53 protein-coding genes, 1 pseudogene and 1 riboswitch (2 of these 55 cut by a window edge) are annotated in these 57,671 nt (G+C 40.8%); of the genes and pseudogenes, 33 read left to right on the forward strand and 21 right to left on the reverse strand.

Going from position 1 to position 57,671, the window contains the following annotated elements; all coding sequences use genetic code 11:
- Both C509_RS0115390 and C509_RS0115395 read right to left on the reverse strand, forming a co-directional pair.
- Window positions 1-636: the 5' portion of a sensor histidine kinase gene (locus tag C509_RS0115390; RefSeq protein ID WP_018707822.1), read on the reverse strand. Its footprint begins 366 nt before the window's first position; 636 of the gene's 1,002 nt are visible here — the first part of the coding sequence; its start codon is at window positions 634-636; its stop codon lies beyond the left edge, outside the window.
- Window positions 637-1,323: a response regulator transcription factor gene (locus C509_RS0115395; protein WP_026319891.1), complete on the reverse strand. Its 687-nt coding sequence runs from the start codon at window positions 1,321-1,323 to the stop codon at window positions 637-639. It abuts the gene before it with no gap.
- Window positions 1,324-1,767: 444 nt separating this feature from the next.
- On the opposite strand from C509_RS0115395, the gene codB reads away from it, so the two are divergent.
- Window positions 1,768-3,027, forward strand: coding sequence for a cytosine permease (gene codB / locus C509_RS24865; RefSeq protein ID WP_018707824.1), 1,260 nt, complete (start codon window positions 1,768-1,770; stop codon window positions 3,025-3,027).
- A 3-nt stretch (window positions 3,028-3,030) separates the two neighbouring features.
- A complete protein-coding gene (locus C509_RS0115405) occupies window positions 3,031-4,299 on the forward strand; it encodes a cytosine deaminase (RefSeq protein WP_018707825.1) in 1,269 nt (422 codons plus the stop codon).
- Window positions 4,300-5,041: 742 nt separating this feature from the next.
- Here C509_RS0115405 and C509_RS0115415 read toward each other — a convergent pair.
- Together C509_RS0115415 and C509_RS24070 are read right to left on the reverse strand one after the other, a co-directional pair.
- Window positions 5,042-6,388: an APC family permease gene (locus C509_RS0115415; protein WP_018707827.1), complete on the reverse strand. Its 1,347-nt coding sequence runs from the start codon at window positions 6,386-6,388 to the stop codon at window positions 5,042-5,044.
- A 304-nt stretch (window positions 6,389-6,692) separates the two neighbouring features.
- Window positions 6,693-7,511, reverse strand: coding sequence for a carbon-nitrogen hydrolase family protein (locus tag C509_RS24070; protein WP_018707828.1), 819 nt, complete (start codon window positions 7,509-7,511; stop codon window positions 6,693-6,695).
- Window positions 7,512-8,351: 840 nt separating this feature from the next.
- Here C509_RS24070 and C509_RS0115430 point away from each other — a divergent pair.
- From C509_RS0115430 to C509_RS0115460, 7 genes are all read left to right on the forward strand, one after another.
- Window positions 8,352-9,779 (forward strand): S8 family peptidase, encoded by a 1,428-nt coding sequence (locus tag C509_RS0115430; RefSeq protein ID WP_018707830.1) that lies wholly within the window; start codon window positions 8,352-8,354, stop codon window positions 9,777-9,779.
- A 71-nt stretch (window positions 9,780-9,850) separates the two neighbouring features.
- On the forward strand, window positions 9,851-10,354 hold the full coding sequence (locus C509_RS0115435; protein WP_018707831.1) for a DinB family protein: 504 nt from the start codon (window positions 9,851-9,853) through the stop codon (window positions 10,352-10,354).
- A 159-nt stretch (window positions 10,355-10,513) separates the two neighbouring features.
- On the forward strand, window positions 10,514-11,953 hold the full coding sequence (locus tag C509_RS0115440) for a polysaccharide deacetylase family protein (RefSeq protein ID WP_018707832.1): 1,440 nt from the start codon (window positions 10,514-10,516) through the stop codon (window positions 11,951-11,953).
- 133 nt (window positions 11,954-12,086) lie between these two features.
- On the forward strand, window positions 12,087-13,964 hold the full coding sequence (gene htpG, locus C509_RS0115445; RefSeq protein WP_018707833.1) for a molecular chaperone HtpG: 1,878 nt from the start codon (window positions 12,087-12,089) through the stop codon (window positions 13,962-13,964).
- A gap of 123 nt (window positions 13,965-14,087) precedes the next feature.
- A complete protein-coding gene (gene speB, locus C509_RS0115450) occupies window positions 14,088-14,960 on the forward strand; it encodes an agmatinase (protein ID WP_051088709.1) in 873 nt (290 codons plus the stop codon).
- A 355-nt stretch (window positions 14,961-15,315) separates the two neighbouring features.
- A complete protein-coding gene (gene folE / locus C509_RS0115455) occupies window positions 15,316-15,852 on the forward strand; it encodes a GTP cyclohydrolase I FolE (RefSeq protein WP_373315321.1) in 537 nt (178 codons plus the stop codon).
- 30 nt (window positions 15,853-15,882) lie between these two features.
- Window positions 15,883-16,644 carry an SDR family oxidoreductase gene (locus C509_RS0115460; RefSeq protein ID WP_018707836.1) on the forward strand — a complete coding sequence of 254 codons (762 nt, stop codon included), beginning with the start codon at window positions 15,883-15,885 and terminating at the stop codon, window positions 16,642-16,644.
- Between the two features lie 279 nt (window positions 16,645-16,923).
- Here the strand turns inward: C509_RS0115460 and C509_RS0115465 are convergent, their stop codons facing one another.
- Together C509_RS0115465 and C509_RS0115475 are read right to left on the reverse strand one after the other, a co-directional pair.
- A complete protein-coding gene (locus C509_RS0115465; RefSeq protein WP_018707837.1) occupies window positions 16,924-17,538 on the reverse strand; it encodes a 3D domain-containing protein in 615 nt (204 codons plus the stop codon).
- 372 nt (window positions 17,539-17,910) lie between these two features.
- Window positions 17,911-19,923 (reverse strand): Na+/H+ antiporter, encoded by a 2,013-nt coding sequence (locus C509_RS0115475; RefSeq protein WP_018707839.1) that lies wholly within the window; start codon window positions 19,921-19,923, stop codon window positions 17,911-17,913.
- A gap of 269 nt (window positions 19,924-20,192) precedes the next feature.
- Window positions 20,193-20,271: riboswitch (glycine riboswitch) on the forward strand.
- A 95-nt stretch (window positions 20,272-20,366) separates the two neighbouring features.
- On the opposite strand from C509_RS0115475, the gene C509_RS0115480 reads away from it, so the two are divergent.
- Both C509_RS0115480 and C509_RS0115485 read left to right on the forward strand, forming a co-directional pair.
- Window positions 20,367-20,642, forward strand: coding sequence for an ACT domain-containing protein (locus tag C509_RS0115480; protein WP_026319894.1), 276 nt, complete (start codon window positions 20,367-20,369; stop codon window positions 20,640-20,642).
- 15 nt (window positions 20,643-20,657) lie between these two features.
- Entirely contained in the window at window positions 20,658-22,019 is a 1,362-nt protein-coding gene (locus tag C509_RS0115485; RefSeq protein WP_018707841.1) for a PFL family protein, read from the forward strand.
- Between the two features lie 66 nt (window positions 22,020-22,085).
- Here C509_RS0115485 and C509_RS24870 read toward each other — a convergent pair.
- Window positions 22,086-22,671 (reverse strand): annotated as a pseudogene (locus C509_RS24870) (superoxide dismutase).
- 260 nt (window positions 22,672-22,931) lie between these two features.
- On the opposite strand from C509_RS24870, the gene psiE reads away from it, so the two are divergent.
- Window positions 22,932-23,372 carry a phosphate-starvation-inducible protein PsiE gene (psiE, locus tag C509_RS0115495; RefSeq protein ID WP_018707842.1) on the forward strand — a complete coding sequence of 147 codons (441 nt, stop codon included), beginning with the start codon at window positions 22,932-22,934 and terminating at the stop codon, window positions 23,370-23,372.
- Between the two features lie 93 nt (window positions 23,373-23,465).
- Window positions 23,466-24,014: an O-acetyl-ADP-ribose deacetylase gene (locus C509_RS0115500; protein WP_018707843.1), complete on the forward strand. Its 549-nt coding sequence runs from the start codon at window positions 23,466-23,468 to the stop codon at window positions 24,012-24,014.
- A 35-nt stretch (window positions 24,015-24,049) separates the two neighbouring features.
- Here C509_RS0115500 and C509_RS25660 read toward each other — a convergent pair whose 3' ends face one another.
- Window positions 24,050-24,172 carry an anti-repressor SinI family protein gene (locus C509_RS25660; protein WP_144517543.1) on the reverse strand — a complete coding sequence of 41 codons (123 nt, stop codon included), beginning with the start codon at window positions 24,170-24,172 and terminating at the stop codon, window positions 24,050-24,052.
- A gap of 220 nt (window positions 24,173-24,392) precedes the next feature.
- Entirely contained in the window at window positions 24,393-25,082 is a 690-nt protein-coding gene (locus C509_RS0115510; protein WP_018707845.1) for a response regulator transcription factor, read from the reverse strand.
- A gap of 402 nt (window positions 25,083-25,484) precedes the next feature.
- Between C509_RS0115510 and C509_RS0115515 the strand changes: the two genes are divergently transcribed.
- The 6 genes from C509_RS0115515 (at window position 25,485) to C509_RS0115540 (ending at window position 30,105) form a co-directional block, all read left to right on the forward strand.
- The gene (locus C509_RS0115515) at window positions 25,485-25,688 is read left to right on the forward strand and encodes a hypothetical protein (protein WP_018707846.1); all 204 of its coding nucleotides are present in this window, start codon (window positions 25,485-25,487) and stop codon (window positions 25,686-25,688) included.
- Between the two features lie 6 nt (window positions 25,689-25,694).
- Window positions 25,695-25,862 carry a hypothetical protein gene (locus tag C509_RS26195; RefSeq protein ID WP_018707847.1) on the forward strand — a complete coding sequence of 56 codons (168 nt, stop codon included), beginning with the start codon at window positions 25,695-25,697 and terminating at the stop codon, window positions 25,860-25,862.
- A 22-nt stretch (window positions 25,863-25,884) separates the two neighbouring features.
- Complete coding sequence (locus C509_RS0115525) at window positions 25,885-26,502, forward strand: class I SAM-dependent methyltransferase (RefSeq protein WP_018707848.1); 618 nt, start codon at window positions 25,885-25,887, stop codon at window positions 26,500-26,502.
- 1 nt (window position 26,503) lies between these two features.
- Window positions 26,504-27,106, forward strand: a complete 603-nt coding sequence (locus C509_RS0115530; protein ID WP_018707849.1) for a class I SAM-dependent methyltransferase — start codon at window positions 26,504-26,506, stop codon at window positions 27,104-27,106.
- Between the two features lie 358 nt (window positions 27,107-27,464).
- Window positions 27,465-28,172, forward strand: a complete 708-nt coding sequence (locus C509_RS0115535; protein WP_018707850.1) for an MOSC domain-containing protein — start codon at window positions 27,465-27,467, stop codon at window positions 28,170-28,172.
- An 82-nt stretch (window positions 28,173-28,254) separates the two neighbouring features.
- A complete protein-coding gene (locus tag C509_RS0115540) occupies window positions 28,255-30,105 on the forward strand; it encodes an SLC13 family permease (protein ID WP_018707851.1) in 1,851 nt (616 codons plus the stop codon).
- An 830-nt stretch (window positions 30,106-30,935) separates the two neighbouring features.
- On the opposite strand, the gene C509_RS0115545 is transcribed toward C509_RS0115540, so the two are convergent.
- Window positions 30,936-31,796, reverse strand: a complete 861-nt coding sequence (locus C509_RS0115545) for a fructosamine kinase family protein (protein WP_018707852.1) — start codon at window positions 31,794-31,796, stop codon at window positions 30,936-30,938.
- 89 nt (window positions 31,797-31,885) lie between these two features.
- On the opposite strand from C509_RS0115545, the gene C509_RS0115550 reads away from it, so the two are divergent.
- Complete coding sequence (locus tag C509_RS0115550; protein ID WP_018707853.1) at window positions 31,886-32,881, forward strand: outer membrane protein assembly factor BamD; 996 nt, start codon at window positions 31,886-31,888, stop codon at window positions 32,879-32,881.
- Between the two features lie 85 nt (window positions 32,882-32,966).
- Here the strand turns inward: C509_RS0115550 and C509_RS0115555 are convergent, their stop codons facing one another.
- A complete protein-coding gene (locus tag C509_RS0115555) occupies window positions 32,967-33,425 on the reverse strand; it encodes a DinB family protein (protein ID WP_026319895.1) in 459 nt (152 codons plus the stop codon).
- A 481-nt stretch (window positions 33,426-33,906) separates the two neighbouring features.
- On the opposite strand from C509_RS0115555, the gene hprK reads away from it, so the two are divergent.
- Window positions 33,907-34,821: an HPr(Ser) kinase/phosphatase gene (hprK, locus tag C509_RS0115565; RefSeq protein ID WP_018707856.1), complete on the forward strand. Its 915-nt coding sequence runs from the start codon at window positions 33,907-33,909 to the stop codon at window positions 34,819-34,821.
- Between the two features lie 171 nt (window positions 34,822-34,992).
- Here hprK and C509_RS0115575 read toward each other — a convergent pair whose 3' ends face one another.
- The 7 genes from C509_RS0115575 to C509_RS0115605 form a co-directional block, all read right to left on the reverse strand.
- Window positions 34,993-36,645 (reverse strand): b(o/a)3-type cytochrome-c oxidase subunit 1, encoded by a 1,653-nt coding sequence (locus C509_RS0115575; protein ID WP_018707857.1) that lies wholly within the window; start codon window positions 36,643-36,645, stop codon window positions 34,993-34,995.
- The gene (locus C509_RS0115580; protein ID WP_018707858.1) at window positions 36,642-37,115 is read right to left on the reverse strand and encodes a cytochrome c oxidase subunit II; all 474 of its coding nucleotides are present in this window, start codon (window positions 37,113-37,115) and stop codon (window positions 36,642-36,644) included. Before C509_RS0115580 ends, C509_RS0115575 begins: the two co-directional genes overlap by 4 nt.
- 22 nt (window positions 37,116-37,137) lie before the next feature.
- The gene (locus C509_RS0115585) at window positions 37,138-37,260 is read right to left on the reverse strand and encodes a hypothetical protein (protein ID WP_018707859.1); all 123 of its coding nucleotides are present in this window, start codon (window positions 37,258-37,260) and stop codon (window positions 37,138-37,140) included.
- 181 nt (window positions 37,261-37,441) lie between these two features.
- Window positions 37,442-38,599 (reverse strand): MGDG synthase family glycosyltransferase, encoded by a 1,158-nt coding sequence (locus C509_RS0115590; RefSeq protein WP_018707860.1) that lies wholly within the window; start codon window positions 38,597-38,599, stop codon window positions 37,442-37,444.
- Between the two features lie 67 nt (window positions 38,600-38,666).
- The gene (locus C509_RS0115595; RefSeq protein WP_018707861.1) at window positions 38,667-39,269 is read right to left on the reverse strand and encodes a DedA family protein; all 603 of its coding nucleotides are present in this window, start codon (window positions 39,267-39,269) and stop codon (window positions 38,667-38,669) included.
- Window positions 39,259-39,987 (reverse strand): polysaccharide deacetylase family protein, encoded by a 729-nt coding sequence (locus C509_RS0115600; protein ID WP_018707862.1) that lies wholly within the window; start codon window positions 39,985-39,987, stop codon window positions 39,259-39,261. Before C509_RS0115600 ends, C509_RS0115595 begins: the two co-directional genes overlap by 11 nt.
- 484 nt (window positions 39,988-40,471) lie before the next feature.
- Window positions 40,472-41,158, reverse strand: coding sequence for a Crp/Fnr family transcriptional regulator (locus C509_RS0115605; protein ID WP_018707863.1), 687 nt, complete (start codon window positions 41,156-41,158; stop codon window positions 40,472-40,474).
- 140 nt (window positions 41,159-41,298) lie between these two features.
- Here C509_RS0115605 and C509_RS24080 point away from each other — a divergent pair, with 140 nt between their 5' ends.
- From C509_RS24080 to C509_RS0115650, 9 genes are all read left to right on the forward strand, one after another.
- Window positions 41,299-42,033 carry a gamma-glutamyl-gamma-aminobutyrate hydrolase family protein gene (locus C509_RS24080; protein ID WP_018707864.1) on the forward strand — a complete coding sequence of 245 codons (735 nt, stop codon included), beginning with the start codon at window positions 41,299-41,301 and terminating at the stop codon, window positions 42,031-42,033.
- Window positions 42,034-42,821: 788 nt separating this feature from the next.
- Window positions 42,822-43,997 (forward strand): ParM/StbA family protein, encoded by a 1,176-nt coding sequence (locus C509_RS0115615; protein ID WP_018707866.1) that lies wholly within the window; start codon window positions 42,822-42,824, stop codon window positions 43,995-43,997.
- A 12-nt stretch (window positions 43,998-44,009) separates the two neighbouring features.
- Complete coding sequence (locus C509_RS0115620) at window positions 44,010-44,585, forward strand: hypothetical protein (RefSeq protein WP_018707867.1); 576 nt, start codon at window positions 44,010-44,012, stop codon at window positions 44,583-44,585.
- 245 nt (window positions 44,586-44,830) lie between these two features.
- Window positions 44,831-45,952, forward strand: a complete 1,122-nt coding sequence (locus tag C509_RS0115625) for a C45 family autoproteolytic acyltransferase/hydrolase (protein WP_018707868.1) — start codon at window positions 44,831-44,833, stop codon at window positions 45,950-45,952.
- A gap of 117 nt (window positions 45,953-46,069) precedes the next feature.
- On the forward strand, window positions 46,070-47,635 hold the full coding sequence (locus tag C509_RS0115630; RefSeq protein WP_018707869.1) for an ABC transporter substrate-binding protein: 1,566 nt from the start codon (window positions 46,070-46,072) through the stop codon (window positions 47,633-47,635).
- A gap of 215 nt (window positions 47,636-47,850) precedes the next feature.
- Window positions 47,851-48,801: an ABC transporter permease gene (locus C509_RS0115635; protein ID WP_018707870.1), complete on the forward strand. Its 951-nt coding sequence runs from the start codon at window positions 47,851-47,853 to the stop codon at window positions 48,799-48,801.
- 40 nt (window positions 48,802-48,841) lie between these two features.
- The gene (locus C509_RS0115640; RefSeq protein WP_018707871.1) at window positions 48,842-49,786 is read left to right on the forward strand and encodes an ABC transporter permease; all 945 of its coding nucleotides are present in this window, start codon (window positions 48,842-48,844) and stop codon (window positions 49,784-49,786) included.
- Complete coding sequence (locus C509_RS0115645) at window positions 49,779-50,798, forward strand: ABC transporter ATP-binding protein (protein ID WP_018707872.1); 1,020 nt, start codon at window positions 49,779-49,781, stop codon at window positions 50,796-50,798. The genes C509_RS0115640 and C509_RS0115645 overlap by 8 nt, the downstream gene beginning before the upstream one ends.
- Window positions 50,776-51,798, forward strand: coding sequence for an ABC transporter ATP-binding protein (locus tag C509_RS0115650; RefSeq protein ID WP_018707873.1), 1,023 nt, complete (start codon window positions 50,776-50,778; stop codon window positions 51,796-51,798). Before C509_RS0115645 ends, C509_RS0115650 begins: the two co-directional genes overlap by 23 nt.
- A 42-nt stretch (window positions 51,799-51,840) precedes the next feature.
- Here the strand turns inward: C509_RS0115650 and C509_RS0115655 are convergent, their stop codons facing one another.
- The gene (locus C509_RS0115655) at window positions 51,841-52,710 is read right to left on the reverse strand and encodes a LysR family transcriptional regulator (RefSeq protein WP_154654432.1); all 870 of its coding nucleotides are present in this window, start codon (window positions 52,708-52,710) and stop codon (window positions 51,841-51,843) included.
- A 292-nt stretch (window positions 52,711-53,002) separates the two neighbouring features.
- Window positions 53,003-53,425 carry a protein-tyrosine phosphatase family protein gene (locus tag C509_RS0115660; protein WP_018707875.1) on the reverse strand — a complete coding sequence of 141 codons (423 nt, stop codon included), beginning with the start codon at window positions 53,423-53,425 and terminating at the stop codon, window positions 53,003-53,005.
- Window positions 53,426-53,544: 119 nt separating this feature from the next.
- Here C509_RS0115660 and C509_RS0115665 point away from each other — a divergent pair, with 119 nt between their 5' ends.
- Together C509_RS0115665 and C509_RS0115670 are read left to right on the forward strand one after the other, a co-directional pair.
- On the forward strand, window positions 53,545-54,957 hold the full coding sequence (locus C509_RS0115665) for a VWA domain-containing protein (RefSeq protein ID WP_018707876.1): 1,413 nt from the start codon (window positions 53,545-53,547) through the stop codon (window positions 54,955-54,957).
- Between the two features lie 132 nt (window positions 54,958-55,089).
- Window positions 55,090-56,067 (forward strand): M20/M25/M40 family metallo-hydrolase, encoded by a 978-nt coding sequence (locus C509_RS0115670; RefSeq protein WP_018707877.1) that lies wholly within the window; start codon window positions 55,090-55,092, stop codon window positions 56,065-56,067.
- 17 nt (window positions 56,068-56,084) lie between these two features.
- On the opposite strand, the gene C509_RS0115675 is transcribed toward C509_RS0115670, so the two are convergent.
- On the reverse strand, window positions 56,085-56,651 hold the full coding sequence (locus C509_RS0115675; RefSeq protein WP_018707878.1) for a biotin transporter BioY: 567 nt from the start codon (window positions 56,649-56,651) through the stop codon (window positions 56,085-56,087).
- Between the two features lie 248 nt (window positions 56,652-56,899).
- On the opposite strand from C509_RS0115675, the gene C509_RS0115680 reads away from it, so the two are divergent.
- Window positions 56,900-57,671: the 5' portion of a DUF4910 domain-containing protein gene (locus C509_RS0115680; RefSeq protein ID WP_018707879.1), read on the forward strand. It continues 572 nt past the right edge of the window; the window shows 772 of its 1,344 coding nt (coding positions 1-772); the start codon lies at window positions 56,900-56,902; its stop codon lies beyond the right edge, outside the window.

Raw genomic sequence — 57,671 nt, forward strand, 5'->3', positions numbered from 1 at the left:
TGACGCTTCGAGATCCACTTCAAAACCGATGCCTTTTTGCATGCACCACGACTGAAGGTTTTTAATTTCTTTAAAAATCAATGGCTCCAAGGCAACCTTTTCAACATGAAGATCATTTTCAATGAACGAAATCCTCTTTTGATGAAGCTGCTGATCGAGCAAAAGATGAATTCGCAGCCATTCATAAGTCAACTGTGCCTTGATCTTTTCGTCTTCTATCCTTTCAATCATCAAATTCATGGCTGTCAATGGAGTCTTCACTTCATGAATCCAGGATAATAAATCATCCCTTTCCTGCTCCAGAGCCATCCGGTTTTCAGTTGCCATCCGTTTCAGTTTATTTGTTTGGTCGGTTATGCTAGCAGCCACTATTTTTTCAAAAGGGGATTGGGCATCTGTGATACCTGATAAATCAAGGCTGCTTTCCCAATATTCCAGACTTCTGTAAAAAGCCGTTTCTTTATTGTAGCGGACTGCCAAAAAGATAATGAAGATCATAAAAGATAGAAAAGCGATATACGCGATAGACTTGACTGGGATGGCTGAATCAATATACGCGATAAAAAGAAGTAGGACCTGCATAAATAAAAAGAGCAAAATCCAGCTGCGCCGTTCAATCATAAATATTTTAAGCATTTACAGATCCTCTTCTCTTGCAATATAGCCTTGGCCTACTTTTGTTTCAATAAATTTTCCTAGACCAATTTTCTCAAGGCTTTTTCTTAAACGGTTCACATTGACCGTCAGCGTGTTATCGCTGACAAACCTTTCGTCATCCCATAAGCTTTTGATCAGATCAGAGCGGCTGACAATGTTATTTTTCCTTTCAATGAGAGCCTTCAGGATAAACATTTCGTTCTTTGTCAATTCAACTGCACCTTTATCATTAGTAACAGTATTTTTTGTATAATCGACTGTAGCTCCGCACCAGCTTTTCATATCTAAAGACTCGGTATTATAGTTATAGACTCTTCGGAGAATGGCCTGTATCTTTGCGATCAACACGTCAAAGTGGAAAGGCTTTTGGATAAAGTCATCGGCACCCAGCTGCATCGACATCACCATGTCAGTCGGATGGTCGCGGGAAGATAAAAATATGATCGGCACGTTGGAATGGGAGCGGATCATCCGGCACCAATGGAAACCGTCAAATTTTGGAAGTTGAATATCGATAACAACTAAATCAGGCTTAACGGTTGTGAATTCCTGAAGTACCTGGCCAAAGTCTTTTACGCCGTATACATCATAGGACCACTGCGAAAGCCGTTCTTTGATTTCATTGAATAAAGTTGCGTCATCTTCTATGAGAAAGATTTTAAACATGGGAATCACCGTTCTTTTTGATTTTATATAAATATTGTAGCTGAATTGAAGTCCCATGGGAAAATTTCCTGATTTTTGGTGTTGACTCCTTTATGTCTTTTTGAAATAATATAACCAGTTTCATACTGGTACCTTTAATTCAGTCCCGTGAGGCTGACAAGGACATCGGATATACGGAGCAGTGCGCGAAGAATGTGATTTTTCGTTCATGGTTCTGTATGGAGACAGGCTTCTTGTCGGAAAAACGGCAGGAAGCCTTTTTCTTTTTCCATCCCTGAGGAGTCTTTCGTTACGTGCAGGGTTCAGTTCTTAATCTTTCTAGAACACAAGCCGCTACCTGTGTTTTCTCGGCCTTGTTGGGAACTGTCTTGCTTGCCCGCACTACTCAAGGAGCTTCTGCATTTCTTGGTACCAGTCCAAATCATTAATATTGGAGGAATTTGGATGGGAAAAATAGATAAGGATTTTTCATTGGAGGCAGTCCCTCAATCACACCGTAATAATTTTTGGCAGATTTTGGTCGTCATGTTAGGGCTCACCTTTTTCTCCGCCAGCATGTGGTCAGGAGGAACTCTTGGAAAAGGCTTGACGTTCATGCAGTTTATAGGGATTACTCTAGCCGGGAACTTGATCCTTGGGGCCTACACAGGAGCGCTTTCGTATATTGCGGCAAAAACTGGTTTATCTACTCACTTGCTGGCACGTTACGCATTTGGAGAAAAAGGGTCATATTTACCATCATTTTTACTAGGTGCAACGCAGGTTGGCTGGTTTGGTGTCGGGGTAGCGATGTTTGCAGTCCCTGTTCAGAAGGTGACTGGCCTGGATACGTATCTGTTGATCGGAATTGCAGGTATATTGATGACAATCACAGCGTTTTTTGGCATGAAGGCCTTGACGATTCTCGGTTTTGTGGCTGTTCCACTCATTACGATTCTTGGAAGCTTCTCTGTTTTTAAAGCGACAGAGTCGGTAGGCGGCATGCAGGGATTGTTCGAGTACCAGCCAACGGAAGCAATAGGCTTCGCAGCCGCTCTGACTATTTGTGTAGGTTCATTCATTAGTGCCGGAACCTTGACGCCTGATTTTACTAGGTTTGCAAGAACAAAGCGTTCCGCAGTGGTTTCAACCGTCATTGCTTTCTTTATCGGGAATTCCCTCATGTTCCTTTTCGGTGCCGTTGGTGCGATAGCAACAGGGCAATCAGATATCTCAGAGGTTATGTTCCTTCAAAATTTAATAGTTCCAGCGATAATTGTGCTAGGATTGAATATATGGACAACGAACGACAATGCATTGTATGCATCAGGGCTGGGGTTTTCCAACATCACAAAAATTCCAAGAAGCAAAGTCGTCATCTTCAATGGTATTATCGGGACGGTACTGGCAATGTGGCTGTACAATAACTTTGTTGACTGGTTGACGATTTTGGGCTCAACATTGCCTTCAATCGGTGCGATCATACTGGCAGACTTTTTCATCGTGAACCGAAACAGGTACAAAAGGTTTGAAGAAATGACTTTTAAAACAGTTAATTGGATAGCCATTGTTGCTTGGGGGGCTGGTGTAGCTGTTGCGGAACTTGCTCCTGGCATCCCGCCGGTTAACTCTCTGCTAAGTTCAGTCATTGTATTTGTTGTTCTATCTAAGCTATTTGGCAAAAAAAAAGAAACAGAAATAATCGTTAAAGAAAAGGTGAGCTGATCGATGATTATTCAAGATGCAAACTTACGGGGCAAAGACGGTCTCTGGAACATTGTCATTCACGACGGTAAAATTCTCGATATTTCACAAGGTGCTATTGAACAAACAGATCAAGAGGTAATAAATGTGAAGGGCTCTCTTGTCCTTCCCCCTTTTATCGAGCCCCATATTCACCTGGACACAACGTTGACAGCAGGGGAGCCGGAATGGAATCAAAGTGGTACGTTATTTGAAGGCATCCAAAGATGGTCGCAAAGAAAAGAAAGCTTGACACTGGAAGACGTGAAAACAAGGGCAAAAACTGCGCTGAAATGGCAGATTGCCCAGGGGATTCAACATGTCCGGACACATGTGGACGTGACAGACCCTGATTTAACTGCAATGAAGGCCATGATTGAAGTGAAAGAGGAAATGTCTCCTTATGTGGACGTGCAGCTTGTCGCTTTTCCTCAAGAAGGGATTCTTTCTTATCCTAATGGAGTAGAGCTTCTTGAAGAATCTCTGAAAATGGGTGCTGATGTGGTCGGTGGGATCCCCCATTTTGAATTCACAAGGGAATACGGAGTCAATTCATTAAAGGCAGCATTTGATCTTGCGGAAAAATATGACCGCCTTGTTGATATTCATTGCGATGAGATCGATGATGAGCAGTCCCGTTTTGTCGAAGTGGTCGCTTCTGAAGGTTATGAAAGGGGACTCGGCAGCCGGGTAACCGCAAGCCATACGACAGCGATGGGGTCCTATAACGATGCCTATACGTACAAACTGTTTAGGCTTTTAAAATTATCGGACATCAACTTTGTGTCCAATCCGCTTGTTAATATCCATCTTCAGGGAAGGTTCGATACGTATCCGAAAAGAAGAGGGTTAACACGCGTAAAAGAGTTGTTGGAAGCAGGGATGAACGTCTGCTTTGGGCATGATGATATTTTCGATCCATGGTATCCGCTTGGTACGGGAAATATGCTTCAAGTACTTCACATGGGCATCCATGCTTCGCAGTTAATGGGCTATGAACAAATTGTCAATTCTATTGATTTAATTACAGTCAACAGTGCCAAGACGTTGAATATTGTTGACAGTTACGGAATCGAAAAAGGCAAGCCTGCCAATTTGATTGTCCTTTCCGCTGAGAATGAATACGAAGCCATTCGCAGACAGGCAGTTGTAAGGTACTCTATTCGAAATGGCCATATCATCTCAGAAACAAAACCAAGTGAAACGACTGTAAATCTGGAGTCGGAAGAAAAAGTTAATTTTGTAAGGCCCTAAGAACTTAACCTCAAAGAGCACTTCTCTTTGAGGTTTTTTTGACAATAAATAAAGATAGTATCAAAATGAAAGATAATCTTGATATATTGGAGGTTTTTCATGCGCTTGCTGGCCGTTCAGCCATACATAAAAGTTCATAGACAAATTGTTGACGCTGAAATTATCTGCAGGGAGGAAGAGCGGAGAATATATCTTTATCATGACCGTCTCATTACAAAGCACCGAGTCTTCTGTAACAAGGATATATCCGATTTATCATACCGGAGAATAGGGGATGAAGGTGGGTGGTTATATGTACATACGAGCAGGGGAATATTTTCGTACAACGTCCCTTCATCACCGGAATCTTTTATAAAAGCTTTCAGGGTCCATATAAAAAAGGATTACTTTTAGGGGAGTGAGGCCCCCCTATGGAAATCAAGCCATACTCCAGTAAAGAATGTCAAGTGCTGGATGAAGAGAGCTTTTTATGATACCCACACTTCCTATTTAAGATGCATCACTCCCATTTATGAAAAAGGTTAACTGAAAAGTTATTATTCGTTGCTTTAGTTCTTTTGTTATTCATTATATAAAACACTCGCTTGTATTTTCAGGTCATCTATTGAGCACTTTTTGAATAAAAAAGCTGATTTTTCCAGTAAGGAAAAACCCGCTTTTTATTTTAATCTATCATTTAAGCAAAAACCTCACAATTTGAATTCATAGAAAATGTCCATGGATAAAAATCTGACTGCTCTATTTATTGGGCCTCCTCAAAATTAAGCTCGGGCGGGGGCTGCCTAAACATTTTTGTAAGGTTTAAAAGGTATATAAATCCTAACGCAAACCAAATTCCACCTACAATAAGTGAATGACTATCCAATTTTAAAAAGAATAAGCCTGTAAGCGAAGCGCCAATTAACGGAATAATAAGATACCGAATCGTCCCCATAATGGATCTCTGATTTTTTCGGAAATAATAGTGCGCGATTACAGAAAGATTAACAAGGGTAAAAGTAAGCAGTGCACCAAAATTGATGAGAGATACGGCTAGTGTAAGACTTAAGAAAAGTGAACAAAAAGCAATGGATCCTATAATTAATAGGTTAAATACAGGTGTACGATACTTTGGCGAAAGATACCCAAATATTTTGGCAGGGAGTACACCGTCACGTCCCATTGCATATAAAATACGGGATGCACTTGCCCCTGATGCAATAGCCGATCCGAAGCATGTAATGGTTCCTTCTGCAAGCATATAACTTACCAAGAAATTACCTCCGATGTACATACCAATTTCTATATAAGAAGCTTCAGGGTCATTAAAAGTTTGGTATTCCGGCCAGGCAAGCTGTAAAAAATAAGAGCCAAGAATATACAGCACCCCACCAATGATTGTAATAAGATAAATGGCTTTGGGTATAGATTTTTCTGGATTTTTCGTTTCCTCCGCCAGAGTGGTCACAGCATCAAACCCTAAAAAAGAAAAACATAAAACAGGTATGATAGACATGATTTCCGGCATATCAGAATTTGAATCAATAAACGGAAGTACAGAAAGGATTGTGCCAGCTCCTTGGCCATTTAGAAGACCCTTAATTGAAAATAGGATGAAAAGGATGAATGATCCAAACTGCAATAACAGAACACCTGTATTAAATTTTGCCGCTAAGGTGATCCCAAGAATATTTACGGTCGTTATGATAATGATAAAGAGAATAATCCAAATGTACATAGGAATAGAAGGAAAATACGCCCTCATAGCTATTCCCAGGAATAAAGAAGTTATCATTGGACTAAATACATAATCCAATAATATTGTCCAACCTACCATAAACCCAACATGCGGACTAAAGGATTTTTGCGTAAACGTATAAGCACCGCCTGCAGTCGGAAAGGCTTTCACCATTTGAGCATAGCTATAGGCTGTAAATAACATAACAAGCAAGGCAATCATATAAGCTGTTGAAATCATCCCATTTGTGCTCTGAACAGCTACTCCATATGTTGCAAATAAAGTTGTTGGGGCCATAAAAGCTAAACCAAAAAACACAACATATTTTAACGAAAGAGAACGTTTAAGAGTTGGTGAGTTTGTATGATTCACGATTCATTCCCCCTTTCAGGAATTTTCTATCTTCTTTTTAAACTATCGTTTCGTTTATCTTCAGGCATATGTCGTTTTTTCTTATGGTCCAGGAGAGAAGGGTGGGTCACCCGCCCGTATCCAGTTAATCTGGTATGCTGTACGAGCGGTAATGACTCCATCTCTGAATTGTTTCGGTCCTGACACATAAAGCTTACCAATCGATATCTATCTCGTAATGTTTGACATATTCAAGATTTACATTCATGTTATTACGCATTTGATTCCATTGCTGCTCATGCCTTTAGACAAACAATCCACATGATTAGATTCTAATTTCCCAAACTCCCTTTTCAATTTCCTTTGAAGGTGTATTTAATAGCACCCTGCGCTCTTTCAGATAGTCGTATTGTTGTTTACTTTTCTGAATAAGAGACAAGTCCAGTGATGCTGATAACACCTCTTCTTCACGTCCCGCTTCAGCAATGATCCGTCCATATGGATCGACAATAACGCTTTCCCCACAAAACGTAATATCCTCATCCTCGAGCTGTCCAAGTCGATTCGTCAAAGCGACAAACATTTGATTCTCTTGTGCTCTGGCTTGAACAGCGACGCGGTGCACCGGGCCGTCCCAATTTCCATCTGTTACCAGCAATAACTCTGTTCCCATACTGGCAACTGCACGGGCGGTTTCCGGATATTCTATATCGTAGCAAATGAGTATCCCGACTTTTGTGCCTTGCCAGTTGCGGCTCCGAAAATACTCCCCGGCTTTAACTGCTTTCTCTTCCCCTGCCCACAAATGAGTCTTGCGATAAGAAAGCAACAATCCTGTCGGTCCTACCAAAACCGTTGTGTTATAAATGTTTTCTCTCTCTTTTTCATATAAACCAACTACAATTGAGGTATTGGCTTCCCTCGCCTTACGTTCCAAATGGTTCATAATAGGTCCATCTAATGGCTCGGCCAATTCACGGCAAACCTCCGGCGGAGGAAATCCCGCAATAAATGTCTCTGGAAACATGATAAGATCGTGAGAATGACCATATTTATCAACGACTTGATCCAAACGAGCAAGATTGTTCCCAACATTCCCGTCTTCACAAATGAGTTGAGCCAACGCGATATTTGCCTTTTTCAAAATAGAATCCTCCCTTTAATCAACAAATCATATTTGAATATTAAAAATGATAGAGTGATTTTAGCTAGCATGTGTTTAATGAGAAATCCTCCCTGTTCCTCCAATTTAGAAAGCGCAATCATTCTAAACAATAAAGAAACGTGTGTTGTTTTGAGTGCTCTTTGATAAAAGGACATCGATACATCTACTAAATTACGACTATTCCGTTAACCTGCTTGATTTGAAGCGCGGTGTTAAATGGAACGGCTACTCCAACAATATCAACATTATCTTTTCTCATCTCATAAACATGTAGTCACCACACACGGGGCGGATTTCCAGAAAATTTTATGTAAACCTCCTTTTTGACAATTTTTAAATTTTCATATAGTAATACTAAGTTGCAAGAATAATGCCAAATATTCATTTGAAAAAGTACTGTATACAGTACTTTTTGATTCGAAATTGAATTAATTCAAGAAAATTTGATGCAAATTTAAATTTTGATTTATTTTTGAATTAATAAATGTTGTTTAGCATAGAGATTTGAGGAAGAATGGATTGGTTTTCCTCGCAATAAGAAAGTGCAGAACAACATTGAAGGTGTCACCCTTAGCAAATAGTTTGCGGATCTGATTTGCTTTGATATCATTCAAGGTTTAGAAAGCTTGTGTGATGATGGCCATGACGAGCATATAAAGCTAACAGCTTTCAGTTTGATTGAGAAAGAAGAGGAATCCAAATAGAAATATTCTGCGAGAATAACAACTTGGGTCAAAAGAATCAAAGGAAAATCTCAATCTCTTGGCGAAAAGTTATTTTAAGAAGAAATTTTCGAAAAATTCGTCAAGGAGGGCCACAATGAAAAAATTCTTTGCCATTATTGCCGGATTCATTCTTTTACTGGGTTTCCTGCCGATCTTGAGCCACGCAGAAGCGAGCAGCCCGAAAGAGCAGCACTATTCAATCCTGTTTGACAAAAATGCCATTCCTTCGACACTTGAACAACAGGTAAAAAACATGGGTGGAGAAGTGACTTTTACAGTCCCGGAAATCGGGTTTGCTCAAGTGAAGGTTCCATCGAAGGCGTATGGAAAATTAAAAGGCATGTCAGGTGTCAGTTCAGCCAATCCTTCGGTCTCCTGGAATTTGCCAAAGTCTCATAATATTAAAGAGAGCGGTATAAATCCCGAAAAAACACCGCTTTGGGATATGCAATGGGATATCCGGCGCATCACTAATAATGGTGAAAGCTATAAGCTTGGTACAGGCTCCCATGATGTTATTGTCGGAATTGTAGATACAGGAATCGACCGGGATCATCCGGATTTGGTGAAAAACCTGATGCCCGGGTCTAAAAACTTTGTTCCGCCTGGAGGATACCAGGGTGAGGAGCCGTATGAAAACGGGGATCCAAACGCATTCGATGACCTCCACGGGCATGGAAGCCATGTGGCTGGATCCATCGCCGCGAATGGGGGAATGCTCGGTGTTGCTCCGGATACAGGCATCCGGGCTTATCGTGTATTTGGAACAAGTGCGGCTGAGACCTCTTGGATCGTTTCCGCAATGGTTGCTGCGGCCAATGATGGAGTGGACGTCATTTCCATGAGTTTAGGAGGATTTGATGTCAAGGGACAGGTTTTTTATGTTGATCCGGAAACAGGAAAAAAAGAAAATCTCGGAAATGGCGTTGCTGATTTCAAAGCATACAAGCGTGCCATCGATTATGCAACCAATAAAGGATCTCTTGTTGTTGTGGCAGCAGGGAATGAGAATTTGAATGCAACGAATAAAAAAGAAGTCATGGATTATATCAATCTTGAACTTGCTGAATCCGGACTTTATGCGGTTGGTGCAGGGTTTGAAGTGCCGGGAACCATTCCGGGGGTCGTGACGGTTTCAGCCACCGGGCCGAAAGATGTTCTGGCAAACTATTCAAACTACGGGCCTGGTTTTATAGACATTGCCGCAGTAGGCGGTGATGCCAGAATGTATGATCAATATACGGAAGAAGGCAGATTTGAAGAATATATAAACAATCGTTTATTTGAACAAGAGTTCAACTTAAGTACAAGTAATGATGGCTCATACTATTGGTCCATAGGCACATCCATGGCTACTCCGAAAGTATCTGCCGTCGCCGCTCTGCTAATCGACAAACATGGAAAAATGCCTCCGAAAAAATTGGAAGACCTGCTGTATAAAACAGCCGTTGACCCCGTAAAAGGTACGGATAAAAAGAACTTTGGATCCGGACACTTAAATGCTTATAATGCGTTAAAATAGAAATCTGAATTTTGATATACAGGTATATGAATCAAGCGGTTGAAATATAATATATTAATAAGGAGTAATTCATGGAAAATCATCGGACGAAAACATTGTACGATTATCATGTCTGGGCTAATCAACAAGTGATTGAGCACTTGGAACAAATGCCCGAAAAGATTTATAAAGAAACACTTAAAAGTGTCTTCCCATCAATCCATGACGTCCTTGTCCATCTTTATATAGTAGACATTATTTGGCTAGGGACGATGAAAGGAAAAAGCTCTCAAGAAACTATGAAGGAAGTAGAACGGCGAAAGCCGGAATTATCAGGTGCCGCAATAGAAGAACTTGAAGTGTTCTATGAGGAACTCTCAAAAGAGTTTTACGATTTTTTTAGTGAACAAAAAGACCTGGAGCGGGTTATTGTAGCCGAGCATCCAAAATATGGACGATGTGAGTTCGTACTTGCAGATCTTATTCAGCATGTAGTTAATCATGGGACGTATCATCGCGGAAATGTGTCTGCGATGCTTCATCAACAAGGTGAACGAGGTGTTCCCACGGATTATGTGTTTTTTCTCCTCGAATGATGAAATACGTATAACAACCCACTTTCTATAAGGGGTTGTTTTTTTTGCTGGAAATCATTGTAATCCAATTGTAATATTTGAAACCCCGGTGTAAAATTGAGAGAGTGGCAGATTCGAAGTTTTTATCTGGCAAACTTTATAAAAAAGGAAGTTTTTCAATTGTCTGGACGGATTAAATTACCTGGGTGGATTCTTTTGTTTTTGGTGATTTTCCTAATAATCGGCGGAATAGATAGGCTGATAAATGTCTCAATCAAGGCGAAAAGTCAGGAAGAAATTCAAGAAGAGAAAGTGATCAGCAAATATCCAAAAATCAACCTGAAAACTGTGACAAAGCAGACGGATGAATATACATATTCCATCAATGAACCAGATATAGATAGTGAGAAAGTAAATAAATCTATTAATAAATGGATCAAGGACCAGAAAGAGAAATTTGTAAAAGAAGCCGAGGATAACAAAGAAGTGCAGACAGACGGGATGCGCGCCGATCTCAACATCCAGATGGAGACCCACAGAATCACGGAAGATTATTACAGTCTTGTTTTTCGTACATATATGATAAATGGTGGGGCAAACGGGCAGAATAAGGTGAAAGTCTTCAATATCGATATAGTAAATGACCGCTTTCTTGAAATCGGCGATATTTTGGATTTGAATAAAGATAACATGGAAGGTATTCAAAAGATTGTATGGGAAGAATTACATAATAATAAGGACATCCAGTCATATTTGCTGGTTGAAGAATTTAATCAGTGGGTGAAGCATCCGGAGGACTGGGAATGGTCTATCGATCGGAAGAACTTTTCCTTATACATAGATGAATACAAAATTGCCGCAGGAGCGGCTGGTGCTATTGAAATCGATGTCCCCGTTAAAAAGATGTATATTTATCTCCAAAAAGACGTTGATTCATTTTTAAAAATGCCGAAAGAGCAAAAGCTAGAAAAAGAGAAAATCATTCAGCAGGAACAATTGAAATTGGACCCGAATGGAAAATATGTAGCGCTGACATTCGATGATGGTCCAAGTCCAGATGTAACACCTAGAATACTGAAAGCATTGAAGGAACACAATGCAAAAGCGACTTTCTTTATGCTTGGAAACCAAGTGGATTATTATCCGGAGCTGGCCCGGAAGGTGGCGGAAGAAGGGCATGAAATTGGGAATCACTCAAAAAGCCACCCAAATCTATCAAAATTGGGTCCCAAGAAAATAAAGGAAGAAATGGACTATACAAAGGATAAGATTGCGGAGGCAACAGGAATAACACCTCATCTGCTGCGTCCTCCCTATGGCGCCTATAATGATCATTTTGTGGAATACTCAAAAGAAAACGGCGATTCTATCATTCTATGGTCTGTGGATTCTTTGGATTGGAAGATACGAAATGCTTTTTCAGTGAAGAAGAAAGTCGAAAGCAGCGTGGCTCCGGGGGGCATTGTTCTTATGCACGACATCCATCCTTCAACAGGAGATTCATTGCCGAATCTTTTGACTCAGTTGGAGCAGGAAGGCTACCAATTTGTCACGGTATCACAACTTCTCAACTGGAAAGAAGAGCAGGGGACAGGACCGCATTTTGGAAGCTTGAAATAATAGATTTAAAAGGAGCGGCGTAGGCTGCTCCTTTGTATTTGTATTGACATGCTTTTATCCTGTATGTTATTAAATTAGTTACTAGCACTCATTCGGTTAGAGTGCCAACGAATAATGGAAAGGGGATTTTCAGATGGCAAAACAGGCTTTTAAAGCGGAGTCCAAAAGACTGCTTGATATGATGATTAACTCCATTTACTCCAATCGAGAAATCTTTTTGCGGGAATTGATTTCCAACGCAAGTGATGCGATCGACAAAATGTATTATAAGGCACTTACAGATGAATCTTTGACGTTTAACCGTGAGGACTATTACATAAAAATTGATGTCGACAAAGAGAGTCGGACCTTGAAAATTATGGATACCGGGATCGGAATGACAGAGGAAGAGCTAGAAAACAATCTCGGTGTCATTGCCAAGAGTGGCTCGCTAGCCTTTAAAAATGAGAATGAGTTAAAAGATGGGCATGACATTATCGGTCAGTTCGGCGTCGGTTTTTATTCAGCTTTTATGGTGGCGGACAAGGTGACGGTTTTGACAAAGGCGTTTGGAAGCGGACAGGCGTACAAATGGGAATCAACCGGCGCGGAGGGCTACTCAATTGAGCCTTGTGAAAAAGAGAATGTGGGAACTGAAATTATTTTAACGATTAAGGAAAACACCGACGATGAAAGTTATGATGATTATTTAGAGGAATACCGCTTAAGGTCCATTATTAAAAAATACTCTGATTTCATCCGCTATCCAATCAAGATGGAAGTCACCGAAAGCAGGCTGAAAGAAGGAAGCGAGAATGAATTTGAGGAATACAAAGAGGAACAGACGATCAACAGTATGGTTCCCATTTGGCGAAAAAACAAAAGCGAATTGACTGACGAAGATTACGTGAACTTTTATCAGGAAAAACATTACGGCTTTGACAAACCGCTAAAACATATCCATATCAAAGTCGATGGAACCGTCAGATATAATGCAATCCTCTTCATCCCTGAAAATATTCCTTTTGATTATTACTCGAAAGAATTTGAAAAAGGGCTTGAACTGTACTCCAGCGGAGTTCTTATCATGGAAAAATGTGCAGATTTGCTCCCTGATTATTTCAGCTTTGTTAAAGGGATGGTTGACTCTGAAGATTTGTCATTGAACATTTCAAGGGAAATTTTACAGCAGGACCGGCAGTTGAAGTTTATCGCGAAAAATATCCAAAACAAAATCAAACGTGAATTGGAGAGTTTTTTAAAGAACGATAGAGAGAAGTACGAGCTGTTCTATCATTCATTTGGCCGCCAGCTGAAGTTCGGAGTGTACAATAATTTCGGGCAGGATAAGGATGTATTGAAGGATCTGTTATTGTTCTATTCTTCCAAAGAAGAGAAGCTGGTTACACTCGATGAATATGTATCCAGAATGCCGGAAGACCAGAAATATATTTACTATGCGACCGGAGAAACGAATGAAAGAATTGCCAGGATGCCGCAGACCGAGCTTGTGGCGGACAAGGGGTATGAGATATTATACTTCACAGAAGATGTGGATGAATTTGCGATTAAAATGTTAATGTCCTATAAAGAGAAAGAATTTAAATCTGTAGCCAGCGGAGATCTGGGCATTGACGAGGAAAGCCAGGAGAAAAAGGAAGCTGAAGAAAAAGAGAACAAGGATCTTCTGGACTATATGAAGGAAACTTTATCCGGTAAAGTAAAGGATGTAAAGATTTCCACCCGCCTTAAAAATCATCCGGTTTGCTTGACGGCAGACGGAGAAGTTTCCATTGAAATGGAAAAAATTCTTAGAGCCATGCCGAATAACCAGGAAGTAAAAGCGGAAAAAATCCTGGAAGTCAATGCAGACCATGATGTATTCAGGTCGTTAAAAGCCGCTTTCGAACAGGATAAGGAAAAGGCAGCTCTTTACACAAATCTTCTGTATAACCAGGCGCTGCTCATAGAAGGGCTGCAGATTGAAGATCCGATAGAATTTACAAATAATATTTGTAAAGTTATGGTATAAATATGGGGCAGCCCCAGAAGACGGGGCCGCCCTCTCTTCATATATAAAACATTTCAGGAGGTATTCATTTTGTCAAATCCATTTGAAAACTTTACCCCAGATTTTTGTACGTCAGGTACATTTATGAGGCTCCCTTCCAAACGGGATAATCCAAAAGCGGCCATTTTAGGAATGCCTTTTGATACAGCTGCTTCCTATCGGGCAGGTGCAAGATTTGGTCCACAGGCGATCAGGCAGGCATCTTTAACTTTATCCCCACAAAATGAATTGCTGAATGTTGCCCCTTTTGAAGATACACAAGCAATCGACATAGGGGATTTACCTGTCATTACCCAAAATATTCATAAAAGCTATGAAATTATGGAAAATGCGATGCTGGAGCTTATGAAGAAAAATATCATCCCCATTGGGCTGGGAGGGGACCATTCCATTACATTGGCAAGCCTTCGTGCAGCAGCCAAGGTATATGGGCCTGTTGCCCTGCTACAGTTTGACTCTCATACAGATACATGGGATACGTATATGGATGAAAAGTACTGGCACGGCTCGCCTTTTATTCGGGCATACGAAGAAGGACTTGTACAGCCCGATAAGGTTGTTCAAATCGGAATGCGCGGCTGGGACATTGATTCCAGTTTAGAATTGGGATATAACGTTATTACGCAAAGTGAGTTATTCAACCGGGGAATTGACGATGTTGTTCAACAAGTAAAACAAATAATTGGCGACACTCCTTGTTTTTTAACCTTTGATATTGACTTTGTTGATCCTGCTTATGCTCCCGGTACCGGTACGCCTGAGGTTGGAGGCTTCAGCAGCCACGAAACACTAAAAATGGTCCGTGCGCTTACAGACATGAACTTTATAGGGTTTGACCTTGTTGAAGTACTTCCGTCATTTGATCCAACTCAAATAACGGCACTTTTGGCGGCGACCATTGTTCACAACTTTGGAAGCCTGGCAGCCATTCAATTGAATCAAGAGAGGGTGAAATAAGGAATTCCATTTGCAAGTCACTCCTTTTAGAGTGGCTTTTTTTATGATTTCTGAAAAGCAAAGATTGTCAATATTGTAGATAATTTAGATTTCAGACTATACTCTGTCCAACGCTGGACGGATAAATGCAGCGGCACTTAAAATGTTCATAAAGGTGCGACAGTTGGTCAGCATTCCAGTTCATAAACAGTTTTTTCGAAAAAGGACTAAACAGTTTGTTAATGTATAATAGAAGTGTACCTAAAAGAGGAGGCCATTACGAATGAATACAAAATTCATTGCCGAAAAGCTCCCGGACCTTTTTGCGGGGAATACGGTTGACATAGCGAATAAAATAGACAAATCTCAAGATTTCATGGAAGGTGTAAGGAATCTGATCGAACTCTGCGGAGATGACCCAAATCGGGAAGGCCTGGAGGAAACGCCTTACAGGGTTTTGAAAGCATTCTTGGAATATACGGAAGGGTACAAGGAAAACCCTGCTATTCATTTGGAAAAGACTTTTGATGTGAAACATAAAGAGTTGGTTCTAGTTAAGAATATCGAATTTTATTCAATGTGTGAACATCACTTTGCGCCATTTTTCGGTGTTGCCCACGTCGGTTATATGCCTGACTTCAAAATTACTGGTTTATCTAAAATCGGCCGGATGGTTGAGGGATATGCGAAACGTTTCCAAGTACAGGAAAGACTGACAAACGAGATAGCGGACGCAATCGAGCAAGTTCTGGAGCCCCAAGGGGCAATGGTAGTGATTGAAGCGAAACATATGTGCATGTGTGGAAGAGGAATTAAAAAATCAAACTCATCAACAACAACAACTGCTGTCAGGGGATTATTTGAAGACAGATCGGATGCACGCATGGAATTTTTGTCCCTTATTAATCGGTAATTGACTCAAGTCTGTGAAAGGGTGAGGGTAATGAGACATGCAGTGATCACGGCGGGCTCAAAAGGGATCGGCCGTAAGGTTACCGAGGAGTTCCTTAGAAAAGGCTGCAGTGTAACCGTAAATTATAATCGAGATAAAGATAAAATTAACGAGCTTATAAAAGAGTGGGAGCCTTATAAAGAAAGATTGCAATTTGTTCAAGGGGACGTCACTCGTAAGGATGATATCGCCAATATTGTTGAAATGACCATGAGTAGATTCGGAAGAATCGATTATTTGATCAATAATGCCGGGCCATATATTTTTGAGCGGAAAAAGTTAATGGATTACGAAGACAACGAATGGTATGAAATGATTGACGGGAACTTAAATGCCGTGTACCACTTCTTGAAATTAACCATTCCTGTCATGAGGAAGCAAAGGTTCGGCAGGATTATCACATATGGATTTCAGGATGCGGAGCATTCGCCTGGATGGAAATACCGCTCTGCTTTCAGTGCAGCCAAAGTGGGACTCGTGTCACTAACGAGAACGATTGCCCTAGAAGAAGCGGAGTATGGGATTACAGCCAATATGGTCTGTCCCGGGGACATTGTCGGGGAAATGAAAGAAGCCGACATTGAAACAGCAAGACAAATAAAAGATGAACGGACACCAATCGGCAGATCGGGTACAGGAGAGGATATTGCTCGTTTGATTGGTTTTATTTGCGATAAAGATTCTGATTTGATCACAGGCAGTATTATTTCCGCATCAGGCGGTATCCATGTTGTCAATCGATATAAAAATTAAGATAGGCTCCGGGCAGGAGCCTATTAGTATGTAAGGAAAGTGATGGAACCATGACTCCCTACGAAGATAAACAATGGGTTTTCGCCAATTTTCTCCGGGATTCCAATCACAAAATCTCTTGCTTCAAAGTTGGATTAAAAAATAAGTAGGATTTTGTCATTTCCCAGGAAATGTAAAGCAAAGTTGGGAGGCAAATGAAGTATATGATTCTAGGAACAAACCGGCCATTTGCTATAACGAAAAACCCGAATGCCTTCTTGGCATTCGGGCTCACTTATATTAATAATAGACTTTGATTTTAACAGTTCTTACTCCCCAATTAAGAGCTTTCTTTTTTGTTGGCATATGCAAGTCAATTTTGTTTTTCTTAATGGCACCGCCGGTATCTCCTGCGATTGCCATTCCGTATCCTTCCACATATACTTTGGAACCAAGCGGGATTTGTTTTGGATCAACGGAAATGACCTTTGCATTCGGGTTTTTCTTTAAGTTGATGCCAGTTGCGGTAATGCCACTGCACCCTTTGCAGCCTGCTGTATATGCGGTTGCTTTTACTGTCATAGTTTTATAAGCAGCTTTTTTAGCCTTTGCTTTCTTGGCCGGTGCTTTCTTAGCTGCAACTTTTTTAGCTGGTGCCTTTTTAGCAGGAGCCTTTTTGGCTTTGGATTTTGCTGCAGGTTTAGTAATCTTTAAAACTTGATTTATTCTGATTGTATCGCTCTTAAGGCCGTTCCAGCTTTTAATCTGGTTGACGGTTACTTTGTTCTTATTTGCGATCTTCCAAAGTGAATCGCCTTTTTTTACTTTATATGTAGATCCAGCGGCTGAAGAAGCTCCTGAGAAACTAAATACTAGAAATAAAGCTGTGATGGCTGATATTACAATTTTCTTCAAAATAATGTACCCCTTTGTTCTTTGTAGGGCTAGTATAACAAGCGAATGTAACAATAATGTTTCAAGTGTATAGTATTTGTGTTACAAATGGAGAATAATGGTTTAATTTCCAGCGTCTTAAACAAGGAGGAGACACTTCAATGCTGCGAATCTAACGTGTTAGTGGGGGATGAGAGAGAAGGATAGCGGGTTTATATTGTCAAAACGTTTATAAAAGCCTTTTGCTGGGAATCGGAGATTTTATGAACAGTATAGGACTTCCTGAATGGAGGAAAATTACTTGGGCGACTGAGAAAGGAATTGAAAAAATGCCAGACAAAACAATTCCATAGTGCCCAAGATATTAGGGGATTTCAGTGAAAAATAATCCCCTTATTCAATATGCTCATATAAAGTCACGCTTTCAATGTAATTAATAAATCTCCTTAATTCCCTTGCTTGTTCCCTGCTAATCTCCCCAGACTGATAAAGTTCATGGATCTTTGAACGCTCTACGTCCATTACCTTAATGCGGAGCTCTTCTTTTTGCTCTTCCATTATTTCCTCATATTGCACAGAAGGCTTTTTTAATTGTTCAGTCAATCTTTCGTATTCAAGAATAACCGCGTAGACCATATCTTTCTCTTCAATCTTTTGTGCATTTTCCTTTAATACTTCTAGAGCGGATTGTAATGCTCTGATCTGTATTTGCTTCCTTACATGTAATTTGGTTTTTTCATCTTTTCTTCTATGCAGGCTATAGCGTTTCAAACCTCTCATAGCTAGTCCGAAGAGATACAAGAATCTGGATCTGACATTGTTGGAAAGAGCTTCTTCCCGAAGGTTTAGAGATTTTTCAAATGCTTCATAGGCCTCTTCATCCATCCCATTTTTATTCATAAGTTCCTGTAAATATTTTCTCTCGGCTTTTAACCCGATTAATCTGATATCTGACATCTTTTGTTGTTCATTAGTATTTTCTTCTGTCCTTTTCCATTTCGGGTGGATATGTTGCATTTTCACTTTATATTCATTCATTAATTCGTAAGCTGCTGTTTTATTTTCTTCCGCCATTTCCGACCGTAGTGCTTCGATGGCCGCAAGCAGAATTTTTCTTTTTGCTACGGTTAAATCTCTTTCAGTTTCTTTAGGCTGAACGTCTTGACTTAAAAGCGGCAAAAATGCTGTAGCGGCAATTAAGGTAAATAGTATTACACCGGCAGCCAAAAAAAGAATTAGGGAGCGCTCGGGAAAGGCACTTCCCTCCAAAACGATGTATGGAATGGAAAGGACTCCTGCCATTGTAACTGCACCCCGAACACCTGTTAAACTGATAAATAAGCTTGTTTTTAAGCTGGGTTTTATAGAGTCGATTGATTGATTTTTCCGGTAAGTGGAATATGAAAAAAGATAAGACCACATAAAACGTATTCCTAATATAACAAGCCCAATTAAAATAACGTATAGAATAGCCAAAACGTTTCCTATATTCGGATCCTCCACTGTGGCTATCATAGATGAAGGTATATTCAAGCCCAATAAAAGAAAGACAACACCATTTAATATAAAAAGCACAATGGTCCAAATATTTTCCGTCAGGACTTGCTCTTGGGCGTTTAATACTTCTGTACGTTCTCTTATAATGGTGTGGGCAATGCCAGCCACCACAACAGCAATTACACCTGAGGCGTGAAATAGTTTTTCTGCGATCATATAAATAAGGAAAGGAGTTACAATTTGCAGTAATGAATGGAAAGTTACGTCAAGAATTCCTTGTTTTCGCAGTGTAAAACGAATCCACATAATCACAAGAATAAGAATAAAACCAGATATAGCTCCAGCTAAAAACATATAGGTAAAATCAATCAGAGCTTTTGGCAATGAAAAAAATCCGGTCACGACGGCTGCCACCGCATAATTAAAAGCAACCAAACCAGATGCATCATTGATTAGTGATTCACCTCTTACCAGATTCAATACCCTTTCGGGAATATGAATCCGCTTTGCAATCCCGTTTACGGCTACAGGGTCGGTAGGGGATAAAATGGCTGCTAAAGCAAATGCCGCAGCAAGCGGAATAGTTGGAATCAACCAATGTATAAACAAGCCGCCTCCAATAGTCGTTAACACAACAAGAACAATAGCATTTCCAAAGATAGGGGCTCTCATTTTCCACAATTCCTCACGTGGATAATGTCTACCGTCGTTATATAATAGGGGTGCAACAAACAACAGTAAAAACCATTCTGTTTCTAGAGTAAAGGTAAGATCTTTTAGAAAAACAGCCAAAATGATTCCAAAGGCAATTTGCGTCAATGCAGTTGGAATAAAGGGTATGTAGTGGCTGATTATATTTGAAATTAATAAACAAACGAGCAATAATAATACAATCATTAATAATTCCATGTTGTAAGCCCCTTCAGCATCATTACTTTTTTATATACCCATATTTTCACTCCAATACAAGTATTTATGAAAAAGCAAATCATTTAAATTTTTCTAAATTATTATATAAATCCTGCTCAATGGTCGAAAGCTACATCACTTCATTGCATACCAAATAAATTTTTGCTTTTTAAGCTGATAACAGCTATTGACCTTCATTTATATTGATTGATAAAATAACGTAGTATCTAAAAAAATAAGCGATGAGGGTTATGGGTAACACTATAACAAGAGCAGCTTCTGGAGAGACCGCGGAAAACGCGGCGCCGAAGGATTCACAATCTCAGGCAAAAGGACAGAAGAGTAACTTACGGAAGTTTTTGTATGTTATTCTACTATCTTTGAGATTGGAGCAAATCCAATCTTTTTTTGTTTTCATAAAATATATTTGGGGTGACTTGCGAATGGATAAGAGACGTGCAGTAGTAAGTGTAGTGGGAAAAGATCAGGTCGGCATTATTGCCGGCGTAACGAAAATACTCGCCGATAATCAGGTGAATGTCCTTGATATAAGCCAGACGATTTTGCAGGATTTTTTTACCATGATGATGGTGGTTGATGTATCCGGAATAGAAAATTTGGATTCTTTGCAAAAGCAATTTAACGAACTTGGAGAAAAGGTAGGACAAAAAATCAACATTCAACGGGAAGAAATATTTCAATCCATGCATCGGATATAAGAAGGGGATTTAATCATGAATATAGCATTGACAGAAATGATGGAAACGATCAGAATGGTCCAGATGGAAAATTTGGACATTCGGACGGTGACAATGGGAATTAGCTTGTCAGACTGTGCAGACTCCGATTTTGCAAAGATGAATAAACGGGTCTACGAAAAGATCACAGGTTATGCCGGCCGCTTAAAAAGCGTTGCTGAAGAGGTGGAAAAAGAGTACGGGATTCCAATTGTCAATAAACGAATTTCCGTAACACCCATTGCTGAAATATTGGGAAATGCATCAAAAGATCAGGCAGTCGAACTGGCTAAAACGCTTGATAGAGCAGCTAAGGTGCTTGGCGTAGATTTTATCGGAGGGTATTCGGCTCTTGTACATAAAGGTGTCACGAAAGGAGACCAAACACTTCTTGATGCACTTCCCGAGGCGCTTAGCGTGACAGAGCGAGTCTGTGCATCTGTTTCCGTAGCGACAACAAGGACGGGTATTAATATGGATGCAGTAGGCGTGATGGGAAAAATCATCAAAGAGGCGGCGGAAAGGACGAAAGACCAAAACGGACTTGCCTGTGCAAAGCTTGTTGTATTCAGCAATCCTGTTGAGGATAATCCTTTTATGGCAGGGGCTTTCCATGGAACTGGCGAGGGGGAGGTTGTCCTTAATGTCGGCGTTAGTGGTCCAGGAGTTGTTCTGAATGCTTTAAGGCGTCATCCCGATGCGGATCTTGGTCAGGTGGCTGACGTCATCAAGAAAACCGTCTTTAAAATTACACGCGCCGGCGAATTGATCGGCCGGGTGGTAGCGGACCGCTTGGATGTTCCGTTCGGCATCATGGATCTCTCATTGGCGCCGACTAATGCAATGAATGACAGCGTAGCGGAAATCTTGGAAGAAATAGGTTTGGAAAGAGTGGGAACCCACGGAACAATTGCCGCACTGGCTTTGATGAATGATGCAGTGAAGAAAGGGGGTGCCATGGCGAGCTCCTATGTCGGTGGGCTGAGCGGGGCGTTCATTCCTGTCAGTGAGGATGAAGGGATGATCCGCGGAATCATGGATGACGCTCTGACCCTATCCAAACTTGAAGCCATGACGTGCGTCTGCTCTGTTGGATTGGATATGATCGCATTGTCCGGTGATGCATCTCCGGAAACTCTTGCGGCTATCATAGCCGACGAAGCGGCCATTGGCATGATCAACAAAAAGACAACAGCCGTCCGTGTCATCCCTGTGCCAGGCAAAAAAGAGGGGGATATGGTCGAATTCGGCGGACTGCTAGGGAGGGCTCCTGTGTTGGGAGTGAATGCCTTCAGTTCGGAAAAATTCATCCGCCGCGGCGGGCGCATACCCGCACCATTGCAATCCTTGATCAATTAGGCCAAAGAAAAACGGCTCCCGGGTTACCAGTCCGGGAGCCAAATGGCATACGAATTCCCACAATCACTAATACCTCAAAGCGTCTAAATACAATTCATTCACCTTATCCCAATTAAAAGTGTTCCAATTCCGGTCGTCTGTTTTGATACTTTAAATAATAAGCATGCTTCCAGACATCAATGATAAGCAACGGCTTTTTCCCGGCTATTAAAGGGGTGTCTTGATTTGCAGTGTTTATGACTTGTAATTCATTGCCATCGAGGACAAGCCACCCGTATCCCTGCAGAACCGGGAAATTGAGGCTTTGGAGAGCTTATTTTTAAAGTTATCAAAGGTTTTAAAATAATAGTCAATGGCTTTGGCTATATCACCTCCTTTAGGGCTCATGACTTCCCAAAACAGGCTGTGGCAATAATCCCCCCGCTGTTATTTCTTACATCTGTTTGTACTTCTATGCAAAGACGGCAGGTTGCTGAGCAGATATTCTATAGGTCTGCTTTCAAGGTCCTCGTAATCTTCCAACAAGGTATTTAAATGTCGGATATATGTTCCATGGTGTTTATCATGATGAGTTTCCAATGTCTGGGTATCTATGTATGGCTCCAGGTTCGTCATAATCATAGATTAACGCTGGTAAAACAAATGAGGACATTCATACAATCTCCTTCCATTTCTCTAAAAGTTTCCCAGATGCAAAATTCCTGCAGGAATATTGAAAAATCAATTCCCTTTAATAAAATAGGTAAATAGTTTGACTTTTAATTTACGGGTTCATTTATAGGGCAGTGATGTGGGCTATTTTCTGTGAAAATGGACTTTCGTGCCGGAATAGGCAGCAATTGTTGCACAGCAGTATGGGGATAGGGCAAAATATAAAATAGAGGGGAAAATCAATCTAAAGGGAGGACTCGAATGATCAAAATAAAAAAAGATATTTCATTTGTCCAGTTAATACCAAAAGTACTTCAAGCAGTATTAAACATTTCTCTAGTATTTCTAGCTATGATCTTATCCATTTTATTAGTTCAGGAGTTAATCATTTTCGGTCAAATCCTGTTCAAAGAACAGAATAGTGATTATAAACTCTTTCTGGCAAATATACTTTTGTTCTTTCTATATTTTGAGTTTATCACAATGATTGTCAAATATTTTAAGGAAGACTACCATTTCCCTCTGAGATATTTTCTTTATATAGGGATTACGGCAATGATTCGCTTGATCATTGTTGATCATGATCATCCTGTCAACACGTTATTTTATTCTATTGTTATTCTCATATTGATCATTGGTTATTTCATTATGAATATCACGCCTCGAGAGAGGCCTGACAGCAGATGGTTTTTCAAAAAATAAAGCTTTCATTAAACACAGGGAAACCGCTCTCTGTGGTTTTGTTCGTTTAAGAAGGACTTAGCAATGAGGTCCCATCAGGAGGTCGGATTTCGTATGAAAATAAATATTAAAGAGAACACTTTGGAATTAATGCTTGGAGACATTACGAAGCAAGCGACTGAGGCTATTGTAAATGCTGCGAATGGAACACTGCTGGGCGGAGGCGGGGTTGACGGGGCGATCCATAAAGCGGCCGGTCCTGAGCTATTGGTTGAATGTAAAAGGATTCGAAAGGGTTTGCTGAAAGGCGAGCTTCTTTCAACTGGAAAGGCTGTTATGACAGGAGGATATAGCCTTCCTGCCAAGTTTGTGATCCATACGGTAGGGCCTGTCTGGCAGGGAGGGGCGAATGATGAGGAAAGGCTTCTCTCCGACTGTTACCGAAATTCACTCCAACTATCCTTAGACAATAATATCAATAGTATTTCTTTTCCTTCCATCTCTACAGGGGTATATCGTTTTCCTGTGAAGCTGGCATCTGAAATTGCCCTTCGTTCAATCCTTGAATTTCTGGATCAAAATCATTTGGGAAAAGTCATCATGATGCTTTATTCGGAAAGAGACTTTGATGTGTATCAATCATCGCTAAAAAAACTCTTATAAAAAAAGCGGGTAATTAATTAGGAGCACCTAATGAATTAACCCGTAATTTTTTCTGTCCTCACCTGTGCTTTAAATAAAAACTCTCTGACCTCTTCCATTGTTAATCCCATTTGCTTCGCGAGCATGATCAGTTCCACCCATTCTTGATCCAATGCCACTTTCAAAGGGGCCCCCTCCTTATGTATCTGTAGCTCCTAAACTCACTTTATCTTACAAAGGTTAAAAGTAAGTTAAAAAACTATAATATTGGGAAAATTTCTTTATTTTTTTGAAATAGAAAAACTGCCTATATCCTTATAATGAGATTTGGCAGCGTTTTTTAAAGAAATTTTAAAGAAAATGACGTTTTTTGTTGGGAAAATTTTAGAGGGGAAATCTTCATTTCTTATTGTCTATGGAAAGTTTATAACCAAATCCTCTCTCTGTCTGTATGTATTTTGGATTTCTGGGGTTATCCTCGATCTTTTTCCTTAGTGTACTTAAATTCACTTTGACTGTCTTTAGGTCTGCCTTTGAATCCATTCCCCATATTTGGTCATATAGTTGTTCGGCACTGAATACTCGGTTTGGATTCTGGGCCAAATAGAAGAGGAGCATTTTTTCTTTAATAAACAGATTAATTTTCTTGTTCTTTTTATACACTGTTTTATTGGCGAGATCGATTGCCAAATCTCCCAGCTTCAATACATTAGATGCAGTCAGGCTGCTTCTCCTAATATTTGCCTTGATTCTGGCAATCAATTCGAAGGTGTCGAAAGGTTTGATGATAAAGTCATCGCAGCCGATTTCAAATCCTTCAAGTTCGGTACTTTTCGATTTTTTGCCGGTAATAAAAATGAGCACCCCGTCCGATTTTTCCCTGAATTTCCGGGCAACCTCAAATCCGTTTTGATCCGGGAGTTGAATATCGAGAAGGAGAATGTCAGGTACCATTTCATCAATTAAACGAAGCCCTTCGGAAGCTCTTGTGGATGAAGTGACAGTAAATCCTTCTTTTTCCAGGTGGATTTTGAGAATATCTATGTGTGGATGCTCATCTTCAACAATTAATATTTTAATTGTATTCATACCAACCCTCCCTTCGCATTCCTATTTTAAGGGACGAAGAGGACTCCCCTCTGTGCAAAAGGCTTAAAGAGGTTCGGGGAAGGATGCAAATCCGTAATCCTCATATAGAGTACAGTGAATAAATCAAGATTAGTATTTAATTATTATATCAATTTAGTCTATTTTATTCATAACTTTACAAATAATGTCGAACGATTTCTGAGGAAAATGAAATTTTGTCAGGTAAAATTAGGCCTAAAGTCTGGAAAAAATTCCCTGTTTGAATACTCCGGCCAATCTGCTAATTTTTTGGCAATTATAAATGATGTCTGCCCTTTAAACATTTTAATCAAAATGATTGAGTTTTAACTACACAGAATATAGTAAGATAAGGAAAACGGGCAAACTTTGGGGGCTATCTTGATGAAGAATAGGATTGTTGCGGGAATCGCTGCACTTTTCTTTTTTGTGGGGGGCTGCACCCATAATCAGAAAACAATTGGACAAAAAAACCAATATGAGGCCGGGGATGAAACAGAAATGCTGGCGAAAGTGAAGGGTTTGGTTTCCAATATGCAATTTCCATTGAAAGTACCAAAAGAAATGTGGTCCATTCCATCAGCGTGACAATCGATGAAGAAAGAAGTATCATGGCGGCTGCTGAACTGCAAAGCCTTTCCAGTACATTTTCCGGTCAGTGTTGCGGTGAATATATATGTCGATAATGGCAAATTTCAAAGAAATATTGATATAAGCAGGGAAGATTACAGTTTCACTCGTTATTTGCCGGCTATGGAATAAAAAAATTTTTGGGAGCTGTTTGATGATTGACTTTAAACTCGATAAACTTTTATCTATTAAAACAACAGAGGAACAGCGGATATTTCCCGCTGATCCGCACTACAATCCATATGAGCCAACCCCTTACGCCGCATTGGAACAATTGTTTTCACGGTACAAACTGACTGCAGGCGATTGCCTTGTAGATATGGGATGCGGAAAGGGAAGGGTCCCTTTTTACGTAAATTACTTTTTCCATACTACCTCTATTGGAATCGAGATGAATCCCGCATTGTACGAGGATGCACTCAAGAACAAAGTAAGCTACAGCAAAAAAGCAAGGCGGAGGAGGGGAAGTGTCGAATTTCAATGTGTGCTTGCACAGGAATATCAAATTCAATCTTGGGATAATGTGTTCTTCTTTTTCAACCCTTTTTCTATACAGATTTTTATGACGGTTCTACAGCACATTTTGAAGTCTGGTGAAATGTATCCCCGTACCATAGATTTAATTTTGTATTACCCCTCCAATGAATATGTATACTATTTATCTAATCACACCCAATTCAAGCTTATAGAAGAAGTCCAGCTTGATTATTATCATGAACGGAATGATCATGAACGGATCTTGATTTTTCGGATGGAAAGAGAGGGAAATTAAATTGAAGAACAAGTGGCATGAACGTTTTGATACGGAAGAATATGTTTATGGCGAGGAAGCGAATGCTTTTATCAAGAGTAAAGCCGACCGGCTGGAGGGCTGCCTGTCTGTTGTTTGTTTTGCCGAAGGGGAAGGGAGAAATGCAGTCTTTTTAGCCAAGGAAGGCCATAAGGTGACAGCTTTGGACTATGCGGAGAGCGGTATTCAGAAAACACAAAGGTTGGCAGAAAAAAATGATGTGGAAGTGGAGACAAAGAAAGTGGACCTCCTGGAGTACGAAGCAGAGGTTGATCAATTTGACGCCGCAGTCATGGTATTCGGGCATTTTTATAGCCAAGATCAAAAAAAAGTTTTTGATAAAATGTTGAAAACGGTCAAGCCTGGCGGAGTGATCATACTTGAGGTGTATTCAAAGGAGCAAATTGAATATGGAACAGGCGGCCCTCGCGATGTGGATATGCTGTATGACCCGCGAGATATCCTTAAATGGAGCAGTGGCCATCACATTTCGCACTTTTTCTATGGGGAACAGCTTAGAAAAGAAGGAAAACTACATACAGGAAAAGCACATGTCATTCAATTGGTGTTGAAAAAGAACAGATAATGGAAACACTTCCATTAGATCCTCCTACAGGTTTTTCGTGTGTTATATTTTAACAGAAAAACTATTAGTACAAGGAAAAATTTCTCTATTAACCCGAGCTGCTCTCCACATTCCTTTTGGCAAAAGTGGTCATTGCAGATTTTAATATAGAAGGCGTAAGAGAAGCTGCTGTACGAATCATCACCAAGGTTATATGGCAATCCGCCGGTCGCTGACTTCAATAATTTATTTCAAAAACAAAATCAGATACCACATGAAAGAGCAGGGTAGGGAAAATCATCTTGCTCTTTTTTGGCATTCTTTTTGAATGAAAGTTAAAATATAACCATCAAGGGAGCAGGGGGATGGAGAGCTGAAAATGGATATTTTATTGGAGAAGGTCTTTAGAGGCAAACCGAGGACCGTTGGAGTAAAGGATGCCGTCCATCCAATGGACCGCGAGTGGAGAAGTGGGATTTTCAAAGAGCCTGTTGAAGTGCCCATATGGCTGGGGAAAACAAACTTGTCCGGAGACGGTCAGGCAGATCTGAAACACCATGGCGGTCCTGAGAAGGCAGTGTTTGCCTATCCTTCCGAACACTATTCATATTGGCAAAAAGAGCTGCCTGATACAGACATTTTTCCTGGTGGAATGGGGGAAAACTTTTCGTTAAAAAATCAACTGGAGGACTCCGTTTCAATCGGAGATATTTTTAAAATTGGTGAGGCGATTATTCAGGTATCTCAGCCGCGGCAGCCATGCTGGAAGCCCGCACGGCGATTTAAAATAAAAAATTTGGCTCTGCTATTACAAAAGTCAGGCCGTACTGGCTGGTATTGCCGCGTATTGCAAGAGGGTTACGTAGAGGCGGGGCAGACATTGACATTGATTGATCGGCCATTTCCATATTGGACAATTGAAAAATGTAATACAATCATGCACATGGACAGAGATCATTTGGAAGAGGCAAAATTGCTTTCCCAATGCGAACTTCTGTCGATAAATTGGAGAACTACTTTGAAGAACCGGGTGGAAAAAGGAGAAAGCCCGGATGTTCGGAAAAGAGTGATTGGGCCGAATGGATGATTCACAAAAAAGCTTTTTCTTGAAGGGATACCACCTGAATTTTGCGTTACAATTAACTATGAGCTTCTAAGAAAGGATTCAGATGACCTTGGACCTTATTTTGACATTCATCATTTTGGCTGTCACTATCATTTTATTCATGTCCAACAGGATACGGGCGGACTTGGTGGCGGTTATGGCATTGCTGGCATTTGTTCTTACGGGGATCTTAAGTCCGACGGAAGCCCTTGTTGGCTTTTCCAACTCGGTTGTTATTATGATTGCGGGATTGTTCATTATCGGTGCCGGAATTTTACGTACTGGTCTTGCACAGATGGCCAGCAACTTTGTACTCCGTTCTGCTGGAGATAACGAGAACAGGCTTTTTGTCATTCTTCTTGTTATCGTAGCACTTATCGGAACATTTATGAGCAATACGGGAACGGTTGCCATTATGCTGCCGATTGTAGTGAGTATTGCAATCAGTATAAAAAGTACACCATCGAAATTTTTAATTCCACTATCGTATGTGGCAAGCTTTTCCGGATTATTGACGCTCATTGCGTCTCCTGCAAACCTGATTGTAAGTGAGACACTTGCTGAACATGGCTATAAAAAGTTAGGCTTTTTTGATATTACACCAGTCGGTCTAGTTGGAGTCATTACGGGAATTATTTATTTATATTTTGTTCGTAATAAATTTCTCCCTAAAGGGAAAAACCGGGGAAGTGCTGAGGACGAGCATCAGCTGTCGCCTGAAAAGCTTGCCGATGACTATCAATTGGGGGGCAGGCTGTTCCGTGTAAGAGTACCGGATGAATCGGAAATGGTCAATAAAAAACTGACTGAATTGAAGACTCCGGAAAATTACCAATTATATATTTTGAAAATTGTCCGGAGGTCCGCGGAGGGTCTGAATTTATTGCCGATGACCTACCATGAAATGGCCGGACCGAAAAGTGTTATCCAACCGAAGGATATTCTTTACGTGCAGGGAACATTGGAAAACATTGAAAAAATGGTAACAGATTTCGGTTTAATGTTTGAAGAGGAGGAGTCCGAGGCCGACGAATTGGTGTCAAAACAACTCGGTATCGCGGAAGTCCTGTTGACGCCTCATTCGAAATTAATTAATGAGACGGCCAAAAGTATCGGATTCCGTGAGAAGTATAATTTGAATATCTTGGGTATTAACCGCCAGGGGCAATATGTTTTAAAAGAACCGTCAAAACAGCGCCTTCGTTTTGGAGATGCACTGCTAGTTCAGGGTTCTTGGGCTTCGATAGAGCTGCTTGCAAGGGAAACAAACGATGTAGTCGTTGTCGGACAGCCGCAGGAACATGCCAGTGCGGCGTCTGCAAGCGGAAAAGCGCCCATCGCTGCGGGGATTATTTTATTGATGGTATTCCTTATGGTTTTTGAGATTTTTCCTACAGTCATTTCTGTTTTAATTGGTGCGGTGTTAATGATTTTGACTGGCTGTCTCCGGAATATGGATGACGCCTACAGTCAAGTAAACTTTGAGACCATCGTACTAGTTGCCGCCATGCTTCCGATAGCGACAGCCCTGGAAAAAACGGGCGGAATTATGATCCTGTCGGAAGGGATCATTAAGACGCTTGGCGGTTTGGGCAGTTTGGGGGTATTTGCCGGCATTTATTTACTTGCTATGACATTCGGCCAATTCATCAGCAATACGGCAACAGCAGTCCTGTTTGCACCTATCGCCATGAATGCAGCATTAACGATTGATGCCAATCCGTATACATTTTTAATTGGAGTGGCCGTCGCATCAAACATGGCCTTTGCGACTCCGGTTGCCTCTCCTACAAACGCAATGGTCATGACGGCGGGAGGTTACAAAGTCTCTGATTTCGTCAAAATCGGTGTGCCATTGATGGCAGTGGTCTTTGTCGTCATGCTGTTTGCCATCCCATTCTTCTTTCCGTTGTAGGAACAAAAGATTAGAGGTAAACAAGAGGTTCTTCGTATTCCTGCCATTATAAGAAGGTGGTGGGAAATTTCGAGGAGTTAGGCGTTAAAGCAGGGCAGGAGAATAGCATAGACGCTGGTTTACTGTAATCTGAGGTTAAGACAATAGAAAAATAGATCTCAATTTCGGTCACCATGGCAATGAATTGCTCGTGGTGACCGTCTTTTAGTAAATTCCGAATGTCCAGTCACGATAAAGCGTTAAAAGTGCCCGTTTTGAGGGTGTATCTCAAAGATTCGGTCACTAAAAAGCGCTAAAAGTGCCCGTTTTATGGTGAATCTTGAAAGTCCGGTCACTAAAAAGTGCTAAAAGTGCCCGTAAAGTGGTGAATCACGAAAATCCGGTCACTAAAAAGTGCTAAAAGTGCCCGTTTTATGGTGAATCACGAAAATCCGGTCACTAAAAAGTGTTAAAAGTGCCCGTTTTATGGTGAATCACGAAAATCCGGTCACTAAAAAGTGTTAAAAGTGCCCGTAAAGTGGTGAATCACGAAAATCCGGTCACTAAAAAGCGCTAAAAGTGCCCGTAATGTGGTGAATCTTGAAGATCCGGTCACTAAAAAGCGCTAAAAGAGCCCGTAATGTGGTGAATCTTGAAAGTCCGGTCACTAAAAAGCGTTAAAAGTGCCCGTTTTATGGTATGTTACAAAACTTCGGTCACTATGAGCATCGCCAATGTTTACTTGTAAATCGGTTTGCTTTCGGAAAAAGGATCCGCTATAAAAGTAAGAAGGCATTGAGGGCAATCATTCTCAGAGATATATGAATATGGCAGGGCCCCTTAGCGCGCGTTTACACATAACGCTTCAACACGGAATCGACTTTCCCGCCGTACATTTCACTAAAAATGTTCAGGTGAACGATTAGGTAATAGAGTTGATATAAGGGCTTGATCTCCTCATAATAGTCAGCAATTGGAAATCTACTTGCATATGCCTCGTAAAATGCCGACGTGAACCCTCCGAACAGCTCTGTAAAGGCGAGTTCAAAATGCCTATCTCCGTATAGGAAGGACGGATCAATTAAATAAGGATTACCATCGGGACCCGGCAGCCAGTTTCCCCCCCAAAGATCGCCATGTAAATAAGACGGAGGGGCCTCATCGGGAATCCAATCTTCCAGCTGCTCAAGTAGCTTTTCCAGACGATCCCGTCGCTTTCCTTTTATTGTCTGCTGCTGAATCCCTTGTTCAAGTTGTGCCTTAAGCCTCTTGTCGCGATAATAATCCAACCAACTGGAAGAAAGTCCGTTCGGTTGAGGAAGCGTTCCGATAAACGTGTCTTTCCTGAAACCATGTTTTATTCCGTAATTTTGGTGCATCGCTGCCAACTGTTCTCCCAGTTGTATTTGTGTTTTCGAAGTTTCGCACCCCTCCAGCCATTCCATGACCAGAAAAGCTTCCCCCTTCTTATCAGAAAAGGCGAGCACGTCAGGGACAGAGATGGATTTGGTCGATTTGATCAGCCGCAAGCCATCTGCCTCCAACTCAAAAAAGCCGCTAGGTGAATTCGCATGATACTTTATAAAATATTTGCTTCTCTCCGTTTCCACAAAAAAACTTTCATTGATGGAGCCGCCTGCAACCCGCTTTACATTTTTGATTGAAGAACGATCATCTGCTTTGTATAAAGACTGCCGAATGATTTGATTCATGGAATATCGCCTCCCATTACAATCAATGGTAACATAATGCTCGCAAACAAACGTATATGCTATAAAATAGGATCGGGGGAGGAAGTTCATTGAAGAAATTATCCAATTACTTACTTGTATTCCTTATGATTTTATCTGTTTATGGGTGTTCCAAAAACAATGAGATCTATGAAAAGCTCATGGAGCAGGGGGTACACCAGATTGAAAAAGAAGAATACGAACGTGCGGAGAACTTTTTTAAAAAAGCGCTGGAGGGAAATCCCAAAGATGAAAAAGCCACTATATTAATTAAACAAACTCAAAAAATGTTAAAAGCCCTAAAGGAATACGATGAGGGTGATTTTGAAGCTGCAAAGATTTCTGCGGAAAAAGTTAAAAAGCTCAAGGGAGGTTCAGAAACGCTCCAGGAAAAAGCAGAGAGCCTACTGGGACAGATGGAAGAATTGGAAAAGAAAAAAGAAGAATATACCGCAAGCTATGAAGAGGCGAAGCAGCACTATGAGCAAGGGGAGTTTGATGAATCTCTACGTATTGTTGATGAGTTTTCGGAAGAGGATCTTAGCCATCCGTTTTTTGGCCATCTTACAGAAAACATTGATATGTTAAAGAGCGATGTAAAGAATGCCAGAGAAAAAGCACTTGCTGGAGCCGAAGCCAAGGCAGAAGCAGAAGAGAAGGCCAAAGCCGAAGCGGAAGCAAAAGCTAAGGCAGAAGCGGAAAAGAAAGCGGCTGAAAAAGCCCAACAAGAGAAGGTCGCAGAAAAAAAATCAAAAATAGAAGCAGCACCCAAAGATATCGGTGCGGCTGGGGGATACTGGCTGACAGAAGATCGTACAGAAGCGTGCCACCTCACATCTACTTATTTTGCGTGTGCTGTAAAGCAGTCAGATGTTGGCTTTGAAGAGAACATTATTAATATTCATCACATTAGCAGCACTGAAATAGAATTAACATTGAATAGTGGCTACAAGACCCGCCTTATTTTGGCGGATAAAGATGTTTTGCAAGGGGAAGGTGGCAGGATGAACCGCGTAAGCAAAGAAGAGGCTAACAGCATTTATGAAGGTTATTATGAGCTGCCGTGATCACGATCCTAGAAAAAAACTGCAAGTTGTACGAAAAGGCGTTTGTTTAAAAAACGCCTTTTCGTAAAATAAAACAGGTGGTGCTTCATTTCATCACATACTGCATGGATTTAACAATTCCCAGATGAATGCCGTCATGCCAGGTCACGAACTGCAGAGCTGCGTCAACTGTATCAAGCTTCAAATAGCGAATGTCTACAGTTTCGGTTGCCGCATTATCCAACTTTCCATTAAAAAACTCCATTATTCGCTCACCCTGATTTTTTAAAGCATCCATTATTTCCTCTACAGTAGGTGGTTCTTTGTCCCATTTAAAAGGGCTTGTCCCATCTATAAAAAATTCATACCATTCAGGGTAGATGATTTCGTAAGTTTTATCGGCCTTGTTCAAGTAATCCTCAGCCGTAATGTACATATGGCCGGCATTCCACCGGATTGTATTTGGAAAGCCTTCAATCCGTTCGTCCCAAGTGCCTTCCTTCGTATTTCCCAACGCAATCAATAAAGCGGCGCGAGAATATTCGAACATATTTAATGTCTCCATTTCTATCCAACACCCTTTATCCTTGTTTTACAACATTATATTCTAGTGGTACAGGGACTTCCAATCATTTGACTTATTGAATCTTTGTATATCTCTTATATGCCACTCGGAACATGGGGCGGAAAGTTGGGATGGTTCTGTGCAATAAACTGGCAAAACCTGAAACCTTTGGTGAAGCATCTCGTATATAAGACTTACATGGATGAAAAGGACAAAAAATCATCACATGTCCAAGGAAAAAAGGGTTTCCCTCAATTCTGGAATTTCGTTGCCCTTCAGCAAGAGACACAGATGTTCCCTACTGGCTGTGTTGAAAAGACTCCGTTTCTTATTGAATGTAAATTTGTTATGACAATTATTTAGAGATTTTTCGACAAAAGCATGTAAGCGCTTCAAATAGGGAATTATGAGGATGACGTTTCCTCTTTTTTCAAGTATAATCCTGAATCATAGGGTATTCAGATATGGAGAGTGCATCAATGTGAAAACGATAACAGTTAAAGACTTGATCAATAGATTTTCTTTGGAGGTTTTGGCAGGGGAGGATCACCTGGACCGAAAAATTACAACAAATAGAGCACACCGTCCAGGCTTGGAGTTTGTGGGCTATTTCGACTTTTTCCCTACTGAACTTGTGCAAGTGCTCGGAGTAAAAGAGCTCACTTTTTTAAAAAGGCTAAGCGATGAGGAGCAGAAGTTGCGGATAGGGAACATCGTGAATTATCACCCTCCATGCTTCATCATCACCGCACAGCAGGAAAGCCTGGGCTATTTGACGGAATACTGTGTTCAGGAAGGGATTCCCTTGCTTCGTACGGATGATGATCCGACATCGGAATTCATCAGGAAGCTGGATGCCTACTTGTTAAAGGCGTTGGCTCCGGAAATGGCTATCCACGGTGTTTGTGTCAATGTTTCGGGCATCGGGGTTCTGCTTCGGGGTAAATCGGGCATTGGAAAAAGCGAGACTGCCCATACATTAATACGCAGGGGGCATCGGCTTGTAGCAGATGATATTGTCGCATTGAAAAAACTAGGACCACAGACACTCCTAGGCACGCACGACAATCATACGAGAGAGTTGCTCGCCTTAAGAAGTATCGGTCTTGTCAATGTAGTGCGCCTGTATGGCAGGGAGGCGTTTCAGGACCAGACAAGGATCGTCCTGGATATTGAGCTGACAAAATGGGAGGAGGACTCCCTGAACAATGAATTGGAGCTAGAGCCCCAGTTCACCGACTACATGGGGGTCAAAATTCCCCATATTGAAATCCAGCTCCAGCCAGGCCGCGATGTAGCGGGCCTCATTGAAGCAGCTGCCAACAACTGGTATCTCCAACGTGAGGGATACAGCGCAGCAGAAGAATTCTCAAAACGGCTGGGAATCGATCATTAATATAAACGGAAAAAACAGACGGAAGCTTTGTGCTCCGTCTGTTTATTTTCGGGGTACTCACCTCAATATCCTACTCAATCGGTTGCGCTTTTAATTTCAACTGCTATCACCATGGTGACCATTGTGACGATAAGCATGGAAGATACGACCATGAACATATGGATCAACTCCTTACCAAGTGATGAATCCTCTGGAACCTGGAGGTGCATGCTGGATCATGTCGGCTAGCGGCAGTGCATAGGCCATGACAATGAGTACTAATGCAATACCGACCCATACTCCCCAGTTTTCCAAGAATTTGGCTGTGTGTGATGTATCACTTTCCGCGATTGGAAATTCAATAAAATCTTTTTCTTCCTGTACTTTAGGGGTGACAAACATTAGGTTTGCTACGATATAGACCAAGAGCATGGCTGAGAAGAATAAGATTGTTCCGCCGATGGCCATTGTGACATGGTTTGATAATATTCCATGGAACCAGTCTGCTGCAGATTCGTTGCCATTATATCCAGAATAGGCTGTTCTCCGCGGAGCTCCAAGGAGACCCAGTAAATGCTGCGCAGTTGACATGAGAAGCATCCCTATAGCCCAAGACCCAATTTGAATGTGGGCAAGCTTTTGCAAGTGCTTTGGAAATTCCCTGCCTGTCAAATAGGGAATCAGCCAGAATGTAATGCTCATAAATGTCATGGCAACCGGTGTTCCCACTGTAATATGGAAGTGTCCCACTACCCAAAGTGTATTGTGTACAAGCTCGTTCAATTGAAAACTTGCATTTATGATTCCGCCTGCACCGCCCGGAATGAAGAACAGCATCGCGATGAAGAGGGAAGAAAATCGTACATCTTTCCAAGGGAGCTTTCTGAACCATCCGAACACCCCTGTCCCGCCTTTACTTCTTCCAGAGATTTCAAATGTAGCGAACATGGAAAAGGCAGTCATCAATGTCGGGATAATTACCATGAACGTCAGTACGACCTGTAAAAATTTCCAGAAGCTATCGATCCCCGGCTCTGTCAACTGATGGTGAAATCCGACAGGGAATGAGAATAGAATGAACAGAATAAATGAAAATCTAGCAAGTGAGTCACTGAACACTTTGGTACCGATAATCTTTGGCATGACGACATACCAGGCCATATAAGCAGGCAGCAGCCAGAAATAAACAAGCGGGTGGCCGAAATACCAGAATAAAGAACGGCTCAATTCAACATTGATCGTATCTGTCCACCCAAATGCCCATGGAAGGTACTGGAAGACAACAGTTGCCACTACACCCAGGCAGGCAATCAGCCATAAGAGGAGAGTGGCCGTCGTCATATAAGCAAACAACGGGCTGAAATTTCCTTTGTTCTTTTTCTTCCAAGCGATAAAATGTCCGAGAAGAGCAAAGCTGGATAACCATGTTCCAATAATGAATAAAGCCAATCCGAGGTAATACCAACCGCTTGCTTTCAATGGAGCATAGAACGTATATAGTACTGATGCTTTCCCTGAAATGATCATCACAGTTGCCATTGTGGTCCCAATGGCTGTGACCCACAGACCAAGCCAAGCGAACAGACTCACTTTTGGCCCGAAGGCCCCCAGTGTTTTACTCATGCCGGCAATCAGGAAGGCAAAGATAAAGAATGTTGTAAAAATAAGAGCCAATAATACGCCGTGTGCCGTCAAGATCTGGTAATAGTCCAAAAAGTTGGGCAGTTGCAAAGCATCATTTCTGATGAAAACCTGCAGCAAACCGCAAAAGGTCCCGATGATAAATGCGATATAGGCAATCCCGATATTCCATAACGCAAGCTTTCTGTCTTTCATTGCCATCATGGTTCATACACCTCAATCTCTGTAGACATAAAATGGTGGCCTGCTCCACAATATTCGTTGCAGAGAACTAAATATTTTCCTGGTTTATCGAAAATATAGCTTTTATGGGTGATCCTTCCAGGGACAGCCATCATGTTCACTTTCGTGTTATCGATTGTAAAGCTGTGCACTACATCTGTACTCGTTAAGGTAAAAATGATTTCTTTTCCTGCTGGAACTTTTACATCTGGAGGATTGTATCCGAAAGCCTGGGCAACTATCACCACTTCGTATCTGTTTTCATCGATCTGTCTGACCCCCGGCTTGTCAAAGGGAGCCGTTTCGTTGACTTTTTCGGGGTCAATCGTGTCCATTCCGCCTGCAGGTTCATGTCCGTGTGCAAAGGCGGTGAAACCGACAATGCTTAAAAACACGGCAAGCGATAAAATGCCAAAAATCAACCATATCTTTTCGTATTTGTGAAAATGCATAAACACTCACCTTCTTCAGTTTTTATCTGGCAACATAAAGGAAATATGTTGCAAACCACATTATGATAATAATGATTCCAACCCCAAAAACACTGACAAGCGTTCCTTTAAGATTTGGCTCCGCACCATGTCTGTTTTTAGCCATTTGACACCCTCCTATATGCTCATCATTTACTCAAATAGTACTACCGAAAATATTTCGCCACTGTGATAAAAGTCACACTTCATACTGAATTCACAAGACCTTCATAAGTACTTCAAAATTTAGACAAAAAGAAAAGCCCGCGGATGGCGAGCTTAGTAGCATGTAGCAAAAAAGTATTGTTTCAGTTAAAAAAAGCACATTTTAACTGAAAATCGATTCTCTTCTTTTGGATTCTTTTTTCGAGCATGCGGTCGAAGATTTCCACCACACCTTTGGGGCTTTTTAATTCGATTTCCTCATGATAAGTGGTGATCGACTGCTTCCATCGTCCCATTTTAATTTCATCCGCTAAAGTATTTTTCAATTGCTGTTCAAGTGGGGTATGTTCTTCAAGTTCAAAGACAAGGTGATGCTTCTTTAAATAGTTCATGTTGATTTTTTCTTGGCCCGGAAGCATGGAATGAATGAATATGGGAACTTCCTTTTGCAGCGCTTCGCTGATTGTGACGCCGCCAGGCTTTGTAATGATGGCATCCGCCTGTTCATAAAGTTTGTTCATCGCCTTCCTAGAAGAAATATAGGATAGGGGCTGGATACGTTCGTTGTTCCAAGAATGGATTTCCTCGTAAAGTGGCTTGTTCTTCCCACAAAGCACTAAGTAATCATAATGAGAGGATTCGCTTAGTTCCTGTACAAGGGTCAATATTTTTCCCAGACCGCTGTTTCCTCCCGCAATTAATATTCGGGGGCGCTTTATAGCATTCTCTTGTTTCTCGCTTTTTAAAATTTCCTCGTGAACCGGAATGCCTGTAACAATCATCTTATGCGCAGGTATACTGGATGATAGTGTTTCTTTCACTTCCCGGCAAGGAAGAAAATGGGCATCAATCCCTTCCTTTCCCCAGATGCCGTTTACAAAGAAATCTGTATAGACGTTAATAACCGGAACATTGCACCTCTCAATTCTTTTTATTTTGCTTAAAAGATAGGAGGGGAAGCTTTGTGTACAAACGACCATATCAGGGGCTTCTTCTGTTAACAGCTGTCTCATTTTATTCATGAAGAAAGATTGATGCCACCTGAAAAAATAATCGGTTTTGGCTGGGGTGGAAAAAACATTTTTATAAGCATGATGGTATGTTTCGGGTGCGTAGCGGATCCATTTCAAATAACAATTGGTCACTAGCTTTTCCAATGTTTTATTCGTATAGCTTACCAGGTCGACCTTTTTGCATATTGTGCTGTTGGAATATTTTTGTATTGAATCCATTAAAGCGTCAGCCACTTGATGATGCCCGGAACGCAGTTGCAGAAGTGGCAAAAATAGAATTTTTTTCATCTGCTTCATCTCCCGTCCTGTTTGAATACATACCCGTTGTGAAAGAGATTTAACAAAAGGAGGGTTCTCATGAATCAGTTGGCTGTTGTTTCTTTTTCCTATATAACTTGATTCCTGTGTAGCCGAAAAAGGCAATAAAGAAAAAGACCCCAAAGTATGGAGCGTATTTAGGGTTGAGATGAAAGGTATTGCCAGCAAGGAGTCCCGCTAAAATCAAGGGAAATGTCCAAAATACAGTTCCCAGAAGGGACAAGAGGCAAAATGACCGAAATGGTATTTTGGCTATACCCGCAAAATAGGGGCTTACCTGGCGGATACCCGGCATGTAAAAACCGAATAAAATGGTCTTATGGGTGTTTCTCCTATATTTCGATCTCACCTTTTTCCAGCGTTCCATAGTGATTCCAACATATTTTCCGTATCTATTTATGAACGGACTGCCGATATACTTTCCCAATCCAAATGCTGCAAGCATTCCCAAAAAGGCACCCAGAAAAGCACTGAAGGCGGCCAATTCGAGTGATAGCTTATTCTCGCCGACCAATACACCCACTAGAAAAAGTAAGGATTCTTCAGGGGCAGGCACACCGACGATCCCAAGAAACAGAAATAAGAATATGATCAAGTATCCGTATAGGTAGATATAATCAAGCAGTATGTCAATGCTCATAATGGCCTCTTCTGTCCATATTTGAAGTTTCTAGTGTAATAAACTGTCTGCCTTCCTTTACACTTTCCTTGAGGAAAACTTCCAGGTTTTCAATCATATATTTTGGTGCATTCTCATCAGCCCCAATCGTTTCTCCACAATCGTGCAGGAGAATGATGGACCCGTCATCCGGCACCTGTCTCAAATCACGAAGGAGGGTGTGCTCACTTCTTTCTGCCTTCCAGTCCCCGAAAATATGTGACCATATGACAATCTCATAGTCTTTGGCGATTTGATTCGTAAATAGATTAAAATGCCCCCATGGAGGGCGGTAGAAGCACGTCCTTTTTCCGGTCAATCTCCGGATGACCTTTTGGGTCCTATTCATTTGCTTCTTTAACTGAAAGGGTGTTATAGACCAATTAGATACATGTTGATAATGATGAATGCCGATCACATGACCTTCCTGATGCATTCGCCTGATGATCTCCGGATATTTTTCCGCTTTATGGCCGACAACAAAAAAAGCAGCTTTTACACGATATCTCTTCAGAAGGTCCAGCAGCATGATTGTAAATTCCGGATGAGGACCGTCATCAAAGGTCAAAGCAATGCCTTTTTGACCCTTTATCCTCTTTGTAATTTCTTTTCCGCTTACCCTTATGGCAATCGTCGGGATTATTGAATAGCTTGTAAACAACAGAGCCACTGCAGCCAAGCAGAGGATAAAAACGTCCATGGTTTCGTCCCGCTCACTTTATTTTAAGTTATTCGTTTGATTTCTCTATTCCCCCTTAACAAAGAACTAAGCATATTGTTTAGATAAAAGTGCAAGCGGCGGCTGTTTGTCTATCGTGGTTCGACCAAAGGAAGTGACTCTGACGTGGTAAGGAAGTGCGAAAGTGCCTGCTGAGCGGTGATACGCATAAGACGAGTACTGAAGAAGATGTAATTTTCTTCAGCAGCGATTTACCGGCTGCCTCCAGATAGAGGTCCTGTGGGTTCGCTTGAACTAGAATATCCTGATACGGAGTTGGCCACGTCATTAACAATGATTACAACTTAGGTATTCTTCCTCAAACATAAGAAAGACCGCGACAAATATGTCGTGGCCTTAGTTAAGGGCCCATAATGGGCCTCAATTTGTTTTATTTCCGTTTTTTCCTCCTGAATCATATGTAATTCAGAATAATCGTGCTAATCTATGATTCCGCCCCATTACTTTAGTCTATCCTGCAAATCTCCACAGGACAATTTTCACAATGGATTTCGTCTTTTAGGTATTGCAGGTCGCAGACAAAAATTTTTCCGTCTTCCATTTTAATGATTCCGTCGTTTTTTAAACCGTTTAACAGGCGGTTGACGACTTCGCGGCTCATACCGCAAAAATTGGCAAGTTCCTGGTTTTTAAGTGGGAGATCAATCAGAATCCCACCATTTTTTTGAATGCCGTAACTATTTGTCATGCGGATGAGTGTCGAATAAAGAGCGCCTTTTTTTCCATGTAATATAAGGTCCCGGAATTTGGATTGGGTCTTCTGTTGTTCGGTACCCATCATTTGTAAAAAACCGATGGCAAGGCTTGGGGTAAGAAAAAGTTTCTCTTCCAGCTTTTGCTTCCCGATTTTTATACACTTGCAGTCTTCAATCACTTTCGCTTGGACCCTATAGGTGGAAAGAGCACAAAACAGACGGATTTCGCTTATAAAATCTCCCTCGCTACAAATCCGGAAAGTGATTTCCCGACCGTCGGGCGTTATTTTTCCTATCTTGATTTTCCCTGAACGGATATAGAATATGCCATCGGCAAGCTCTCCTTCACGGAACAGATAGCTGCCTTTTTTATATTCCTTTTCTTTGTTTTCAATCGATAGGAGTTCCTTCAAATCGTTTGGATAATTGTCACTCATGGAAGTCCTCCCGCCAATAATAAAAAATACATTCTAAATGTATCTTTATTATACCATGGAAACGTGGAGCCTACAGCCATGTATGTTTGTTTTTTAGGCTATTTAAACGGGTATGAGCATCTATGCAGGGAGTGACGGCTATGAATAAAGAAAATCCGATTATTGGTGTTACATCAAACCTTGAATTTGTCAGGGACAATATTAGTTATACATTGTATTACAGCTATCTTGAGGCTGTAATAAAAGCGGGGGGCACTCCGATCGTCTTAACACTTGGCAATGAGGAAATAACCAACGAATGGGTGAGGATGATTGACGGGGTTTTACTAACCGGGGGAAATGATATTCATCCGATGCATTATGATGGGAACTTTCATCCTGAACTTGGCCTTCTCACACCGAAGTTGGATAAGTCAGATATGATGATTGTTAAAAAAGCTTACGAAAACCGGATTCCAATGCTCGGGATATGCCGAGGGTCCCATCTGATCAACGTGGCTCTCGGCGGTACATTGTTATCAGACATCGATTCCCAACTTGAGAATCCAGAAAATCATTTGGATAAAGGAAACCGCAATTCTTTGCTGAGTCATAAAATAAAAATAGAAAGGGATAGTATCTTGTATACGATTTGCGAAGAAGAGGAAGTAGAAGTAAACAGCTTCCATCACCAGGCTATTGACAAACTTGGCAGCGGTCTGAAATGTACAGCTCATGCTTTTGATGGAGTCAAGGAAGCTTTTGAAAGTGAAGATGGAAATATCATGGGAACACAATTTCATCCAGAAGAGTTGAGAAAGTTTGACCGCCGGATGCATGATTTTATAAGACTCTTCATTGATAACTGCCGAATCCAGAAAACGCTCCGAAACTGAATCATTTGGGAAGTTTATATTATTCTCTGTAGAATGATTACTTTATCTTTAAAAATGTTTGCGAAATCATTCGTTTTTGTTTCCTCGGTAGGGGATAGAAGTAATTTATTTTGTGATAACTATGTTTTAAATGTTATTCCATACTTCCGCAGTCATTACTGAAGTTCCGCTCACATTTGCTTTTTCAAGAAAATCCGACAAATTCCACCATTTTTGTCGGGTATTTCTCCCTCTTTTTACAGTACATAGTGCTTCAGAAACATAGGAATCGCCATAACTTTCGAATCCCTCGTAGGGTGGATCATATATGTCGATCATTACTGGTTAATTGAACTTATTTTGCCTTAATAGGCCTCAATAATGACATGTATCAACAAATTTAAACCTAGCCCTACAAATTGGAACAAATATTTCACCAAGGGAACAGCTCTCTTAGTTTAAATCCATTCTATCACGCTCCCCCATTAGAGGTGTTTTTATAGTTTTCGAATCACTGAGATTACCTGGTAAAATAGTTAAATCTGTATGTAAACAAAAATGTATACATGTAAACAAAATAAGATGATTTGTACACGATAAACGTATACATGTTTACAAAGTAGTACACATAGCGTTATATCAACATGTGTACATATAAGGTAAACATGTGTACAAGTAAACGAATAATGTTTACAAAATGTCTGGGGTGAAAGTGTCATTGACCTGAATAAGAAATTCAGGTAATCTTTAATCATACTTATAGAAATTTCCAAGTGGCAGTTTCGCAAAAGAAAGGATGATAGTCATATATGGAAAAAACAAGACTTGCTGCAATTGATGTTGGAAATGATTCCTTAAAAGGGATTTTCGGTGAGATGGATTATGAGATTAATATTCCTAATATCGTAGCGATAGATGTGGAGGATCGTCCAGTCATCGGATTGGAAGAACTGGACAACCAAGAGCCGTTAGACGGGTTACATATACGTTTACATTCCCCTTCTTTGCAGGAAAACGGTGCTGTTTACCGTGTAGGCCATTTGGCGACCAGGAGCGGAAATGCGACAGAATTGGATCCGGGAAGCAGCAAATCGGAAGAAGACCAAACGCTGGTCATGATGTTCACAGCGCTGGCTCTTGATGCTGTTCGTGACGAGAACAAGAAGGTTTTCAAGCAGAGCAATAACGTTGTCGAAGCAACTTATACTTTGGGGACAGGACTGCCTTTAAGAGAAGTAAAAGAAGGAAAAGATGTAGGTTACCGCTCAAAATTGTTAGGTTCTGTGCATCAGGTTGAGTTTTTGGTAACTCCAAAATATCAAGGAATCAAGGTGAATATTAAATTTGAAGAAGTGAAAGTTTATCCGGAAGGTTTTGCGGCTTTCATCAATCTGGTCATGGATAATGATTTGAAAATTATCAACAAGGAACTGATTGATAAAAGAATCATTATCCAGGATATCGGTGGATTATCAACAGATATTGCGGTGATTAAGAATAGAAAAGTAGATGATGACCGCGCTCAGGGCTTCAATCTTGGAGTGTCCGAGTCCCTTGATGCCATTCGAGAGGAAATCCGTTCAAAATATGGCGTTGAACTCGACAGCCGAAGGGATGTAGTAGAGATCATCACGAAAAAGAATGATAGAAACCATATTATGGTCAAAGGAAGTCGGACAAGTGTCCATGAGATCGTCGACCGGATTCTCCTCGACCTCGCTAAAAAGCAATATCGCCACTTGAGAAATGTTTGGCAAAGAAACTCCCAAACAGAAATCGCCTACTTTATCGGCGGAGGCTCGATCGTTTTGAAGGATTATTTGAAAGCATTGAACAATAATTTGGACGGATACAATATTGACTTTTTTGAAGATGAAAAAGAGAGTGTCTGGATGATGGCAAATGCATACTATAAGTTGGTCGCCGACTTTGCCAAAAAGAATCAAAAAGAGGCAAAAGAAGAGAAAAAAGCGGTTAAAAATTAATAGGGTGATATGATGAAGGAAACGGGGATGAAGAGGGGGCAGCCAATCACATTCAGGATCCCTTCCGATACGCCTGACCATATATTAAAGCAACTGCAAAGGCTAAAGGAAACAGAGCGGAGGAATTTCTCAAGCAAAATTGCTTCGATTGTAATGGCAGGAGTAAGCGAATCATTGACCAAGCAAAGGGAAACTCTGACCATTCCGCTGCCTAGGGGTTTGAGCAAAGAACAGCGCGACTGGCTAAAACACGAACATTCGGAAGCTTTGCTGGGAAACATTGTTTACCAATTATTGTCTGATCCGGTTAGGGCTGTTTCAATCCTGGCATCACTTAATAGCAATTCCCTGGAGATTGACGAAGCTCTGTACTTGCAGGAGGAAGCCGCATCCCTAGAAGAAGACCATCTTGAGCCGCAACCTTCTGAGGAAAATGAACTCACAGACAGTAGACGCCAATCTGATATAGATGATTTAGATAATCTTGATTGGAGTCAAATCAACATTGAGGCAGATCCACAGGGAACGGAAGAAGCCGAATTGGAAGATGATCCGTTGGCGGATTTTCTGGCACAGATGAATAAATAATAGTTAAAACAAGGGGACATGCATTCATCCCCTTGTTTTTCTTTTTATCATAACTGTGACGTCTTCTGTAAAGTTTTATAAAAATAAATCCCTTCCGTCTTTGTGTTCTAGTAATCTTTCAGACCGATATAACGAAGTTCATTAAAAAAATTTAAATATATCATTAAAATACTTCAAATATACTTAATGGAAATGACTAGTTATAATTTGTATACATATTATTTATGCAAATACAGGAGGTTTTCATGAACAACAAAGAAGCGGTAAACAAGAAAAGGTCCAATAAAAGGTTTCCTTTTTATAGATTTAAAGGAACCCACCGTGAAATTGGTTTACAGCATGGTGAAGCGTGCAGGGATTTGATTGAGCGTCATCTAGGTCTTGCAGTTGATAGGCTCCAAAGGCAGCATGACATAGCTTTGCCAGAAATATTGGAGGAGACACTTAAATACAGAAAATACGTTAAGGAATATTCTCCGTTTTTAGATGATGAGATTGTCGGGATTGCTAAAGGAGCAAATATTTCTATTGAAGAAGCATACTTACTCCAAGTTCGTGCAGAAATCAATCGCTGTTTCAAAGCAGAAAATGAATGTACGACTTTTGCGGTGGCTCCTGAATCTACAAAAGAAGGCGCTACCATTATTGGTCAAAATGCTGATCTTCCGGAATTTTACTCTTCTATATCCATTATAAAAGAGGTAGAGCCTGAAGAAGGAAAAGCGACTTTAATGCTGACTCCCGCAGGCCAAGTATCCTATATAGGTATTAACAATTCCGGGATGGGTGTCTTTGCTAACTTTTTAGAATGCGAGGGATGGAGGGAAGGTTATCCGCGCTATATGTTTTCCAGATTTGCATTGACGCATGATTCCGTAGAAGATGCGGTAAAGGGACTTCGAAGTCTTACTCGTGCTTCATCGCGTAACTTAATTATGTCCGATAAAAATGGTGTAATCGCCAATTTGGAAACGACGGTTACGGAGGACGCTCTTCTAAATCCAAAGAACGGAATACTGGCGCATGCCAATCATTATCTGTCTGATGAATTAGCGAACAAGGAGCGGTCTAAAGGTCATCTATTAAATAATTCCAAAATTCGGCAACAGCGAATGGAGCAATTATTACTAGAAAAAAAGGGTGAAATAACTGTAGATATCATGAAGGAGATCATGAGGGACAGGGAAAACTATCCGAATTGTTTATGCCAAGTTCCCGGGGACGAGAGTATGCAGGCACCTGGAGACAGCGGTGGGGATATTGTAACATTCGCATCAGTGATTGCTGAACCTGAATCTGGAAGAATGTGGGTTGCAATGGGACCGCCAAATGAATATGAGTACCACTCTTATTCATTTACACGTTGATAAAATATCTCTTTGTGGAGGTGGTAACGTTTGTACCACTTTCTTTGCACAAAACCATCAATGCTGATTCGATGAAAATTGTATTCGCTTGCAAGATCATGAAAAGGGGATGAAATAATGAAAGTAAGTAAAATGGTATGGATGATGTGCATTTTTTCCATTGTTGCTTTGGTCGCCGGATGTAAGTCAACTGATACAAATTCTCGTGCTGATTCTGATATTGGTAAAGAATTAATTGTAGCATACCCCAGTCAGCCGCCATCCTTGGATACTCATACGAATACGACAACTGCAACGTCAAATATCGGTAAGAATATTTTCGAATCATTAGTAGCTATGGATTCCCAATATGGCGTGCAGCCCATGCTTGCTGATTCATGGGAAGTAAAAGAGGATGGTCGCGTCATTGAATTTACATTACGTGAGGGTGTCAAATTTCATAACGGGGAAACAATGACGGCTAAAGATGTTGTCGCTTCCATGAACCGGTGGCTTGAGAATTCCAGTTCTGCGGCAGAAACGTTTGATGACGCCTCTTTTTCAGAAATTGATGATCGTACAGTTAAGCTGGAAATGTCACAACCTACTGCAACCGCTTTAATTGTGCTTGCCTATTCTGGAGGAGAGTTAGCAAGCATTATGCCCGCTTCTGTCATTGAAAATATTAAGAATGATAAGTTAACGGAATTTATAGGGACCGGGCCTTTTCAATTTGAGTCTTGGCAACAGGATCAACAGATTCATTTGAAGAAGTTTAAGGATTATTCCAGCCGAGAAGAAGCGGCTGATGGATTGTCGGGAAAAAAAGAAGCTTTGGTTGACGATTTGTATTTTAAATTTGTCTCCGATTCTTCTACTAGACTTGCTGGAATACAGTCTGGAGAGTACGACGTGGCACATAGTATACCGTACGATAGCACCGACCAGCTTAAAGATAATCCAAACGTTAAATTATATTCTTCACCGAATACAATATTAAACATTTATTTGAATAAGAAGAAGGGCTTGTTCTCTGACATAACTGCAAGGAAGGCACTTGCAACAGGCATTGATAAAGAGGCTATTTTAAAGGCTTCCTTTGGTGACCCTGAAAATTACGAAAAGACTCACCATATGATGATGTACCATCAAGAAGGCCAGTGGTCCAGTGATGTCGGAAAAAATGAATATAACATTCACGATGTGAATAAAGCTAAGGAATTATTCAAAGAAGCTGGATATAACGGGGAAAAACTTACAATTATGGCCACCAGGGATTACGAATATGTATACAGCTCCGCCGTTGTATTACAGGAACAATTAAATCAAATGGGAATTAATGCTGAGATAGAAGTCTATGACTGGCCTACTTTTGTAGATAAAAGGGAGGATCCGGATAATTATGATATTACCATCATTCCTAATACTGCGAAGCCAGAACCATCTTCTCTCGCATTCATGAGATCGGATTTCACTGGCTGGACTGACAGTGAGGAGTTAAATGGAATTTTAGGAGAGTTTCGCCATGCTCCTTCATTGGAGGAAGCACAAAAAAAATATAACGACTTGCAGGCTTGGTTTATCGAATATATTCCAATCATTAAAATTGGTGATGTAAATTCCATCTATGCTTCAAGAGATAATATTTCAGAAATCGAATATGTGGATGGAGCTATTTATTGGAATGTTACAAAGTCGAAGTAACGTTTTTAAAAAATATTGAGTGCAGGTGATTCAATTCAATTCACAAACTGAATTGCTGCCGTTGCTGAATGTGGCCTCTCGCAGAGTGTCTTTTGTTTTACTTTTGTTAGCATTTTTAAGTTTCAATTATACCGCTCTATATAAAAAGGAATCCCCGATCACCGATAATTATGGAATGATCGGGGTGCTTTATTAAAGATTTGGGGGGACAGACTTTGTGGTCATATATATTGAAAAGAACTTTGTCTTTAATACCAATACTGTTCATCGTGTCCCTAGTGATATTTTTCATTATACATTTAACACCTGGCGATCCCGTTTCTTATATGTTGGGAGATGAAGCGACGGAAGAACAGATTGAAAACGTTCGTGAGGAGATGGGGTTAAATCTTCCTCTCTATGAGCAGTATTTTCATTGGATTGCGAATGTGCTTAAAGGAGACTTCGGTGTCTCATTTCATATGAATACAACCGTTTTAGATGCTATTGTTACCCATGTCGCTCCTACCTTGTCTCTTGCTGTTTTTGCCCAGATTATTGCTTTGCTCATCGCCATACCGCTTGGAATCATCGCTGCCATTAAAAGGGGAACGGTGGTGGATCAGGCGGTGATGGGTTTATCGTTATTAGGTATGGCTGTACCAAGTTTTCTATTGGCACTATTTTTGGTTTTGTTGATTGGCGTTCACTTGCAATGGCTTCCAATAGCAGGATATCAACCTCTAAGCAGCGGACTTTGGAATCATTTGAAATATTTAATCTTACCCGCAATATCATTAGGTTCCATTCAAGCTGCGCTCATTGCCAGAATGACTCGGTCCTCCATGCTTGAAGTATTGAATAATAACTATATTAATATGGCACGTTCAAAAGGGGTCAGTGAGAGAAAAGTTATCTATAGCCATGCTCTTCACAATGCGTTTCTTCCCATATTAACAGTAATCGGACAGACATTTGGTGCATTGGTAACAGGAGCAGTTATCACAGAAACTATCTTTAATATTCCTGGATTGGGCCAACTGATCATTAATTCAGTAGAACGAAGAGATTACACGGTTATACAAGGAATTGTTCTTTTTGTGACTTTCATATATGTCATGCTTAATTTGTTAATAGATTTGCTATATGGTGTTGTAGATCCGAGGGTTCGTTTGGATGAAAAATAATATGTATCATTATTCCGTTTTGTAATAGGGGGCGTGAGTTTTGAATGGATCAGAGGCAAAGGAAATGCTAACTGCAACGAAGAAAAAGTTGATCAGTGAACAACGATCTCTTTTAACAAGGCGCTTTTTTTCAAATCATTCAATGATGACAGGTTTAATTATCTTAAGTTTTTTAATCATTATTTGTATTGCGGGCCCTGCTATTACCAACTATACTCCTTTTGAAATGGATGTGGAAAAGAGGTTAAATGGTCTTGATTCCACCTATTTACTTGGAACTGATAATTATGGAAGGGATTTATTGACCAGGGTCATTTATGGTGCGCGTGTCTCAATGGGTGTAGGTTTTCTGGTTGCTTTTATCACTTCCGTACTGGGAGTGATCATAGGGCTATATGCCAGCTATTACAAGGCATTGGATCATATCCTTATGAGAATAAGTGACGGATTGATAGCCATACCGGGTATTTTATTCGCCATTGCATTGATGGCGGCATTGGGGCCTCGTACAGAAAATGTTGTGATAGCTTTAAGTATCGTATTTACACCTTATGTAGCACGAGTTGTCCGATCAGCCGCTTTGGTTGTAAAAGAACAGACGTATATTGAGGCAATGAAAGCCCAAGGGGCAAGCTCAACACGTATTATTTGGATGCATATTGCGCCTAATGTATTATCGCCGCTTATCGTTCAGGCAACATTTATTTTTGCAGATACGATTATTACGGAGGCTGGCTTAAGCTTTCTCGGAGCCGGTGTTCCTACTCCAAATCCAAGTTGGGGAAATATTTTGTATGATGGAAAGCTTGTCATATTTAATGCATGGTGGATGACAGTTTTTCCGGGGATCATGATTATCATGGCTGTTATTGGTTTGAATCTACTAGGCGATGGAATAAGGGACATCATGGACCCGCATTATAAAAAAATTAGATTCAAAAAGGCTTTTAGATTAAAGCTTAATAGGGGAGAGAAGAATGACTGAGACTCTTTTAAAGCTGGACAAACTAAAGACCCATTTTCATACAGAAAGAGGCATGGTAACAGCTGTTGATGGGATTTCCTTTGAAGTAAGCAAAGGAGAAATCGTCGGTTTAGTTGGAGAATCAGGTTGTGGAAAAAGCGTGACGTTACAATCTATCCTCAGATTATTGGACGAAAGGTCAGTCGAATATGAGGGAGAAGTGAACTATAAAGGGAAGAACCTGTTGAATTGTGACAAAAGGGAAATGCAACATATCCGTGGGAATGAGATCTCAATGATTTTTCAAGACCCATTAAGTTCATTAAATCCTGTACAAACCATTGGAAGGCAAATCTCGGAGCCCATCATGATTCATCAAAAGGTGTCTAAAAAGGCAGCAAAAAAGGAAGCCGTCAATTTACTGCGACTAGTTGGAATCCCCAATCCTGAGGCAAGAATCAATGAGTATCCACATCAGCTTTCAGGTGGTATGCGCCAAAGAGCGATGATAGCGGTTGCCCTGGCATGTAAGCCTTCACTTTTGTTGGCTGATGAACCAACCACAGCATTGGATGTTACGATACAATCACAAATATTGAAATTAATAAAAGATTTAAATGAAGAGCTGGATATGGGAGTCATTTTTATAACACATGACTTAGGGGTGGTAGCAGAATTATGTTCAAGGGTTATTGTTATGTATTTGGGAGAAATCGTAGAAGAAGCAAGTATTCAGGAATTGTTTACCCGTCCCTTACACCCATATACACAAGGTCTTATCAAATCCATTCCCAAAATTGACGGTAACCGTTCTGAGGAATTATATGTTATTAAAGGGACCGTACCCTCGTTATCTCAGGTCCCCAAGGGCTGCCGTTTTGCAAACCGGTGTTTATATGCAAATAATAAATGTTTCGATGCTCCTCCTCCTACATATACAGAAACAAATTCGCAGAAAGTGAAATGCTGGCATTATAAGGAAATCCAGGAGAAGAAGGAGGCGGTTCATCGTGAAATTGCAAATACAAAATGAGAAGAATGAAAGGGAGCCCATTAAGAAGAATAAGCTGTTGGAGGTGAAAAACTTAAAGAAACACTTTCCTGTAAAACAAGGGTTTTTAAATATCGGAAAGAAGCAAATGTCAGTAAAAGCCGTAAATAATGTTACGTTTCATATTTATGAAGGTGAAACATACGGTCTAGTCGGTGAATCGGGATGTGGAAAAAGTACAGTCGGACGCTCGTTATTGAGATTAATAGAACCGACTGATGGGAAGGTACTTTATAACGGGCAAGATATTCTAAACGCATCTAAAAAGAACATGTTGGATATCCGACAGAAAGTTCAAATGGTATTTCAAGATCCGTATTCTTCTCTTAATCCCAGGAAAAGAATTGGAAAAATTGTTGAGGAACCGTTGATTATTCACAAAATTGGGATTGCTGATGAGCGTTCGGATGTCGTGATGGAAACCTTAAGTAAAGTAGGCCTTCAATTAGAGCATTATTATCGGTACCCACATGAATTTTCAGGAGGACAAAGGCAGAGAATCGGACTTGCGAGGGCGTTGGTGCTGAATCCAAAATTGTTAATAATGGATGAGCCTGTTTCCGCACTAGACGTATCTATTCAATCACAAGTCATTAACCTGTTGAAAAAATTACAAAAGGATATGTCATTAGGCTATTTGTTTATTTCCCACGACATGAGTGTGGTCCGATATATGGCCGATCGAATCGGCGTGATGTATTTGGGGGAATTGGTGGAAGAGGCACCAACAGACGAACTATTTGCCAACCCAATGCATCCATACACGAAAGCCCTTCTTTCAGCAGTCCCTTCTCCAGATATTGAAAGAAAAAAAGAAGAAATTGTGCTTAAGGGGGATCTGCCTTCCCCGATGAACCCGCCAGCTGGCTGCAAATTTCATACTAGATGCCCTTTTGCCCAAAAGGAGTGCAAACAAAATGCTCCTAAAAAGCATAAGATCACCGAAGGTCACTATGTAGCATGTCACCTATATAAAGAATAGCAGCGAAAAAACGCCTAACACCACACTATATTAAACCGTGATTTATAACAATGGTGGAGCTGATTGAAAATATTCAATCAGTTTTTTTACGATTACAAGTTCTTTGGATTCATTACTGCACATGAGCCATGTGTTGATTGTCATGGGAGTACCGTCTTTAAACACGATGTTTTGCTGAAAAAAGTCATCCTGATCATTAAGGAATATGCTAGGAATGATCGCGTATCCATATCCAACCTTGGCAAGAGCTTTGACCGTTTCATAATCATCGATTTCTGTATTGATAAGTGGCGGTGTTTCAAAATTTTCATACCACCATGACTCGATTCTTCGGTTAAAATTTGAAGGATATTTATAGTGAATCCGAGGGACTTTCGGCAAATCATCAAAATGAATTTTGTCTTTGGAGATGATGCAAATATTCTCAGTTTCAATAAGATATTTGTATCCCGGCCAGTTAAATTCACCGCGCACAATACCAAGATGGATTTTCTCAGCAGCCAGCAGTTGGAAAATCTCTTTTGTTAAGCCAGCATTTAAGTGTATTTTTACCTGAGGGTACATATTTAGGAAGTATTTCAAAACTTCAGGAAGCCGATATCTTGCATAGATTGTGGAAGCACCTATTCTTAATGTTGCATTGATATCCAGAAGGTAGTCTTTAAGCAATTGTAATTCGGTAATTTTTTTATTTGCATATTGAACTAAGTGTTCCCCTTCAGGCGTGAAATATATCTGTTTGCCATTTTTTCTTAGAATGGGAACTTCAAATTTTTGCTCCAATTGCTGGATTCGATAAGTCAGTGCGGGTGGTGTAATAAACATTTTTTTCGCAGCCCGCCCAAGATTCATTTCTTCATATACATATTTTAGTAGATAACAATCTTTTTCATCCATAAATACATCACTCATTTGCTGGAATTCACATATATTTTTTCATATCTATTATATAAATACTTTATCATCTAGTTCATTTTAAAGATAGCGCTTTCCTTTCCGGCAGGAAGATACTGATTCTTACATAAATTTATTCTGTCTGAAATGGTTTTAATTCGGAACAATACAAGTGAAAAATTAACATATCGGGACCAGTCACACGACAGTACTAGATTTACAAAAGTCGGCAAAGACTTAATCCAAATGATTCCTTTAACCGACTTCTCCATGCAGGATACATCATCCTGTATGTTCTTGGACATCCAATTTATTCATACATTCTTTTCAGGGCTTCTTTAAAAGGGGCTTTTATTTGAATGACTGGGCGGATGGCCTTCGCTTTTTCTTCAGCTTCTTCAACCGTATCTGCCAAGCCTAGTTCGAGCAATGTCGCAGCGGCAATAGTTCCTGCCCTTCCACGGCCGGTATTGCAATGAAAATAAACATTTTTACCGTCTTTATATGATTGAAGAACTGCATTTACAGCTGCTTTGATCGATTCATCCTGATCTTCTTTTTCATCCACGATAGGCTGATGAACGCTTAATTCACTTGGAAGTCCATTCTTAGGATTGGTACGCAAGTCATAGATCACATCAATCTTTTCATTTTCGAGTAATTGTTCGATAGCATCTACTCCCCCGATAAAAATTCTGCCCGGTATAAGCTCTTCATATCGCTTCTCTGTCATTTCGATCACCTCGTTCAAAAGTATACCAGCTTATGGTTGTTATTTCAGTATAGGCTAAAAGGCCAATGTCACTTCATACAAAAATTATTATACTATTCAAGAGAGGGAAGTGGATAAAGATGATTAAAAAAGCTATTATCATTCTATTTGTGTTCTGTATGGCTTTGGCTGGCTGCCAGCAGGCAGAGAAAAAAGGTGACCCTGAAACAAAAGATAAAGCAGTTGAAACAAATGCCCGGGAAGCTACAGGAAACGAAAAAGAAGAAGTAGAGTCCTACAGCTTGAAGGGTGAAGAGATCGAGAAAGAACCGGCTGGGGAATTATTCCAAAAATTCATAGGCAAAAAAGAACTTGCCGAAAATGATGAGTATTCCAAAGCGGCAGATGAAGCTGTGGCAGAATATATAAAAGAAATTAAAAGCACAGATACTAAAGATTGGGACGCTGAACAGTGGGCGAAATCAATTATTGTTCATCTGCGTACTGATGTGAACGGAACTATACAGCCGATCAAAGATTTTGAAGTAAAGTATGATGAACTCAAACTGCCTGACGGAAGGCTTCTCCAGGATGTCAGCGAAGAGGAGCTCAACGAAGAGGTTGATAAAGTTAATGTTGCTGTTTTAATTGATGCCAGCGGAAGCATGAAAGCTGATGTCCCGGGCGGAAATAAAATGACTTTGGCCAAATCAAGCATCAAACAGTTTTCAGAAAGTCTGCCTGATAATGTCAATGTATCCCTGTCTGTATTTGGCCATAAAGGGACGGGTGCGGATCAGGACAAAAAGCTATCATGCGAGAGCATTGAAACGGTATATGCATTAAAGAATTATGATCAAAAAGAGTTTTCCGATGCATTGGATCGATTCGATGCAAGTGGATGGACTCCGCTTGCTTCAGCCATTCAGCGAGCGGAAAAAGAGTTGAAAGCTGCCAGTGACGACCAGACAAAAACGTTCATATATATTGTAAGTGACGGTGTGGAGACATGCGATGGAGATCCTGTCAAGGCAGCAAAGGACGCCAAGAAATCAATGACAGATCTGCAGATCAATATTATCGGGTTTGATGTTGATAATGAAGCTGACCGTCAGCTGAAAGAGGTTGCGAGTGCAGGAGGCGGAAAGTACACGTCCGTGAATAATAAGCAGGAATTGGATGAACAGATTACGAAGAATTGGAAGGAAAGTCTGGGTAAAACTACCTGGCGGTTCTGGCTTGCAGGAAATATCAATGATATCAACTGGGCATCAGTTGGAATGTCCAACGAACTGCGAGGATTGCAGAACAATCACATCACTTCCCGCAACAGGGAGCTCAATTGTATGAAAGCTGCCTTGAGCGAGCTGTTAAGCAACGATTTGGTAGATTTGAACACAGAGAATGCAATCTCAGATCTTATATTTGAAAGAACCGATGCAATCAAGGAATATGCAGATGGTGTTCATTCAGAAAAACATGATGAAATCTATGATACAGCCGACAGCCTGAAAGAGAAAGCTGATCAAATAACAAAGGGTCTTGATTTATAGAAAACCAAAGGGACAGCAGTCCCTTTTTTTAATGGGCAAACATGCCAAGGGGCATGGTCCTAAAGGTGGATTGACGCTTTCGAAAGATTCTAATAGTATAAAACTACTAATCTAGGGATAGGAGAGATCGATGTGAGAAACCGCATTTTCGTTTCAATGGTTATGGCTCTTCTGTTGTTGTTCGCTGCTGCAGGCAGTTCCTCTGCTGCTACTGTCACCTACCACCCCTCACTCATTCACAAGACAGGAAAAATGGCATATGAACATACAAATTATTTAACATATACGGTGGGGGCACGTGTGGCAGGATCGGCGAAAGAGGAAGAGGCGAGGGATTATATTGAGAGCCAGTTCAAGCGCATGGGCTATACTACCAACGTCCAGCCTTTTTCATATACCAACAGGGGAACGGTAGTCCATTCTTCTAACGTGATTGCTTATAAGAAAGGGAAGTCCAGCAAGGAAATTATTGTCGGAGCACACTATGATTCTGTTGCTGCTGGAAAAGGAACGGACGACAATGCTTCAGGCGTAGGCGTCATGCTTGAGGCTGCTGAGGTATTAAAGAAAATCAATACTCCCTATTCTATTAAATTTGTTGCTTTTGGTGCAGAAGAGGCAGGGCTGAGAGGGTCAAATTACTATGCTGGCCAAATGACAGCAGAAGAGATTGAAAATACAGTAGGAATGATTAACTTGGACAGCCTGGCTGTCGGTGATCATATGTATGTGTATGGAAGCACAGGGGAGAAAGGGTTTATCAGGGATCAGGCCTTGAAAATTGCAGAGAAGAAAAAGTTGGATATTGGAACGAACCCTGGCTTAAATCCGGCTTATCCGGCTGGAACGACAGGGGACTGGAGTGATCATGCGCCATTTAAACGCCTGGGAATTCCGTATGGTTATTTCGAAGCTACCAATTGGGAAATCGGTGACATAGATGGCTATACACAAACCGTTAAACATGGCAGTGTGTGGCATACGCCAAATGATACACTGGAGTTTATAGAAAAAGAGTTTCCGGGCAGAGTTGAAGAGCATTTGGAAACATTCAGCCAGGCTTTAACTGAACTCTTGAAGTTCTTCGGAAAGACGAGTACATCTAAATAATATGAAAAAGTCAGCTGTTAAGCTGACTTTTTTGCTGTAAACAATATATTGGCGTTGGCCAGCCTATTGCGGACTAATACCCCGATCCATGAGGCAAGTGCTGCTTTAATTAATCCCACAACGATAAATGGAGCAAATCCACCGGCGAAAGCTGCCTCCCAGCTCAAGTTCGCTCCTACTTTTAACCAAGCTGTCCCGAAGCTTAGTGTAATCAGCATGCCTACAGTGTTGGCCGCCATAGCATGAATGAAATTAAAGGACGTTCTCTCTAAATACCAACCAATGAAGAAAGCAGTTGGGATAAACCCGACGATAAACCCGCCAGTTGGTCCGATTAGGACGGAAAGACCTGCGGAAAAACCAGCAAACACAGGGATGCCGACTGCACCTAGCAATATGTAGAGAAGGACGGAAACTGTACCGTGTCTCGATCCCAGAATGGTTGCGGCCAATCCGATCGCCAATGTTTGTCCTGTAATTGGAACAAGAGGCAATGGGATGGTGACCTGAGCTAAAATCCCGATAATGGCTGCAAAAATGGCAGTTATAATCATCATTCTTAACTTTTGTTGTTCCTGAAGCATACAACTCCTCCTAATGTAAACTTTTTTTATCTTAAGTTTACATTATAAATCTATTATTAAATGGTTGGTTTGTCAAATTCTTTTCTGAGATTCTTTAGTAGGAATTAAAGGAAGTGAGTGAGAGATATGTCATACATTTTTGAAAATTATATAGGTGAATAGATTCATTTTAGCGTTATTGGAAAGGGAAGCTACTCAAAAGGGAGAATATAGTTTGTAGTAACGACATATTCAAGGAGGTAATAGATTTGAGAAAAGGAAGAAAAAGATTTTCACTTTTGCTTTCTGTGTTTTTATTAACCTCTAGTTTTTATTTTGGGTCTGTACAATCTTCTATTGTCCAAGCTGCCCCAGAAAAATCAAACCCAAGCGCCAAGGCTTTCGACCAAAAGGTCATTGCCAGGGTTGATTCAGAACGAATATATAAGGATATCCACCATCTCTCGGAAAAAATTGGACCTAGGGTTACCGGAACAAAAGAGGAGAAGCAGACAGCGGAATTTATAAAGAAACGTCTTCAATCATATGGATATAATGTTGAAGTCCAGGAGTTCAACATTCCTGATCAAATGATCGGCCATTTACTGGCTGGCGGAAACCAAATTGACATCAATATTCCGGCAGGTTCCGCAGCAACGGCCAAAGAGGGGCTGACCGCTGAGCTATATGATGCAAAGCTTGGAAAGCCAGAAGATTTTACAGCGGAAGTCGTTGGTAAAATTGCTCTTATTTCAAGAGGGGAGTTCAGTTTCCAAGAAAAAGTGGCAAATGCGGTGGCTGCTGGAGCTGCGGGTGTACTTATCTACGATAATATTGATAGTCCTGGTCCCTTGAACCCATCCATTGGAGGAGAAACGTCGGTTCCGGTTGGCGGAATATCCAAAGCGAGTGGCCTGTCCTTATTAAATGATATTGCTTTGCAGGGAAAAACGGTGACATTCACTGTTGAAAAGTTGGGAAGTGCCACATCACAGAATATTATTGGAACAAGGAAGCCTAAAAAAGGTTCGGGTCATGATA

The organism is Siminovitchia fordii DSM 16014 = CIP 108821, from assembly GCF_000374565.1.
GTDB lineage: Bacteria > Bacillota > Bacilli > Bacillales > Bacillaceae_C > Siminovitchia > Siminovitchia fordii.

Excerpts from the sequence above, each read along its gene's own strand:
- C509_RS0115460 (WP_018707836.1), top strand. The coding sequence starts at position 15,883 with ATGAGACATGCAGTGATCACGGCGGGCTCAAAAGGGATCGGCCGTAAG.
- psiE (WP_018707842.1), top strand. The coding sequence starts at position 22,932 with ATGATCAAAATAAAAAAAGATATTTCATTTGTCCAGTTAATACCAAAA.
- C509_RS0115435 (WP_018707831.1), top strand. The coding sequence starts at position 9,851 with ATGGAAAATCATCGGACGAAAACATTGTACGATTATCATGTCTGGGCT.
- C509_RS0115675 (WP_018707878.1), bottom strand. The coding sequence starts at position 56,651 with ATGCTTCAGGAACAACAAAAGTTAAGAATGATGATTATAACTGCCATT.
- C509_RS0115580 (WP_018707858.1), bottom strand. The coding sequence starts at position 37,115 with ATGCATTTTCACAAATACGAAAAGATATGGTTGATTTTTGGCATTTTA.
- C509_RS0115600 (WP_018707862.1), bottom strand. The coding sequence starts at position 39,987 with ATGGACGTTTTTATCCTCTGCTTGGCTGCAGTGGCTCTGTTGTTTACA.
- C509_RS24080 (WP_018707864.1), top strand. The coding sequence starts at position 41,299 with ATGAATAAAGAAAATCCGATTATTGGTGTTACATCAAACCTTGAATTT.
- C509_RS0115480 (WP_026319894.1), top strand. The coding sequence starts at position 20,367 with ATGGATAAGAGACGTGCAGTAGTAAGTGTAGTGGGAAAAGATCAGGTC.
- C509_RS0115395 (WP_026319891.1), bottom strand. The coding sequence starts at position 1,323 with ATGTTTAAAATCTTTCTCATAGAAGATGACGCAACTTTATTCAATGAA.
- C509_RS0115405 (WP_018707825.1), top strand. The coding sequence starts at position 3,031 with ATGATTATTCAAGATGCAAACTTACGGGGCAAAGACGGTCTCTGGAAC.
- C509_RS0115510 (WP_018707845.1), bottom strand. The coding sequence starts at position 25,082 with ATGAATACAATTAAAATATTAATTGTTGAAGATGAGCATCCACACATA.
- C509_RS0115500 (WP_018707843.1), top strand. The coding sequence starts at position 23,466 with ATGAAAATAAATATTAAAGAGAACACTTTGGAATTAATGCTTGGAGAC.
- C509_RS0115620 (WP_018707867.1), top strand. The coding sequence starts at position 44,010 with ATGAAGGAAACGGGGATGAAGAGGGGGCAGCCAATCACATTCAGGATC.
- C509_RS0115625 (WP_018707868.1), top strand. The coding sequence starts at position 44,831 with ATGAACAACAAAGAAGCGGTAAACAAGAAAAGGTCCAATAAAAGGTTT.
- C509_RS0115430 (WP_018707830.1), top strand. The coding sequence starts at position 8,352 with ATGAAAAAATTCTTTGCCATTATTGCCGGATTCATTCTTTTACTGGGT.
- codB (WP_018707824.1), top strand. The coding sequence starts at position 1,768 with ATGGGAAAAATAGATAAGGATTTTTCATTGGAGGCAGTCCCTCAATCA.
- C509_RS0115645 (WP_018707872.1), top strand. The coding sequence starts at position 49,779 with ATGACTGAGACTCTTTTAAAGCTGGACAAACTAAAGACCCATTTTCAT.
- C509_RS0115485 (WP_018707841.1), top strand. The coding sequence starts at position 20,658 with ATGAATATAGCATTGACAGAAATGATGGAAACGATCAGAATGGTCCAG.
- C509_RS0115540 (WP_018707851.1), top strand. The coding sequence starts at position 28,255 with ATGACCTTGGACCTTATTTTGACATTCATCATTTTGGCTGTCACTATC.
- htpG (WP_018707833.1), top strand. The coding sequence starts at position 12,087 with ATGGCAAAACAGGCTTTTAAAGCGGAGTCCAAAAGACTGCTTGATATG.
- C509_RS0115660 (WP_018707875.1), bottom strand. The coding sequence starts at position 53,425 with ATGACAGAGAAGCGATATGAAGAGCTTATACCGGGCAGAATTTTTATC.
- C509_RS0115585 (WP_018707859.1), bottom strand. The coding sequence starts at position 37,260 with ATGGCTAAAAACAGACATGGTGCGGAGCCAAATCTTAAAGGAACGCTT.
- C509_RS0115475 (WP_018707839.1), bottom strand. The coding sequence starts at position 19,923 with ATGGAATTATTAATGATTGTATTATTATTGCTCGTTTGTTTATTAATT.
- C509_RS0115575 (WP_018707857.1), bottom strand. The coding sequence starts at position 36,645 with ATGATGGCAATGAAAGACAGAAAGCTTGCGTTATGGAATATCGGGATT.
- C509_RS0115605 (WP_018707863.1), bottom strand. The coding sequence starts at position 41,158 with ATGAGTGACAATTATCCAAACGATTTGAAGGAACTCCTATCGATTGAA.
- C509_RS0115525 (WP_018707848.1), top strand. The coding sequence starts at position 25,885 with ATGATTGACTTTAAACTCGATAAACTTTTATCTATTAAAACAACAGAG.
- C509_RS0115535 (WP_018707850.1), top strand. The coding sequence starts at position 27,465 with ATGGATATTTTATTGGAGAAGGTCTTTAGAGGCAAACCGAGGACCGTT.
- C509_RS26195 (WP_018707847.1), top strand. The coding sequence starts at position 25,695 with ATGAAGAAAGAAGTATCATGGCGGCTGCTGAACTGCAAAGCCTTTCCA.
- C509_RS0115595 (WP_018707861.1), bottom strand. The coding sequence starts at position 39,269 with ATGAGCATTGACATACTGCTTGATTATATCTACCTATACGGATACTTG.
- C509_RS0115590 (WP_018707860.1), bottom strand. The coding sequence starts at position 38,599 with ATGAAAAAAATTCTATTTTTGCCACTTCTGCAACTGCGTTCCGGGCAT.
- C509_RS0115555 (WP_026319895.1), bottom strand. The coding sequence starts at position 33,425 with ATGGAGACATTAAATATGTTCGAATATTCTCGCGCCGCTTTATTGATT.
- C509_RS0115515 (WP_018707846.1), top strand. The coding sequence starts at position 25,485 with ATGAAGAATAGGATTGTTGCGGGAATCGCTGCACTTTTCTTTTTTGTG.
- C509_RS0115655 (WP_154654432.1), bottom strand. The coding sequence starts at position 52,710 with ATGAGTGATGTATTTATGGATGAAAAAGATTGTTATCTACTAAAATAT.
- folE (WP_373315321.1), top strand. The coding sequence starts at position 15,316 with ATGGAAGGTGTAAGGAATCTGATCGAACTCTGCGGAGATGACCCAAAT.
- C509_RS0115615 (WP_018707866.1), top strand. The coding sequence starts at position 42,822 with ATGGAAAAAACAAGACTTGCTGCAATTGATGTTGGAAATGATTCCTTA.
- speB (WP_051088709.1), top strand. The coding sequence starts at position 14,088 with ATGAGGCTCCCTTCCAAACGGGATAATCCAAAAGCGGCCATTTTAGGA.
- C509_RS0115665 (WP_018707876.1), top strand. The coding sequence starts at position 53,545 with ATGATTAAAAAAGCTATTATCATTCTATTTGTGTTCTGTATGGCTTTG.
- C509_RS0115545 (WP_018707852.1), bottom strand. The coding sequence starts at position 31,796 with ATGAATCAAATCATTCGGCAGTCTTTATACAAAGCAGATGATCGTTCT.
- C509_RS0115630 (WP_018707869.1), top strand. The coding sequence starts at position 46,070 with ATGAAAGTAAGTAAAATGGTATGGATGATGTGCATTTTTTCCATTGTT.